The 54,846-nt window shown below is 70.3% G+C and carries 55 protein-coding genes and 1 riboswitch (1 of these 56 only partly in view); of the genes, 25 read left to right on the top strand and 30 right to left on the bottom strand.

The features are described from left to right. The 5 genes in view from G8A07_RS04955 to G8A07_RS04935 are tightly spaced (at most 24 nt apart) and all read right to left on the bottom strand, a layout consistent with a single transcriptional unit that may run on beyond the window. Positions 1-450, bottom strand: the 5' portion of a protein-coding gene (locus G8A07_RS04955; RefSeq protein WP_195795986.1) for a tyrosine recombinase XerC. 477 nt of this gene lie to the left of the window's left edge; the window shows 450 of its 927 coding nt (coding positions 1-450); it begins with the start codon at positions 448-450; its stop codon lies off the left edge, out of view. Continuing rightward, positions 431-1,138: a DUF484 family protein gene (locus tag G8A07_RS04950; RefSeq protein WP_195795985.1), complete on the bottom strand. Its 708-nt coding sequence runs from the start codon at positions 1,136-1,138 to the stop codon at positions 431-433. Before G8A07_RS04950 ends, G8A07_RS04955 begins: the two co-directional genes overlap by 20 nt. Further along, positions 1,135-1,992 carry a diaminopimelate epimerase gene (gene dapF / locus G8A07_RS04945; RefSeq protein WP_195795984.1) on the bottom strand — a complete coding sequence of 286 codons (858 nt, stop codon included), beginning with the start codon at positions 1,990-1,992 and terminating at the stop codon, positions 1,135-1,137. The genes G8A07_RS04950 and dapF overlap by 4 nt, the downstream gene beginning before the upstream one ends. A gap of 24 nt (positions 1,993-2,016) precedes the next feature. Further along, the gene (locus G8A07_RS04940) at positions 2,017-2,892 is read right to left on the bottom strand and encodes a lipid A biosynthesis acyltransferase (RefSeq protein WP_195795983.1); all 876 of its coding nucleotides are present in this window, start codon (positions 2,890-2,892) and stop codon (positions 2,017-2,019) included. Then, entirely contained in the window at positions 2,892-3,755 is an 864-nt protein-coding gene (locus tag G8A07_RS04935; protein ID WP_195795982.1) for a lysophospholipid acyltransferase family protein, read from the bottom strand. Before G8A07_RS04935 ends, G8A07_RS04940 begins: the two co-directional genes overlap by 1 nt. 177 nt (positions 3,756-3,932) lie before the next feature. Between G8A07_RS04935 and metK the strand changes: the two genes are divergently transcribed. The 5 genes from metK to G8A07_RS04910 all read left to right on the top strand — a co-directional run bounded on the left by metK (position 3,933) and on the right by G8A07_RS04910 (position 10,404). Then, positions 3,933-5,114, top strand: a complete 1,182-nt coding sequence (gene metK / locus G8A07_RS04930; protein WP_249937223.1) for a methionine adenosyltransferase — start codon at positions 3,933-3,935, stop codon at positions 5,112-5,114. Positions 5,115-5,338: 224 nt separating this feature from the next. Continuing rightward, on the top strand, positions 5,339-7,030 hold the full coding sequence (locus G8A07_RS04925; RefSeq protein WP_195795980.1) for a hypothetical protein: 1,692 nt from the start codon (positions 5,339-5,341) through the stop codon (positions 7,028-7,030). Between the two features lie 92 nt (positions 7,031-7,122). Next, a complete protein-coding gene (locus tag G8A07_RS04920) occupies positions 7,123-8,139 on the top strand; it encodes a diguanylate cyclase domain-containing protein (protein ID WP_195795979.1) in 1,017 nt (338 codons plus the stop codon). Positions 8,140-8,193: 54 nt separating this feature from the next. Beyond that, positions 8,194-9,225 (top strand): diguanylate cyclase domain-containing protein, encoded by a 1,032-nt coding sequence (locus G8A07_RS04915; RefSeq protein ID WP_195795978.1) that lies wholly within the window; start codon positions 8,194-8,196, stop codon positions 9,223-9,225. Between the two features lie 63 nt (positions 9,226-9,288). Beyond that, the gene (locus G8A07_RS04910; protein WP_195795977.1) at positions 9,289-10,404 is read left to right on the top strand and encodes a DNA glycosylase AlkZ-like family protein; all 1,116 of its coding nucleotides are present in this window, start codon (positions 9,289-9,291) and stop codon (positions 10,402-10,404) included. A 27-nt stretch (positions 10,405-10,431) separates the two neighbouring features. On the opposite strand, the gene G8A07_RS04905 is transcribed toward G8A07_RS04910, so the two are convergent. Then, the gene (locus tag G8A07_RS04905) at positions 10,432-11,445 is read right to left on the bottom strand and encodes an aldo/keto reductase (RefSeq protein ID WP_213086238.1); all 1,014 of its coding nucleotides are present in this window, start codon (positions 11,443-11,445) and stop codon (positions 10,432-10,434) included. Positions 11,446-11,618: 173 nt separating this feature from the next. Here G8A07_RS04905 and G8A07_RS04900 point away from each other — a divergent pair, with 173 nt between their 5' ends. Next, positions 11,619-12,575 (top strand): AraC family transcriptional regulator, encoded by a 957-nt coding sequence (locus G8A07_RS04900; RefSeq protein WP_195795976.1) that lies wholly within the window; start codon positions 11,619-11,621, stop codon positions 12,573-12,575. A 9-nt stretch (positions 12,576-12,584) separates the two neighbouring features. On the opposite strand, the gene G8A07_RS04895 is transcribed toward G8A07_RS04900, so the two are convergent. From G8A07_RS04895 to G8A07_RS04870, 6 genes are all read right to left on the bottom strand, one after another. Further along, positions 12,585-13,133, bottom strand: a complete 549-nt coding sequence (locus G8A07_RS04895; protein WP_195795975.1) for an acyloxyacyl hydrolase — start codon at positions 13,131-13,133, stop codon at positions 12,585-12,587. A gap of 112 nt (positions 13,134-13,245) precedes the next feature. Beyond that, a complete protein-coding gene (locus tag G8A07_RS04890) occupies positions 13,246-13,866 on the bottom strand; it encodes an acyloxyacyl hydrolase (RefSeq protein WP_195795974.1) in 621 nt (206 codons plus the stop codon). A gap of 144 nt (positions 13,867-14,010) precedes the next feature. Next, complete coding sequence (locus G8A07_RS04885; protein WP_195795973.1) at positions 14,011-14,610, bottom strand: DUF3455 domain-containing protein; 600 nt, start codon at positions 14,608-14,610, stop codon at positions 14,011-14,013. 269 nt (positions 14,611-14,879) lie between these two features. After that, positions 14,880-16,184, bottom strand: a complete 1,305-nt coding sequence (locus tag G8A07_RS04880; RefSeq protein WP_195795972.1) for an ATP-binding protein — start codon at positions 16,182-16,184, stop codon at positions 14,880-14,882. 5 nt (positions 16,185-16,189) lie between these two features. Next, entirely contained in the window at positions 16,190-16,897 is a 708-nt protein-coding gene (locus G8A07_RS04875; protein WP_195795971.1) for a response regulator, read from the bottom strand. After that, entirely contained in the window at positions 16,897-17,691 is a 795-nt protein-coding gene (locus G8A07_RS04870) for an HAD-IIB family hydrolase (RefSeq protein ID WP_195795970.1), read from the bottom strand. Before G8A07_RS04870 ends, G8A07_RS04875 begins: the two co-directional genes overlap by 1 nt. A gap of 81 nt (positions 17,692-17,772) precedes the next feature. After that, positions 17,773-17,869, top strand: a riboswitch (S-adenosyl-L-homocysteine riboswitch). Positions 17,870-17,944: 75 nt separating this feature from the next. Here G8A07_RS04870 and ahcY point away from each other — a divergent pair. The 4 genes from ahcY (at position 17,945) to G8A07_RS04850 (ending at position 21,994) form a co-directional block, all read left to right on the top strand. Beyond that, on the top strand, positions 17,945-19,384 hold the full coding sequence (gene ahcY, locus G8A07_RS04865; RefSeq protein ID WP_195795969.1) for an adenosylhomocysteinase: 1,440 nt from the start codon (positions 17,945-17,947) through the stop codon (positions 19,382-19,384). A gap of 136 nt (positions 19,385-19,520) precedes the next feature. Beyond that, the gene (locus G8A07_RS04860) at positions 19,521-20,243 is read left to right on the top strand and encodes a TlyA family RNA methyltransferase (RefSeq protein ID WP_195795968.1); all 723 of its coding nucleotides are present in this window, start codon (positions 19,521-19,523) and stop codon (positions 20,241-20,243) included. Next, positions 20,240-21,073 carry a methylenetetrahydrofolate reductase [NAD(P)H] gene (gene metF / locus G8A07_RS04855; protein ID WP_195795967.1) on the top strand — a complete coding sequence of 278 codons (834 nt, stop codon included), beginning with the start codon at positions 20,240-20,242 and terminating at the stop codon, positions 21,071-21,073. The genes G8A07_RS04860 and metF overlap by 4 nt, the downstream gene beginning before the upstream one ends. Before the next feature lie 270 nt (positions 21,074-21,343). Then, entirely contained in the window at positions 21,344-21,994 is a 651-nt protein-coding gene (locus G8A07_RS04850; RefSeq protein WP_195795966.1) for an OmpW family protein, read from the top strand. A gap of 154 nt (positions 21,995-22,148) precedes the next feature. Here G8A07_RS04850 and pepQ read toward each other — a convergent pair whose 3' ends face one another. After that, positions 22,149-23,495 (bottom strand): Xaa-Pro dipeptidase, encoded by a 1,347-nt coding sequence (gene pepQ, locus G8A07_RS04845; RefSeq protein ID WP_195795965.1) that lies wholly within the window; start codon positions 23,493-23,495, stop codon positions 22,149-22,151. Positions 23,496-23,705: 210 nt separating this feature from the next. On the opposite strand from pepQ, the gene G8A07_RS04840 reads away from it, so the two are divergent. From G8A07_RS04840 to G8A07_RS28245, 4 genes are read left to right on the top strand one after another with little or no spacing between them, the layout of a single operon-like run. Further along, a complete protein-coding gene (locus tag G8A07_RS04840) occupies positions 23,706-24,518 on the top strand; it encodes a hypothetical protein (protein WP_195795964.1) in 813 nt (270 codons plus the stop codon). Positions 24,519-24,561: 43 nt separating this feature from the next. Beyond that, on the top strand, positions 24,562-24,870 hold the full coding sequence (locus G8A07_RS04835) for a HEPN domain-containing protein (RefSeq protein ID WP_195795963.1): 309 nt from the start codon (positions 24,562-24,564) through the stop codon (positions 24,868-24,870). Between the two features lie 20 nt (positions 24,871-24,890). Further along, positions 24,891-26,144: an IS256 family transposase gene (locus G8A07_RS04830; RefSeq protein WP_195792716.1), complete on the top strand. Its 1,254-nt coding sequence runs from the start codon at positions 24,891-24,893 to the stop codon at positions 26,142-26,144. Positions 26,145-26,178: 34 nt separating this feature from the next. Further along, positions 26,179-26,499, top strand: coding sequence for a HEPN domain-containing protein (locus G8A07_RS28245; protein ID WP_195797592.1), 321 nt, complete (start codon positions 26,179-26,181; stop codon positions 26,497-26,499). 106 nt (positions 26,500-26,605) lie between these two features. On the opposite strand, the gene G8A07_RS04820 is transcribed toward G8A07_RS28245, so the two are convergent. Continuing rightward, complete coding sequence (locus G8A07_RS04820) at positions 26,606-27,175, bottom strand: 5-formyltetrahydrofolate cyclo-ligase (protein WP_249937222.1); 570 nt, start codon at positions 27,173-27,175, stop codon at positions 26,606-26,608. A gap of 73 nt (positions 27,176-27,248) precedes the next feature. Here G8A07_RS04820 and G8A07_RS04815 point away from each other — a divergent pair, with 73 nt between their 5' ends. Beyond that, the gene (locus G8A07_RS04815) at positions 27,249-27,656 is read left to right on the top strand and encodes a TfoX/Sxy family protein (RefSeq protein WP_195795962.1); all 408 of its coding nucleotides are present in this window, start codon (positions 27,249-27,251) and stop codon (positions 27,654-27,656) included. On the opposite strand, the gene G8A07_RS04810 is transcribed toward G8A07_RS04815, so the two are convergent. Further along, complete coding sequence (locus G8A07_RS04810) at positions 27,583-27,951, bottom strand: DUF2917 domain-containing protein (protein ID WP_195795961.1); 369 nt, start codon at positions 27,949-27,951, stop codon at positions 27,583-27,585. The two genes, G8A07_RS04815 and G8A07_RS04810, sit on opposite strands and share 74 nt — an antisense overlap. A gap of 114 nt (positions 27,952-28,065) precedes the next feature. On the opposite strand from G8A07_RS04810, the gene G8A07_RS04805 reads away from it, so the two are divergent. Next, positions 28,066-29,031 carry a LysR substrate-binding domain-containing protein gene (locus G8A07_RS04805; RefSeq protein ID WP_195795960.1) on the top strand — a complete coding sequence of 322 codons (966 nt, stop codon included), beginning with the start codon at positions 28,066-28,068 and terminating at the stop codon, positions 29,029-29,031. Positions 29,032-29,040: 9 nt separating this feature from the next. Here G8A07_RS04805 and G8A07_RS04800 read toward each other — a convergent pair whose 3' ends face one another. After that, on the bottom strand, positions 29,041-29,673 hold the full coding sequence (locus tag G8A07_RS04800) for a 5-formyltetrahydrofolate cyclo-ligase (RefSeq protein ID WP_195795959.1): 633 nt from the start codon (positions 29,671-29,673) through the stop codon (positions 29,041-29,043). A gap of 33 nt (positions 29,674-29,706) precedes the next feature. Here G8A07_RS04800 and G8A07_RS04795 point away from each other — a divergent pair, with 33 nt between their 5' ends. The 3 genes from G8A07_RS04795 to G8A07_RS04785 all read left to right on the top strand — a co-directional run bounded on the left by G8A07_RS04795 (position 29,707) and on the right by G8A07_RS04785 (position 33,449). Further along, the gene (locus G8A07_RS04795) at positions 29,707-31,719 is read left to right on the top strand and encodes a transglycosylase SLT domain-containing protein (protein WP_371816429.1); all 2,013 of its coding nucleotides are present in this window, start codon (positions 29,707-29,709) and stop codon (positions 31,717-31,719) included. After that, the gene (locus tag G8A07_RS04790; protein ID WP_195795958.1) at positions 31,716-32,669 is read left to right on the top strand and encodes a complex I NDUFA9 subunit family protein; all 954 of its coding nucleotides are present in this window, start codon (positions 31,716-31,718) and stop codon (positions 32,667-32,669) included. Before G8A07_RS04795 ends, G8A07_RS04790 begins: the two co-directional genes overlap by 4 nt. 96 nt (positions 32,670-32,765) lie before the next feature. Continuing rightward, positions 32,766-33,449: a glutathione S-transferase family protein gene (locus G8A07_RS04785; protein WP_195795957.1), complete on the top strand. Its 684-nt coding sequence runs from the start codon at positions 32,766-32,768 to the stop codon at positions 33,447-33,449. 82 nt (positions 33,450-33,531) lie between these two features. Here the strand turns inward: G8A07_RS04785 and G8A07_RS04780 are convergent, their stop codons facing one another. Continuing rightward, positions 33,532-34,026, bottom strand: coding sequence for an FxDxF family PEP-CTERM protein (locus G8A07_RS04780; RefSeq protein WP_195795956.1), 495 nt, complete (start codon positions 34,024-34,026; stop codon positions 33,532-33,534). A gap of 163 nt (positions 34,027-34,189) precedes the next feature. Between G8A07_RS04780 and G8A07_RS04775 the strand changes: the two genes are divergently transcribed. Beyond that, the gene (locus tag G8A07_RS04775; protein WP_195795955.1) at positions 34,190-35,431 is read left to right on the top strand and encodes a multifunctional CCA addition/repair protein; all 1,242 of its coding nucleotides are present in this window, start codon (positions 34,190-34,192) and stop codon (positions 35,429-35,431) included. Positions 35,432-35,496: 65 nt separating this feature from the next. Next, positions 35,497-35,913, top strand: coding sequence for a GNAT family N-acetyltransferase (locus G8A07_RS04770; RefSeq protein ID WP_195795954.1), 417 nt, complete (start codon positions 35,497-35,499; stop codon positions 35,911-35,913). 12 nt (positions 35,914-35,925) lie between these two features. On the opposite strand, the gene G8A07_RS04765 is transcribed toward G8A07_RS04770, so the two are convergent. Genes G8A07_RS04765 through tsaB form a run of 5 tightly spaced genes read right to left on the bottom strand, consistent with a single transcriptional unit; the run spans position 35,926 to position 41,456 of the window. Further along, positions 35,926-37,020, bottom strand: coding sequence for a class I SAM-dependent methyltransferase (locus G8A07_RS04765; protein ID WP_195795953.1), 1,095 nt, complete (start codon positions 37,018-37,020; stop codon positions 35,926-35,928). Positions 37,021-37,044: 24 nt separating this feature from the next. Further along, positions 37,045-39,423, bottom strand: coding sequence for a bifunctional diguanylate cyclase/phosphodiesterase (locus G8A07_RS04760; RefSeq protein ID WP_195795952.1), 2,379 nt, complete (start codon positions 39,421-39,423; stop codon positions 37,045-37,047). 13 nt (positions 39,424-39,436) lie between these two features. Then, the gene (locus tag G8A07_RS04755) at positions 39,437-40,258 is read right to left on the bottom strand and encodes a uracil-DNA glycosylase family protein (protein ID WP_195795951.1); all 822 of its coding nucleotides are present in this window, start codon (positions 40,256-40,258) and stop codon (positions 39,437-39,439) included. After that, positions 40,255-40,746 carry a ribosomal protein S18-alanine N-acetyltransferase gene (gene rimI, locus G8A07_RS04750; RefSeq protein ID WP_195795950.1) on the bottom strand — a complete coding sequence of 164 codons (492 nt, stop codon included), beginning with the start codon at positions 40,744-40,746 and terminating at the stop codon, positions 40,255-40,257. The genes G8A07_RS04755 and rimI overlap by 4 nt, the downstream gene beginning before the upstream one ends. Next, positions 40,743-41,456 (bottom strand): tRNA (adenosine(37)-N6)-threonylcarbamoyltransferase complex dimerization subunit type 1 TsaB, encoded by a 714-nt coding sequence (gene tsaB, locus G8A07_RS04745; RefSeq protein WP_195795949.1) that lies wholly within the window; start codon positions 41,454-41,456, stop codon positions 40,743-40,745. Before tsaB ends, rimI begins: the two co-directional genes overlap by 4 nt. A 33-nt stretch (positions 41,457-41,489) precedes the next feature. Between tsaB and dacB the strand changes: the two genes are divergently transcribed. Continuing rightward, positions 41,490-42,920 carry a D-alanyl-D-alanine carboxypeptidase/D-alanyl-D-alanine-endopeptidase gene (dacB, locus tag G8A07_RS04740; protein WP_195795948.1) on the top strand — a complete coding sequence of 477 codons (1,431 nt, stop codon included), beginning with the start codon at positions 41,490-41,492 and terminating at the stop codon, positions 42,918-42,920. On the opposite strand, the gene G8A07_RS04735 is transcribed toward dacB, so the two are convergent. From G8A07_RS04735 to purE, 4 genes are read right to left on the bottom strand one after another with little or no spacing between them, the layout of a single operon-like run. Beyond that, positions 42,917-43,858 (bottom strand): SGNH/GDSL hydrolase family protein, encoded by a 942-nt coding sequence (locus tag G8A07_RS04735; protein WP_195795947.1) that lies wholly within the window; start codon positions 43,856-43,858, stop codon positions 42,917-42,919. The genes dacB and G8A07_RS04735 overlap by 4 nt on opposite strands. A gap of 29 nt (positions 43,859-43,887) precedes the next feature. Further along, positions 43,888-44,898, bottom strand: coding sequence for an L-threonylcarbamoyladenylate synthase (locus G8A07_RS04730; RefSeq protein ID WP_195795946.1), 1,011 nt, complete (start codon positions 44,896-44,898; stop codon positions 43,888-43,890). Between the two features lie 10 nt (positions 44,899-44,908). Then, the gene (locus G8A07_RS04725; RefSeq protein ID WP_195795945.1) at positions 44,909-46,075 is read right to left on the bottom strand and encodes a 5-(carboxyamino)imidazole ribonucleotide synthase; all 1,167 of its coding nucleotides are present in this window, start codon (positions 46,073-46,075) and stop codon (positions 44,909-44,911) included. Continuing rightward, entirely contained in the window at positions 46,075-46,539 is a 465-nt protein-coding gene (gene purE / locus G8A07_RS04720; protein WP_195797589.1) for a 5-(carboxyamino)imidazole ribonucleotide mutase, read from the bottom strand. The genes G8A07_RS04725 and purE overlap by 1 nt, the downstream gene beginning before the upstream one ends. A gap of 124 nt (positions 46,540-46,663) precedes the next feature. Between purE and G8A07_RS04715 the strand changes: the two genes are divergently transcribed. Beyond that, complete coding sequence (locus tag G8A07_RS04715; RefSeq protein ID WP_195795944.1) at positions 46,664-47,617, top strand: tetratricopeptide repeat protein; 954 nt, start codon at positions 46,664-46,666, stop codon at positions 47,615-47,617. Here G8A07_RS04715 and G8A07_RS04710 read toward each other — a convergent pair. The 4 genes from G8A07_RS04710 to fba all read right to left on the bottom strand — a co-directional run bounded on the left by G8A07_RS04710 (position 47,614) and on the right by fba (position 53,080). Then, entirely contained in the window at positions 47,614-48,714 is a 1,101-nt protein-coding gene (locus G8A07_RS04710; RefSeq protein ID WP_195795943.1) for a hypothetical protein, read from the bottom strand. The two genes, G8A07_RS04715 and G8A07_RS04710, sit on opposite strands and share 4 nt — an antisense overlap. A gap of 9 nt (positions 48,715-48,723) precedes the next feature. After that, on the bottom strand, positions 48,724-49,620 hold the full coding sequence (locus G8A07_RS04705; protein ID WP_195795942.1) for a phosphoribosylaminoimidazolesuccinocarboxamide synthase: 897 nt from the start codon (positions 49,618-49,620) through the stop codon (positions 48,724-48,726). Between the two features lie 260 nt (positions 49,621-49,880). Continuing rightward, positions 49,881-51,923 (bottom strand): Wzz/FepE/Etk N-terminal domain-containing protein, encoded by a 2,043-nt coding sequence (locus G8A07_RS04700; RefSeq protein ID WP_195795941.1) that lies wholly within the window; start codon positions 51,921-51,923, stop codon positions 49,881-49,883. A 92-nt stretch (positions 51,924-52,015) separates the two neighbouring features. Further along, positions 52,016-53,080: a class II fructose-bisphosphate aldolase gene (fba, locus tag G8A07_RS04695; protein ID WP_195795940.1), complete on the bottom strand. Its 1,065-nt coding sequence runs from the start codon at positions 53,078-53,080 to the stop codon at positions 52,016-52,018. Between the two features lie 179 nt (positions 53,081-53,259). Here fba and G8A07_RS04690 point away from each other — a divergent pair, with 179 nt between their 5' ends. Continuing rightward, a complete protein-coding gene (locus tag G8A07_RS04690) occupies positions 53,260-54,285 on the top strand; it encodes an STAS-like domain-containing protein (RefSeq protein WP_195795939.1) in 1,026 nt (341 codons plus the stop codon). Positions 54,286-54,479: 194 nt separating this feature from the next. After that, entirely contained in the window at positions 54,480-54,755 is a 276-nt protein-coding gene (locus G8A07_RS04685) for a hypothetical protein (RefSeq protein ID WP_195797997.1), read from the top strand. Positions 54,756-54,846 lie beyond the last annotated feature (91 nt).

Here is a 54,846-nt window from a genome sequence, read left to right as displayed (position 1 = left end):
CAGGCCGCAGCCGTACAGCAGCTCGACGATGCAGGCGTCGCGCGCCTCCAGGCCCGGATCGCGCTCGGGCTCCGCATGCTCGGCCAGCTGCACCGCCGCGTCGACGTCCAGCGCCTTCGGCAGCGGCTTGGCCGCCTTGGGCGCGCGCAGGCCGTCGATCGGGTTGTGGCCGACCAGGCGTTCACCGCCCAGCCAGCGGTACAGGCCGCGCCAGGCCGACAGCTGCAGCGCCAGGCTGCGCGGCGACAGGCCCTCGGCATGCAGGCGCGCGACCCAGCGCCGCGCCTGCGCCTGCTGCAGGCGCAGCAGGTCGACGCCATCGGCCTCGGCCAGGCCCTGCAGGCGCGTCAGCGCGTCCCGATAGATGCTCAGCGTGCGGCCGGCCAGGCGGCGCTGCACATGGGCATGCTCCAGATAACGCTGCAGCGGCTCAATCAGCGCGGCCGCCATCGCGGGTCGCGGCCGGCAGCAGGCGCACCAGGCCGGCGCTGGCCAGCTCGCCGATGCGGGCCAGGAATTCGGTGCCCATCTCGGCCGTGTAGCGGGTCGGGTCGGGCGAGCCCAGCACCAAGAGGCCGAAGGCCTGGGCCGGGTTGCCATGGCTCAGCGGGATCAGGGCCAGCGAGGTCACGCCATGGCCCTGCTCGTCGGCCAGCCAGCGCGCGGCCTCGAAGCCCGAGTTGACGCCGCAATAGGGCTGGTTCAGGCTGGTCGCGAAGCTGCGCACATCCTGGCTGACCGGCTGCGCGAACTCGGCGCCGGCATGGGCCTCGTCGATGCCCCACAGGCGCAGGCCGGCATGCGGGATCATGAACTCGTGGCGCAGCTGCTGCAGCAGCACGGCCGGCACCTGGGCCGGCTCCTGGGTGCGCATCAGCGCCAGGGTCCAGCGGTGCAGGCGGTCGGCGATCGAGACGTTCTCCTGGCCGTTGCGGATCATCTCGATGATCTTGTGCTCCAGGCCCTTGATCTTGTCGCGCAGCATCTCGGCCTGGCGCTCCTGCAGCGACACCGCGCGCTGGCCATGCGGATGGCTCAGTTGCACGCTGGCGAGCAGCTCGGCATGGCGCTCGAAGAAGCCCGGCGTGTTGCCCAGGAAGTCCGCGATGTCCTGCTCGGTAATGCCTTCAATGCTCACAGCTCGATCTCTCCGTCAAAAACCATCTGGGCCGGGCCGGTCATCAGCACCGGCGCGGCCGGGCCCTGGCTCGGGCCCGCCCATTCGATCGTCAGCAGGCCGCCGCGCGCCTGCACGTCCACCTTCTCGTCCAGCCAGCCGAGCCGGATGCCGGCCACCACGGCCGCGCAGGCCCCGGTGCCGCAGGCCAGGGTCTCGCCGGCGCCGCGCTCGAACACACGCAGCTTGACATGGCCGCGGTCGATCACCTGCAGGAAACCGGCATTGACCTTGCGCGGGAAGCGCGCATGCGCTTCGACCTTCGGCCCCAGGCTCAGCACCGGCGCCGTCTCGACATCGGCCACGCGCTGCACCGCATGCGGGTTGCCCATCGACAGCACCGCCACCTCGGCGTCCAGCCCGTCCAGCGGCCACAGCTCGAAATCGCCCTCGCGCCGCGGGGTCAGGCCTTGCGCCTCGAAGGGCACGCGCGCCGGCTCGAAGATCGGCGCACCCATGTCCACCGTGACGCGGCCGTCCTCGCGCAGATTCAACTCGAGCAGCGCATTGACCGTCTCGACCCTGATGCGGCGCTTTTCCGACAGGCCCTTGTCCACCACATAGCGCACGAAGCAGCGCGCGCCGTTGCCGCAATGCTCGACCTCGTCGCCGTCGTTGTTGAAGATGCGGTAGCGGAAGTCCACGCCCGGGGTGGCGCTCTTCTCGATCACCAGGATCTGGTCGCAGCCGACGCCGAAGCGGCGGTCGCCCAGCCGACGCAGCTGGCTCTCGTCCAGGGCCAGCGGGACCTCGGTCGCGTCGATCACGACGAAGTCGTTGCCGGCGCCCTGCATCTTGGTGAAGCGCAATTTCATGGGCGGATTATCGCGTGCGTCCATTCAGTACAGCGAGGGCTCGCCGGGCGGCCGGGTCTTGAAGCGCTTGTGCACCCACAGGTACTGCGCCGGCCGCTCGCGGATGCGCGCCTCCAGCCAGCGGTTCAGGCGCAGCGCATCGGCCTCGGCATCGGCGCTGGGGTAGTCGGCCCAGGGCTCCTCCAGCTCGACCTCGTAGCCCCGACCGCCGGGCAACATCGTGATCACGACCGGCTGCACCTTCATCTTCAGGCTGTAGGCCATGCGCCCCGGCGCCAGCAGGGTGCAGGCCGGCACGCCGAAGAAGGGCACGAAGGCGGAGTCCTTGTCGCCGAAGTCCATGTCCGGCAGGTTGACGAAGGCGTAGCCCTGGCGGATCAGCCGGATCACCGGGCGAATGCCCTCCTGGCGGTCGAACAGCGCGTTCTGGCCGAAGCGCGAGCGGCCGGCCAGGATCTGCGCGTCGAACACCGCATTGCTCTGGGTCTGGTAGACGCTGACGCCGGGATTGCTCTGGTTCAGCATCAGCGCCGGGCTGGACCATTCCAGGCCGACGAAATGCGGCGTCAGCCACATCACCGAGGCATCGCTCTGCTCGGCGAAATGCACATTGCCCTTCACATGGACCAGGCGCTGCAGCCGCTCGGGCGAGGCGAACCACAGCAGGCCGCGCTCCAGGAAGCTGCGCCCCAGCCAGCCGAAATGCTCGCGCGCCAGCGCCTCACGCTCGGTCACGCTCTTCTCGGGAAAGCACAGCTCCAGATTGCGCAGCGCGACCTTGCGGCGCGAGCCGGCCAGCCGCCACAGCAGCGCGCCCAGGCCGCGACCCAGCGCCGCCAGCCAGGCCAGCGGCAGGAAATGCAGCAGCCAGATCAGGCCGATCGCCAGGCGTGCCCCCATCAGCGCGCCTCCTGCGGCGCGGAGGCCGGCAGCTGGCGCGGCTGCTTGTAGCGGTGGTAGCCCCAGAGGTACTGCTGCGGGGCGAGGCGGATCAGGTCTTCCATGGCCTTGTTGATGATGGCGGCCGCGGATTCTGGCGTGGAATCGGCCGGCAGGCTTGGACCTGCGGCAATCCGCACCACATAGCCGCGGCCCCAGGACAGGCGCTCACCCCAGATCAGGAGCAGCGGCGCCCCGCTCTGCATCGACAGCTTGGCCGCCAGGGTCATGGTGTAGGCAGGCCGGCCGAAGAACGGCGCCCAGGCGCCCAGGCCGTCCGGCGGCACCTGGTCCGGCAGCAGGCCCACGGTCTGGCCCTGGCGCAGCGCGCGCAGCATCTGGCGCACACCGGCCAGGCTGGCCGGCGCGGCGGCCAGGTCCTTGCGCTCGCGCGCGCCGTCCATCAGCTCGCGCATCCAGGCCTTGCGCGCCGGGCGGAACAGCACCGTGATCGGCGCCCGCGCGCCGAAGGCCTCGGCATAGGCCTGGGCCGTCACCTCGAAGCAGCCCAGGTGCGGGGTCAGCAGCACCAGGCCGCGTTGCTGCGCCAGCGCCGTCTCGACCAGCTCACCGCCCTCCCAGCGCACCACCGGGCCCAGCGGCACGCGGCGCAGCCACAGCCAGGGCAGCTCGGCGATCATGCGTCCGGCATGGGCGATCGCGGGCCGGGCCTGGGCGGCCGTCAGTCCGGCGCCGCGCACATTGGCCTGGAAGCGCCGGCGGTAGCTGGGCGACAGCAGATAGCTCAACCAGCCGGCCATGGCGCCGAAACCATGCAAAAGCCACAGGGGACAACGAGACAAGGCGCGGAAGAGCTGCAACATCTTTCTATAATCGGGCCATCGCCGAGTTAATTTGGACAACTTGCGGGGCGATGCGGGTGCTTATCGAGACATCGAAAGCCCGCCGGGCTGTCAAGCTCTACAAATGCCGCTAAAGCGTTCGCCGCGTCTCCTGACCAGCACGGCAACGCCGATGGACTGATGACTAGGAGTGTAAAAGTGGCGAGCAGCGATTTTCTCTTTACTTCGGAATCCGTCTCCGAGGGTCACCCCGACAAGGTGTCGGACCAGATCTCGGACGCGATTCTCGATGCAATCTTCACCCAGGACCCGCTTTCCCGCGTGGCCGCCGAGACCCTGTGCAACACGGGCCTCGTCGTGCTGGCCGGCGAGATCACGACCAACGCCCATGTGGACTACATCCAGGTGGCGCGCGACACGATCAAGCGCATCGGCTACGACAACACCGAGTACGGCATCGACTACAAGGGCTGTGCGGTGCTGGTCGCCTATGACAAGCAAAGCAACGACATCGCCCAGGGCGTCGACCGCGCCAGCGACGACTACCTGAACATCGGCGCCGGCGACCAGGGCCTGATGTTCGGCTACGCCTGCGACGAGACGCCCGAGCTGATGCCCGCGCCGATCTATTACGCGCACCGCCTGGTCGAGCGCCAGGCCCAGCTGCGCAAGGACGGCCGCCTGCCCTTCCTGCGTCCCGACGCGAAGAGCCAGGTGACGATGCGCTATGTGGACGGCAAGCCGCACAGCATCGACACCGTCGTGCTGTCCAGCCAGCACAGCCCGGAGATGAGCGACGGCGCCAAGATGAAGCCCGAGTTCATCGAGGCGGTGATCGAGGAGATCATCAAGCCCGTGCTGCCCAAGGAATGGCTGCAGGAGACCAAGTACCTGATCAACCCGACCGGCCGCTTCGTCATCGGCGGCCCGCAGGGCGACTGCGGTCTGACCGGCCGCAAGATCATCGTCGACACCTACGGCGGCGCCTGCCCGCATGGCGGCGGCGCCTTCTCGGGCAAGGATCCGACGAAGGTGGACCGCTCGGCCGCCTATGCCGCGCGCTATGTGGCCAAGAACATCGTCGCCGCCGGCCTGGCCAAGCAATGCCAGATCCAGGTCGCCTACGCGATCGGTGTCGCGCGCCCGATGAACGTGACCGTCTACACCGAAGGCACCGGCGTGATCAGCGACGACAAGATCGCCGCCCTGGTCAACGAGCATTTCGACCTGCGCCCCAAGGGCATCATCCAGATGCTGGACCTGCTGCGCCCGATCTACGCCAAGACCGCCGCCTACGGCCACTTCGGCCGCGAGGAGCCGGAGTTTTCGTGGGAACGTACAGACAAGGCTGCCGCGCTGCGTGCAGCGGCCGGGCTGTAAGCCCGGCATCCGCGCAGCGGATCGGCAGCCTTGGGGCGAAGTTCATATCGCGCAGCGATGTGAACGAAGACCACAAGGCAGCATCCTCCGCCTGCAAGGCCGCCCTCTGGCGGCCTTTTTCATGCCCGGCCGAAACACATGCCCGCCGCGCCGCAACAAATGCGTACAAGCACCCGCGCGCCGCTGGCTAAGCTGCAGTCGACCCGACTCGCCCCAGGCCGCGCATGCCCCCGTCCACCGCCCAGCCCGCCACACCCGATCCCGCTCTGCAGGTGCTGCCCGACGGGCACCGGCTCGACGGCTACCAGCTGCATGGCCTGCTGGCCACCAGCGGCTCCTCGCTGAGCTATCTGGCCACCGATCTGGAACTGGGCCTGGCGGTCACCGTGATGGAGTATTTCCCCGCGGCGCTGGCGCGGCGCGGCACCGCCGGCCAGGTCGGCGCGGCCGAGCCCGCGCAGGCCGAGGCCTATGCGCAGGGCCTGCAGGCCTTCGCCGAGGAGGCGCGCGCGCTGGCGCGCTGCCAGCATCCCTCGCTGCTGCCGGTGCAGCGGCTCTGGCATGCGCAGGGCACGGCCTATCGCATCAGCCCCTATCTCGACGATGCCCAGCCGCTGCTGGCGCTGCGCCGCGAGATGCCCGGCCCGCCCGACGAGGTGGCGCTGCTGGCCCTGCTGGACGGGCTGCTCGGCGCGCTGGCCGCCTTCCATCGCGGCGGCCATCTGCATGGCGGCGTGCAGCCGGCCAACATCCTGCTGCTGGCCGACGACCGTCCGCTGCTGCTCGGCCCCGACTGGGCCGCCGCGGCGCTGGCCCGCGCCGCCACGGGCAGCGCGCTGACCGAGGCGCAGGCCGCGTTCGCGCCGCGTGAGCAGGCCGCGCTGCCGCCCGGATCGGCCCCGGGCGCCGCGCTGGACCTGTATGCGCTGAGCGAAGTTGTGAAATTTTGCATCGGCGGGGAATTGCCCGCGCCGGCCGCGACGCGCCGCCTCGGCGCCCAGGGCGAATCGGCACAGGCGCTGGTGCGGCGCCGCTTCGGCCAGGATCCGCGGGTGCGCTTCGCCGCCCCGCTGCTGCGCACGCTGGACGCCGCCAGCTCGGCCCGGCCGCAGGACCGGCCGGCCGACATCGCCCAGTTCCGCGCCTGGCTGGGCAGCGGCCCGCCGGCGGACGGTCATGAGGCCGCAGCACCACCGGCGCCGGCCATCCTGTCCGAGGCCGATGTCAACGCCTTCCTGACGCCCGAGTTCCTGGCCAAGCTGGCGCAGGCCAATACCGAAGAGGACGAGAAGACAGCCCCACCGCCCGAGCCGCCGCCGATCGACCGCCTGCTGGCGGCCCAGCCGGCCCAGACGGACGAGGACCGGCCGCAGCGCCCGCGGCCGCTGCCGGCCCGGCCGCCGCGCCGCCCGGTGCGCCTGGGCGCGCTGGCCGGCGTGCTGGGCCTGTTCGCGGTCGCCGGCCTCGGCGCCTGGCAGTCCGGCCTGATCGACTGGCCGCCGCGGCCTGCCCCGCAGCAGGCCGCCGCGCCCGTGGCCCCCGACGCGACGCGCCAGGCGCGCCACGAGGCGGATCTGGCGCGTGCCGAAGAGGCCCTGGCCCGTTCGGCCCAGCCTGCCCCGCCGGCCTCGGCCGCCAGCGCCGCCGAGCCCCTGGAGCTGCCCGGCGAGCCGACCGCCGCCGGCCGGCCGGCGGAGGCCCTGGCGCCGGACGAGGAGATGCTGCCGCGGCGCGAGGCGGCGGCAGCGCCGGCGCGTCCGACCCGGACGGCGGCCGGCCCCGAGACGCCGCGCGCCCAATGCGGGCAGCGCACCGAGTTCGCGCTGTACCGCTGCATGCAGAAGCAATGTGCCCAGCCGCGCTGGCGCCAGCATGCGCAATGCGAGGCGCTGCAGCAGGCCGATCGCCCCCATTGAGACGCGGGGGGCGGCACCCCGCACAAACCCTGTGCCCAGCTTCGGGCCGGTCCGGATAATCGTTACACCCTCTTACGCCGGGCCTTCCCGCGATGCTGCCCTCCTCGCTGCCGCCGCTGCAGATCCTGGTCGTCGACGACCAGACCAGCACCCGCAAGGTCCTGGCGGCGCAGCTGCTGGCGGCCGGCCACCAGGTGCTGGAGGCGGATTCGGGCGATGCGGCGCTGGCCCGGTTCCGCGCCGCCAAGCCCGATCTGGTGCTGCTGGACGTCGAGATGCCCGGCCATGACGGCTACTGGGTGGCCAGCCAGCTGCGCGCGGCCGAGGCCGGCGGCTGGACGCCGATCATCTTCCTGTCCAGCCGCGACCAGGACCAGGACCTCTGGCAGGGCATCGAGTCCGGCGGCGACGACTACCTGGTCAAGCCGGTCTCGACCACGGTGCTGCAGGCCAAGCTGCGCGCGATGCAGCGCCTGCGCCGCATGCAGACCCGGCTGATCGAGCTCTCCGACGAGCTGCGCGCCAGCAACGAGCAGCTGACCCGCATCAGCCATGAGGACGCGCTGACCCGGCTGCTGAACCGCCGCGCCTTCGACCTGCGCCTGCAGCAGGAGATCGCCAGCGCGCGCCGCGAGCAACAGCCGCTGACCCTGGTGCTGTGCGACATCGATCATTTCAAGGGCTACAACGACAGCCTGGGCCATGTCGAGGGCGATCTCTGCCTGCAGCGCATGGCGCGCCTGCTGAGCGAGACCTGCCGGCGCCCGCGCGACTGCGCGGCGCGCTACGGCGGCGAGGAGTTCGCGCTGATCCTGCCCGGCACGCCGCGCTCCGGCGCGATGACCTTCGCGCGCGCGGTGCTGCGCACCCTGGAGCGCTGCGGCCTGCCGCACCCCTGCTCGGCGGTCGCGCCCCATGTCACCCTGTCCGGCGGCATCACCACCTGCACGCCCGACGAGGACACCACGGTCGAGGGCCTGCTGCGCCGCGCCGACGACGCGCTGTACGCCGCCAAGTCGCGCGGCCGCAACCGCTTCTTCAGCTTCGAGATGCAGATGGACACCTTGGAGCAGCGCGCCAGCACCTGGGGCGGGCTGGGCGCATCGTGACCTGTACCTCGGCCTAGGGACTCAAGAAGCCTGCGCCGCGGCCGATCTCAAGGGATGTCCGCCACCATTCCCCTGCCGCTGCCCAGCTCCCCGTCACCGCTGACCATCCTGGTCGTCGACGACCAGAGCGCCACCCGGGTGGCGCTGGCGGCCGAGCTGGACCTGGCCGGCCACCGGGTGCTGGAGGCCGACGGCGCGGACTGGGCGCTGGAGCTGTTCCGGCGCCATCGCCCCGATCTGGTGCTGCTGGACGTCGAGATGCCGGTCAACGACGGCTACTGGGCGGCCCGCGCGATGCGCGCGGCCGAGCCGGGCGGCTGGACGCCGATCATCTTCCTGTCCCAGCATGACCAGGAGCGCAATGTCTGGCTGGGCATCGAGTCGGGCGGCGACGACTACCTGGTCAAGCCGGTCTCGCCGATGGTGCTGCATGCCAAGCTGCGCGCGATGCAGCGCCTGGCCCAGATGCGCCAGCGCCTGGTGACCCTGTCCGAGGAGCTGCGCCAGGCCAACACCCAGCTGCAGGAGCTGTCCAGCATCGACGCGCTGACCGGGCTGATGAACCGGCGCGCCTTCGACGAGCGCCTGCACAAGGAGCTGGAGCTGGCGCGCCGCGAGCAGCAGCCGCTGACCCTGATGCTGTGCGATGTCGACCACTTCAAGCGCTACAACGACGGCCGCGGCCATGTCGAGGGCGATGCCTGCCTGCGCCAGGTGGCCCAGCTGCTGCGCGACACCTGCCGCCGCCCGGCCGACTGCGCCGCGCGCTATGGCGGCGAGGAGTTCGCGCTGCTGCTGCCGCGCACGCCGCGCTCCGGCGCGATGACCTACGCGCGCGCGCTGATGCGTCTGGTCGGCATGCGCGCGATCGCGCATCCGGACTCGCCGGTGGCGCCGCACATCACCCTGTCCGGCGGCATCACCACCTGCGTGCCCGACGCCAGCACCACCGCCGAGGGCCTGCTGCTGCGCGCCGACGATGCGCTCTACACCGCCAAGGCGCAGGGCCGCAACCGCTTCTTCAGCTACGAGATGCAGATGGACACCGACGAGCAACGCCAGCTCGGCACGCCGCGCAGCAACTGACAGCCGGCGTCAGCAGGGGCTGCGTATGCTGCGGCTCCCAGGATCCGCCAGCCGAGCCCGACCTTGAGCCTCAAACCCGTCAGCGCCCCGACCCTCGACGAGCTGCGCCGCTACGCGATCACGCGCAGCCTGTTCCGCCCGACCAGCCTGGGCGCCGCGATCAACCGCCTGGGCTTTGTGCAGGCCGATCCGATGCGCGCGCCGGCGCGGGCCCAGGACCTGATCCTGCGCCACCGCGTCAAGGACTACCACGCCGGACTGCTGGAGCAGCGCTACGCCCGGCTGAAGATCGAGGAGGACTGCTTCGTCAACTACGGCTTCGTCGAGCGCTCGACCCTGGCCCTGCTGCATCCGCGCGTGGCGCGCCGCGCCTGGGATGCCCCGACCCTGGCCAAGGCCGAGCAGCTGTTGGCCGTGGTGCGCGAGCGCGGCCCGACGCATCCGAAGCAACTGCTGGAGGAGTTCGCCCACCATGGCCGCATGCCCGGCTACTGGGGCGGCGAGCTGAACATCTCGACCCAGCTGCTGGACGGCCTGCATTACCGCGGCCTGCTGCGCGTCAAGCGCCGCGACAGCGGCACCCGCGTCTACGAGGCGATCGAGCATCCGCCGGCCGACGACAGCCCCGCCGCGCGGCGCGCCCGCGCCGAGACCCTGCTGGACATGGTGCTGGCGCTGTACGCGCCGCTGCCGGCCGCCAGCTTCGGCTACCTGGCCACCTTGCTCGGCTATGGCGCGCCGCATCTGCGCGCCGAGGTGCGCGCGGCCTTCAAGGAAGCGAAGCAGCGCCATGCCAGCGCCACGGTCGAGGGCCAGACCTGGTTCTGGCCGGCCGACGAGAACCCGCGCAGCCGCCGCCATGCGCCGGACGAGCAGCTGCGCCTGCTGGCCCCCTTCGACCCGGTGGTCTGGGACCGGCGCCGCTTCGAACGCCTCTGGGGCTGGACCTACAAGTTCGAGGCCTACACGCCGGCCGCCCGGCGCACGATGGGCCATTACGCGCTGCCGCTGCTGTGGGGCGAGCAGATGCTGGGCTGGGCCAACCTCAGCGTCGACAAGGCGGGCCGGCTCAAGCACGAACTGGGCTTTGCCGGCCCGCGGCCCAAGGGGGCGCTGTTCCGCGCCGCGCTGGACGACGAGCTGCAGCGCATGCTCGAGTTCCTCGGCCTCGCGGCCTGAGCGGAAGCCCGCCCAGGCCTTCTTCATTCAGGCGTTCAGCGCCGCCATCTGCGCCGCCGGGTAGCGCGTGCCGGCCACCGGATGGGCCGCCAGCAGCGCGGCGATGGCGGCGCGCAGCTCGGCATCCAGCCCGATACGCGCGGCCGCGGCGTTTTCCTCCAGGCGCGCGCGGCTGCGGGTGCCGGGGATGGGCACGATATCCGGCCCCTGGTCCAGCAGCCAGGCCAGCGCCAGCTGGGCCGGCGTGTGGCCGCGCTCGCGCGCCAGCGCCGCCAGCGCATCGGCCAAGGCCAGGTTGTGGTCCAGATTGCCGCCCTCGAAGCGCGGATGGATGCGGCGCCGGTCGTCCGGCGCCAGCTGCTCGGCGCTGCGGATCGCGCCGGTCAGAAAGCCGCGGCCCAGCGGGCTGTAGGGCACCAGCGCGATGCCCAGCTCGCGGCAGGCCGGCAGCACCTCGTCCTCCACATCGCGGCTCCACAGCGAATACTCGGTCTGCACCGCGGCGATCGGGTGCACCGCGGCGGCGCGCCGTATCGTCGCGGCCGAGGCCTCCGACAGCCCGATATGCCGCACCTTGCCGGCCCGGACCAGCTCGGCCAGCGCGCCGACGGTCTCCTCGATCGGCACATTGGGATCGACCCGATGCTGGTAGTAGAGGTCGATCTGTTCGACGCCCAGGCGCTCCAGGCTGGCATCGCAGGCGCGCCGCAGATAGGCCGGGCTGCCGTCGATGCGCAGCACCGTGCCGTCCGGCGCGCGCACATGGCCGAACTTGGTCGCCAGCACCACCTCGTCGCGGCGCGTCGCCAGCAGCCGGCCCAGCAGGCGCTCGTTGGCGCCGACGCCATACATATCGGCCGTGTCCAGGAAGTTCAGGCCCAGGTCCAGCGCATGGTGCAGCACCTCCAGCGAGCGCGCGTCCTCGCTCGGCCCGTAGAAGTCCGACATGCCCATGCAGCCCAGGCCCAGGGCCGAGACCTCGGGCCCGTTGCGGCCCAGGCGGCGGCGCGGCAGCACCTGGGATGAATTTTCGTTTGCCATCGAACGGCTCCTTCAGCACTTGGGGCGCCGCGGCCCCTTGCCGCAGCGATGGCTCGCAGCTTAGGAAGCCGCCGCCAGCAGGCCCAGCACAAAACTCGCGCATCCTTGCCCAATCCTGCGCGGCTGGTGCCGGCACCCTCGCCGCGGCGGCCCGCCACTTGCACAATGGCCGCATGGCCAAGGACGACCCGCTGCAAGCACCACGTGATCCGATCATCGAAACCGAACCGATGCCGCTGCGCCAGCGCGCGATCGAGGCGGCGCTGCGCCATGCGCCGGGCGACGGCCTGCATCCGACCGCCCTGCCCTGGCTGCGCCTGATCCGCGCCAGCGCCCCGGCCCAGCCGCTGCCGGCGGTCTACGAGCCCGGCGTGGTGCTGGTGCTGCAGGGCCGCAAGGAGGCGCAGGTCGGCGAGGCGCTGATCCGCTACGACCCGCTGCATTGCCTGCTGGTGTCGGTGACGATGCTGCCGCGCGGGCGCATCGTCGAGGCCAGCCCGGAGCGGCCCTATCTGTGCCTGCGCCTGTCCTGCGCGACCCAGACCCTGAGCGACCTGCTGCTGGAGCTGGACGCCGACCCGGCGCCGGCCAATACAGCCGCGCCCGCCGGCGGCCTGGAGGTGGCGCCGGTGACCGCACCGCTGCTGGATGCGGCACTGCGCCTGCTGCAGTTGCTGGACCAGCCGCAGGACCTGCGCCTGCTGGCGCCGCTGCTGCAGCGCGAGATCCTGTACCGCATGCTGACCGGCCCGCTGGGGCCGCGCCTGCGCGCACTGGCCCAGGGCGATGGTGCGATGCGCCGCCTGGCGCGCGTGATCGACCAGCTGACCCAGAACTTCGCCGAGCCGCTGCGCATCGAGGCGCTAGCCCGCCAGGCCCATATGAGCCCCTCGACCCTGCACCAGCGCTTCAAGCAGCTGACCGCGCTGTCGCCGCTGCAGTACCAGAAGCAGCTGCGCCTGCAGCAGGCGCGCCGGCTGATGCTGGGCGACGGGCTCGACGCCACCAGCGCCGCGCACCGCGTCGGCTACGAAAGCCCCTCGCAGTTCAGCCGCGAATACCGGCGCCTGTTCGGCCTGGCGCCGCGCGAGGACATGCTGGCGCTGCGCCGCCGCGCCACCGCCGCCTGAGCCCGCGCCTCAGAAGCTGCGCGACAGCGTCAGCTGGATGATGTCCAGGCCCGGATTGGGCCGCTTGATGCTGGCATTGGAGAAATGCGAGTAGCGCAGGCCCAGGCGCGTGTGATCGTCGATCGCATAGCCCAGGCCGACATGGTCGGCGAACTGGAAGTTGGTGCTCAGATTGCGGCCGGCGAACTCCTTGCGGCTCAGCAGGCTGGGGCCGATGCCCAGCTCGAAGAACAGGCGCGACTCCGGGCTCAGCCAGAAGCGCCACATCGGCACCGCGCTGAGCTGGCTCATATTGCCGGGCTTCGCGCCGGCCCTGGGCCGCCAATAGGACAGGCCCAGCTCCAGGTTCAGCTCCACCCGCGCCTGCTCGCCGAGCCGGCGCGTCCACAGCACCGGCCCCTCCCAGTTCAGGGTCGCACGCTGGTAGGTCTTGCCCTGGGCCAGGTGCAGGCTCATCGCGCCCTCGCTCGCGGTCTGCGCGACGGCGCTGCCGCAGCTCAGGCCCAACAACGCGACATGGAAAAAGAAACGGGAGAACGAGGGGAACTGCAAGGTCATCGGGGGAAGTGAGAGGAAGATGAAAAAAAGCGCGCAGGAGCCGGCCGCGGCAGCGAGGTGCCGCGGCGCCATGGCGCGAAGGGATGGGGGTGGTGAGACGGCGGCTGAGCGCCTAGGACTGGGCCGCCTTCATGCGGCGCCACAGCAGCAGCTGCAAGACATCGAGGCCGGGATTCGGTCGCTTGATGCTCGCGTTGGAGAAATGCGAGATGCGCATGCCGAGCCGGTTCTGCTCGCCGATGCGGCGGCCCAGGCCGATGTGGTCGGCGAACTGGAAATGGGTGCTCAGTTGGCGGCCGGCAAAGCGCTTGCGGCTCAGCAGGCTGGGGCCGACGCCCAGCTCGATGAAATGGGTGGATTCATCCGAGGCCCAGAAGCGCCACACCGGCACCGCGCTGAGCTGCCACATGCCGCCGCTCTCGCGGTCCTTGTGCGGCATCCAGGCCGAGACGCCCAACTCCATCGACAGCTCGACCCGCGCCCGGCTGGCGCCGAGCCGGCGCGTCCACAGCACGCGGCTCTCGCGGTTCGCGGTCAGGCGGTGGCAATAGGGCCCGGTGGCCAGATGCAGGCTGGCGGCCGGAGGCGCGAGCTGCTGCTGCGACGCCCCGGACCGACCAAGGATTGAGCCCAGCCAGCGCCGGCGGGCCGCATCGGTGGGCAGCAGGGCCGGCGCGCGATCGGGGCGGGCGCGCAGGCGCTCCAGCAGGGACGAGAGGTAGGCGAACAGCATGAGGAGGAACAACAGCGGCTAAGGCCTTTGCTTCTGACCCGCTCATGCTAGGAATCGCCCCTCCGGCAGTCCGGCAGGACTTGTCGGGAATCTGTAGAAAACTGTAGCGAGACGGCGCGCGCGAACGCCGTATCGCGGCCCGCCTCAGCGCATCGCGACGGGCGTCCAGAAGATGTAGTCCGCCTGATAGCTCACCCATTGCTTCTGGCCGGCCGTCGTCGCATCGCAGGCCGCCTGCGGCGCGACGCCGCCCTGGGTCGCAACGCGCTGGATATGGCTGACGCCCTGCATCGCGCCGGCGCCCATGGCCGGGTTGGCCTTCACCAGCTGCAGGGGGATGCTGCCGGCCATGGCCGGCGCCACCGCGACCTGGGTCCCGGTGAGCTTGGAGCCGTCGCTCGACTCCCAGGTCGCTGGCGGGCCGTAGTACTTGCCGACCGTCTGGCGCCGGCGGTCCGTCAGGGTCGCCTCCGGTCCGACAAAGGCCCATTCGAACTGGCCGGCCATGTCCTTCCTGGCCCGGCATTCGTAGGCGATCCTGCCGACCCCGACCGTCTCCATCGACACCCGATGCCCCTCGGGCACCTGCACGGCGGTGGGCAGGCCCGCCTGGGAGAAGCCGGGCATCGCCCCGCCGCTCATCGACGCCCCGGACATCGCACAGGCGCCCAGCAGGGCCACGGGTGCCAGGGCCGCCAGCAGCATCGGCACGGACTTCGCGCGGGACTTGATGGGGTGGTTCATTGCAGCTCCTCGTCGGTGGTGGGCGGGCAGGACCGGCCGGTCCTGCCTCGGAACGCTGTACGCAGAGCGGCGTGGTTTGGATGCAGGCCCTGTCCGCGACGTGGGATTGCGCCACAACAGGCTGTTGAAAACCGTCGCGAGGACGGCCAACTGCTAGGAGGCGCCCCGAGCGCAGGAACCGGAACGTACTGGGGGCACGCGAGGATTCCGAGCACCGCGCAACGACGCAGATGGCCGCCGCAGTCGGTTTTCAACAGCCTGCCAGCTCGTCACGCCGGCCGCGGCCATTGCAGACGCAGCGCGGCCCCGCCCAGCGCGGCCTCGTCCACCCACAGCCGCCCGTCGTGCCACTGCGCCACCCGCAGCGCGATCGACAGGCCCAGGCCGACGCCGCCGCTGGCGCGGTCGCGCGCCTCGTCCAGGCGCACAAAGGGCTGCAGCACGCGCTCGCGCGCCTGCGGCGGGATGCCGGGCCCGTCGTCCTCCACGCTCAGGCGCCAGCCCTCGGCCAGGACCTCCAGGCGCAGGCAGATGCGCGCGCGCGCATGGCGGGCGGCATTGCGCAGCAGGTTCAGCAGCGCCTGTTTCAGCAGGCGCTCGTGCAGCACCAGCTCCAGGCCCGGCTCCGGCGGCAGCACCAGCTCCAGGCTCAGCTCGGGCCGCCCGGCCTCGCGCGCGGTCTGCGCCAGCAGGCCCTGCAGCCAGGGGCCGGCCAGCAGCCGGCCCGGCGCGGGGCGCTGCTGACGCTGCTCCAGCTGGGCCAGGTTCAGCAGCTCGGTGATCAGGCGGTCCAGCTCGCCGACATCGTCGTGCAGCGCGTCGATCAGGGCCTCGCGCTGCGCCGCGTCGGCGGCCTGGCGCAGCAGCTGCAGCTCGAACAGCAGCCGCGCCACCGGGGTGCGCAGCTCATGCGAGACCGCCCGCGTCAGCGCGCGCTGCTGCTCCACCATCGCGGCCGTCTCGCGGCTCATCGTGTTGAACTGCTCGCCCAGGCCGCGCAGCTCGGAGTAGCGTGACAGGGTCACCTGGCTGCCCAGCTCGCCGGCGGCCAGGCGCTGCGACTGCCGGCGCAGGCGGCGCAGGTCGCGCCACAACAGGCCCGACCAGAGCAGCAGGGCCAGCGCCATCGCGGCCACGACGGGCACGATGATCAGCAGCAACCAGTTGCCACTGCCCGGTCCCTTCTCGGTCGGCCAGCGCACCTCCAACCAGTCGCCGCCGCGATGGTCGGCATCCAGCGGCACCAGCAGCAGCTCATGTTCCTGGCGCTGCACGAAACCATGAGCCGCCAGCTGTGCCAGCTCGGCCGCCTGCAAGCCTTCCGGCGCCCCGCGACGCAGGCTCAGGTGCCAGCCATGATGCGGCTGCAGCGCGGCCAGCGCCGCAGGCCGCTGCGCCCGCGGCAGCGGTGCCAGGCGCTCGCGCAGCTCGAACACCATGCCGCGCGTCAGCTCATGGAAATAGGCCTGGGTACTTGGGCCGAAATGGCGCTCCGACCAGATGCCGACACCCCAGACCGCCAGCAGCCCGACCAGCAGCAACAGCAGCAGCAGACGCAGATAAAAGCGCAGCATCGTCGTCAGGGCACCAGCAGATAGCCGCGACCCCAGACGGTCTTGATCAGCGCCGGGGTGCGGGCGGTGTCGCCCAGCTTGCGGCGCAGCCGGCTGATGCAAAGGTCGACGCTGCGGTCCAGGCCGTCGAACTCCAGGCCGCGCAGCGCCTGCAGCAGCTCGTCGCGCGAGAGCACCTGGCCAGCGCGCTGGCCCAGCGCCCACAGCATCTCGAACTCCTGGGTGCTGAGTAGCAGCGGCTGCTCGGCCAGATGGGCCTCGCGCCTTGCCGCGCACAAGCGCAGCGCCCCGCCCAGCAGGCGCAGCGGCGCCGGCGCCGGGGGGGCCGCCACCGCGCCGCGGCGCAGCAGCGCGCGCAGCCGCGCCAGCAGCAGCATCGGCTCGACCGGCTTGATCACATAGTCGTCGGCGCCGGACTCCAGACCCAGCACCTGGTCCGCCAGCGCATCGCGCGCGGTCAGCATCAGCAGCGGCACCTCGGGATGCAGGCGGCGCAGCTCGCGGCAGACCGCCAGGCCGTCCAGGCCCGGCAGCATCAGGTCCAGCAGCACCAGGTCCGGCCGCTCACGTTCGAAGCGGGCCAGCGCGCGGTCGCCGCGCTCCTCCAGCAGCACCTCGAAGCCATGCTGACCGAGGAAGTTGGCGATCAGGCCGGCCAGCTTGACGTCGTCCTCGACCAGCAGCAGGCGCTGCACGCCGCCCTTGTTGCTCATCACCCGGCGCGCCGCGCCGCCAGCAGCGCCGCGGCCAGCTCGGCGAAGCCGAGACCGCGCTCGCCGGCGGTGACATAGGCGGGCCGGTGCCGCAGCTGCGGCAGGAAGCGCGCGATATTGGCCACGCCGACCGACAGCGGCACGCGCTCGAACATCAGCTGGTCGTTGGTCGAGTCGCCGACATAGGCCCAGTCCCGCGGCGCGAAGGGGCGCTGCAGCAGCATGGGCACCGCCCATTCGGCGGCGCTCCATTTGCTGTGCTCGCCGATCCAGCCGTTGATGTGGATCGAGCTGACCGTGGCGGTCAGGCCATGCTCGCGCATCACCGCGCAGACCGCCTCGATCTGCGCCGCGTCCAGATGCGCGAACTCGCTGTGGTCGACGGCGATGTCGGTCAGGCGGCCGGGGCTGTCGGTCGCCAGGGTCGCGCCGGGCACGCGCTTTAGCACATCGGCCGCGCAGGCCTGCAGGCGCGCGAAGTTGGCCGCGCGGGTGGCCTCGTCCTGGCTGAAGTCGCGCAGCAGGCCGCCGTCGGCGGCGCTGCGACGCAGCATCACCGAGCCGTTCTCGGCCACGATGGCCGCCACCGGCCAGGCAAGCGCAAAGGGCTCGCTCCAGCCGGCCGGGCGGCCGGTGATGGCGATCACCGGCACCCCGGCCGCCTGCAGCTCGTGCAGGGCCGCCAGGGCTTCGGGGGCGATGCCGCCGTCGGCGGTCAGGGTGTCGTCGATATCGGTCAGGATGCCGCTCAGGGCGCGCAGCGCCGCCGGCGGGCAGGAGGCAAAGGGCAACATGGGGGCGGATTGTCCCAGTGAAAGCCGGGATTGCGGACTTGTTCCGCGCATCGGCGGGGCGGCGTGCGGCTAGAATGCAAGCCTTCCGAGGAGCGTTGCAACCTCTCGCACCCTTCAGAGGCCAGGCTCGGATCGTCCCAGGACTTGTCCCGGGCCACTGCAACCGCGCTCACCCGCAATGTCCGACGTGGGTGATCGACCGTCTAACGCCCCGCGTTCGCATATTGCGGCTTCATACCGAAGGAGCTTTGCAATGAATGCTGCTGTGCTGAAGAAGACCCTGGCCGCCGACCAGTTCAAGATCGCCGACATCTCCCTGGCCGCCTGGGGCCGCAAGGAACTGAAGATCGCCGAGAGCGAGATGCCCGCGCTGATGGCGATCCGCAAGGAATACGCCGCCACCCAGCCGCTCAAGGGCGCGCGCATCACCGGCTCGCTGCACATGACGATCCAGACCGGCGTGCTGGTCGAAACCCTGCAGGCGCTGGGCGCCGAGGTGCGCTGGGCCTCCTGCAACATCTTCTCGACCCAGGACCATGCCGCCGCCGCGCTGGTGGCCGAGGGCACGCCGGTGTTCGCCTACAAGGGCGAGACCCTGGAGGACTACTGGGACTACACGCACCGCATCTTCGAGTTCGGCCCCAAGGGCTCGGCCGGCGAAGGCCCGAACATGATCCTGGATGACGGCGGCGACGCGACCCTGCTGATGCATCTGGGCCAGAAAGCCGAGAAGGACCTGTCGGTGCTGGCCAATCCGGGCAGCGAGGAGGAGCGCATCCTGTTCGCCGCGATCAAGGCCAAGATCGCCGCCGACAGCACTTGGTACACCCGCAAGAGCGCCGAGATCATCGGCGTGACCGAGGAGACCACCACCGGCGTGCATCGCCTGAAGGAGATGTCGGACAAGGGCACCCTGCTGTTCCGCGCGATCAACGTCAACGACTCGGTCACCAAGAGCAAGTTCGACAACCTCTACGGCTGCCGCGAGTCGCTGGTGGATGGCATCAAGCGCGCCACCGACGTGATGGTGGCCGGCAAGATCGCCGTGATCGCCGGCTATGGCGACGTGGGCAAGGGCTCGGCCCAGGCCATGCGGGCGCTGTCAGCCCAGGTCTGGGTCACCGAGATCGACCCGATCTGCGCGCTGCAGGCCGCGATGGAAGGCTACCGCGTCGTGACGATGGAGTACGCCGCCGACAAGGCCGACATCTTCGTGACCACCACCGGCAACAAGGGCGTGATCCGCCATGAGCACATGGCCGCGATGAAGCACAACGCCATCGTCTGCAACATCGGCCACTTCGACAACGAGATCGACATCGCCTCGATCGAGAAGTACGAGTGGGAAGAGATCAAGCCCCAGGTCGACCATGTGATCTTCCCGGATGGCAAGCGCATCATCCTGCTGGCCAAGGGCCGCCTGGTGAACCTGGGCTGCGGCACCGGACACCCGAGCTATGTGATGAGCAGCTCGTTCGCGAACCAGACCATCGCCCAGATCGAGCTGTTCGCGCACAAGGAAAAGTACCAGGTCGGCCAGGTCTATGTGCTGCCCAAGCATCTGGACGAAAAGGTGGCGCGCCTGCAGCTGGTGACCTTGAATGCGCAGCTGAGCGAGCTGACGGACGAGCAGGCGGCCTATATCGGTGTCTCCAAGTCGGGCCCCTACAAGCCCGACACCTACCGCTACTGATCGGACGGCTACTGCGCGAAGCTCAGGCGTCGTTGGGCGGTGCTCGGAATCCTCACGTACCTCCAGTACGTTGCGGTTCCTGCGCGCCGTCCGCCTAGCCTGAGCCTCGCTCGCGACGCCGCAAACAAGCTACCCCATGCGTGCTGACCAACTCCTCGTCGCTCAAGGCCTGGCGCCCACGCGCTCGGCCGCGCAGCGGCTGATCGACAGCGGCGCCGTGCAATGCGCCGGCCGTGTGCTCAAGAAGGCCGGCGAGGACCTGTTGCCGGATACGCAGCTCGTCGTCACCGACGATGCCGAGCTGCGCTATGTCTCGCGCGGCGGTCTCAAGCTCGAAGGCGCCCTGAAGACCAGCGGGCTCGACGTGGCGGGCCTGCACGCGCTGGACATCGGCCAGAGCACCGGCGGCTTCACCGATGTGCTGCTCAAGGCCGGCGCCGCGCATGTCACCGGCATCGATGTGGGGCACAGCCAGCTGCATGCGAGCCTGCGCGAGGACGCACGCGTCACGGCGCTGGAGAACACGCATGTGCGCGAGTACGTCCCCGGTCAGACCTTCGCGCTGATCGTCGGCGACCTGAGCTTCATCTCCATGCTCGGCGAGCTGGCGCGCATCGCCCCCTGGCTGGCGCCCGCCGGCCATCTGCTGTTGCTGATCAAGCCGCAGTTCGAGCTGGGCAAGAAGGCCCTGAACAAGGGCGGGCTGATCAAGGACCGCAAGCAGTACGCCGAACTCGAACAACGCGCGAAGGCGGCGGTCGATGCGATCGGCTCCCTTCAGCAGCGCGGCTGGTTCGAAAGCCCCGTCACCGGCGGTGACGGCAACACCGAATTCTTTCTCTGGGTTCAAGCCACATGAGCACCCCCCCCGTCAGCTTCGAATTCTTCCCTCCCAATACGCCGGTCGGCACCGAGAAGCTCAAGACCGTGGTGCAGGAGCTGGGCACCCTCAAGCCCCAGTACTTCAGCGTCACCTACGGCGCCGGCGGCGCCACCCGCGACAAGACCCTGGCCACGGTGATGGGCATCGCCGCGACCGGCTTCGAGGCCGCGCCGCATCTGTCCTGCGTCGGCTCGACACGCGAGAGCATCGCCGAGATCCTGGCCACCTACCGCGCGCAAAACATCCGCCGCATCGTCGCGCTGCGCGGCGACCTGCCCAGCGGCACCGCCACCGCCGGCGAGTTCCGCTATGCGGCCGAGCTGGTGCGCTTCATCCGCGAGACCCAGGGCCCGGACTGGAAGATCGAGGTGGCGGCCTATCCCGAATACCACCCGCAGCAGCGCTACGCGGCCAAGGACCTGCAGCATTTCGCCGACAAGATGCGCGCCGGCGCCACCGCGGCGATCACGCAGTTCTTCTTCAATCCGGACGCTTACTTCCACTTCGTCGACGCCGCGCGCAAGCTGGGCGTCGAGGCGCCGATCATCCCGGGCATCATGCCCTTCCACAACTACGGCCGCATCGCCCAGTTCGCGGCGCGCGACGGCATCGAGATCCCGCGCTGGGTCGCGCTGAAGATGGAAGGCTATATGGACGACAGCGCCTCGATCCGCGCCTTCGGCCTGGACGTGATCACCCAGCTCTGCGAACGCCTGATCGCCGGCGGCGTGCCCGCGATCCACTTCTATACGCTGAACCAGTCCGCGCTGACCCTGGAACTGTGCAAACGCCTCAAGCTCGGCTGAGAGGCCAGGGGACTTTCTGCTGCGCCGCCACCATGCGTCGTTGGTCGGACGCTCGGGGTCCTCACGTACAGGAAGTACGTTCCGGTCCCTGCGCTCCGTCCGCCTAGCCTGTCGCCGGCTCGCGACGAAAGCCCCCTAGCCTCTGCGCCTTTATTGACCCATCTCAAGTCGGCCGGCCCCTCCCCGCGAGGGGCCGGCCGCTTTTGCGTCAGCGCAAGGCTGTGGCGCGGGGCGGCTTTTCCAATGGCTTCATCCACTAGGAGCCATTGAATGACAAAGTCTCATCAACAACACAAGATCCTCGCCCTCGCTGCCGCCGCCTTCGGCCTGCTGGGTGCCGCCAGCGCCGTCCAGGCCCAGCAGCAACAAACCGCCACGGCCGAAGGCCCCTGGCTGGTGCGCGCCCGCGTGGTGCACCTCGACTCGGCCAACAAGGACTCGACCGGCCTGAACCTGGCGATCAACAACAAGGCCATCCCCGAGGTCGACATCAGCTACTTCTTCACGCCCAACTGGGCGGCCGAGCTGATCCTGACCTATCCGCAAAAGCATGACCTGAAGGCCGGCGGCAACAAGATCGGCAGCCTCAAGCACCTGCCCCCGACCTTGAGCCTGCAGTACCACTTCGCCCCCAGCGCGACCTTCCGTCCCTATGTGGGCGCCGGCATCAACTACACGCGCTTCTCCAGCGTCAACTTCGATCCCGCCGTGCAGGCCGCGCTGGCGCCCAGCATCAAGAAGAACAGCTACGGCCTCTCGCTGCAGGCCGGCGCCGACATCGAGATCGCGAAGAACCTGTACCTGAACGTCGACATCAAGAAGGTCAAGATCGACACCGACGTGTCCTCCAAGGGAAGCAAGGTCGGCAGCTTCAAGGTCGACCCGGTGCTGTTCGGCATCGGGCTGGGCATGCGCTTCTGACGGATGCCGCCCAACGCGGCGGCATTTCAGCAAGCCTCGCCGCCCGATGGCGCGAGCGCGCAGCCTAGCCAAGCGGCACCCGAGGATCCGGCTCCGCCGGTCCTGCGGGTGCGCCCCCTGGAGGGGGCCGGCGAAGCCGGTAGGGGGTGGTCCGTCAAGCCGCCGCGAACGCGTCCCGGGTCAGGTTCTCCGGCGCCTGATCCGCCTCGCGGCAGGCCACATCGTCCTCGATGCGCACGCCGCCGAAGCGGGCCAGGTGCTCGACCAGGCCCCAGTCGATCGCGGCGCCGGCCGGCGTGGCGGCCAGCTTCTTCAGCAGGGTCGGGATGAAATACAGACCCGGCTCGATGGTCACCACCATGCCGGGCTGCAGCACGCGGGTCAGGCGCAGATAGGGATGGCCCTCGGGCTTGGCCGCCGGCGCGCCGGTCTCGTCGGCCATGAAGCCGCCGATGTCGTGCACCTGCAGGCCCAGCAGATGGCCGATGCCATGCGGGAAGAAGGTGCTGGTGACGCGCTGCTCGACCAGCGCCTCGGGGCTGCTCAGCCCCTTTTTCACGATGCCCTGCTCCACCAGGATGCGCGCGATATGGCGATGCGTGCTCAGGTGGATGTCGCGGTAGTCGACGCCGGCACGCACCTCGTCCACCAGCGCCAGCTGCGCCCGCTCCATCGCGGCCAGCAGCGCGTCGAAGCGCTCGTCGCGCCCCAGGCTCCAGGTGCGCGTGATGTCCGAGGCATAGCCGTTCACCTGCGCGCCCGCATCGATCAGCAGCGCGCGCGATTCGGCCGGCGGGCGGCTGTCCTGGTACTGGTAATGCAGCACCGCGCCATGCTCGTTGAGCGCGACGATGTTGGAGTACGGCAGGTCGCGGTCGGTATGGCCGCTGGCCGCCAGGTAGGCGCGATGGATGTCCAGCTCGGACGCGCCGGCCTCGAAGGCCGCCTTGGCCGCCAGATGCGCCGGCACCGCGCGGCGCTGCGCGGCACGCATCTGTTCCAGCTCGTAGGCGCTCTTCACCGCGCGCCGGTAATGCAGCAGGTGCAGCAGGTCCTGCGGGTTGTTGGGCACCACGCCGGCGATCGCCGCGTCGGCCTCGCCGATGATGGCGGCACGCCCCCCTGCCGCCACCTGCAGATGACGCGCCGCATCCTCCGGCTGGCTGATCACGATCAGCTCGAAATGCTCGACCCAGAAGCCGCTCGGGTCGCTGGGCGGCACATGCCAGTAATCGTCCGGCTGGTAATAGACCAGGCGCGGCTTGTGGCCCGGCCGGATCAGCAGCCAGCTGTACGGGTTGGCCGTCAGCGGCAGCCAATGCTTGAAATGCGGATTGGGCTGGAACAGATAGGGCCGGTCATCGAGGAAGGCGTACTTCTCGATGCCGGAAGCAATCAACAGCGCGTCATAGCCGCAACGCGCCAGGGCCGACTCGGCCTGGATCTGCAGGGCGGCGAGGTGGGCGGCGTAGAGATGGGAGGCAGAGTTGGTGTGGTCCATGGAGGGCATTCTCGCTCGCGCGGAGAAATGTCAGGCCAGAACGATCTTGCTTAGAGCAAAGAGCAATCGTGGCGTCGGTATCAGATGCCAGAGCTGCCACGTTCACAGGTATTTTGTTGGCATAGTTCCATCGCACTAGGGACTTGTGGCTGCCACCGCAGTTTTTAATGGCGGACCTGTGACCAGGGAACCGAACTAGGGCTCTAGACCGTGATCGAAACTATCCTGACGATTGACCCAAAGCTTGCGGCAGCCGGTGGCGCTGTCGGATCAGCTCTGCTTGCTGCCTGTGGCTATATCGCCAAGATTCGATACGAGCGAAAGAGGACACTCCGCTCAACCCTGTTTTACCTACTTCAGCTCCGCCACAGCGCGGTCACAGATGAGCTGCTTACGACCCAACTACCGGATTGGATCCTTTCGGCATTCAAGTCTGCGTTAGCTGAACGCAGCTGGCAACTCAGTGACGAAGAAACTCAATCCATGCTGCAGCAGGCTCGCCCAATTCTGGTGGCGGTCGCAGAGCGTCAATCTGGGGCCGAGCAGCAGGAAATTCGGGGCCACCTGCTCAAGTCCCTCTCAGACCTTGCAAAGGATCAACCAGTTCTTGCGTATCGACTTTCGGCGGCCCTGCCAGAACTCAAGCTGCCAGACAATGCATCAGAAGCTCGCGCATCCGACTTTCCCGCCGAGGCAGCGGACGTTGCTCGGATGATCTCCGGATCGATTCGAGTCGGATTCCACGCAGAAGGTGCGCGCCAATCGAAGCACAAGCTGTCTGGGTTGATCTATATGGCTTCGTTCGAGATTGGGGTTCTGGCCTTTTTGCAAACCTACCTGATTCTTCGGCGACAGAATCATGTCAAGGTGCCAAATGCATTCCTTGATGCGATTGCCAAGTCAGCTGCGACTTCTGTACAAGAACTCGTTGACGCCCTTGCTTCCGTCGCGACATCAGACAGTGCGAGCCTGGCTCCCAAGGAAAGTCGTGGCCCTTTCGCTAGCGCCGACTCACATCGATAAACAGCCACTCTCAGGGCACATTCAGCACTAGGGCATGCCACTCATGTCAAAAGCTCTCGCATCCTTCGAAAGTTCCATTAAAGACGCGGAGGATCTGCTTGCGCACTTTGATGCCATGCCCAAGCCGCCTCCTGCAAATGCGGAAGTGTTGAAGCGGGCCGGCTTGGTCATGGCACTGACCGCGTGGGAGACGTACGTTGAGGATCGCGTTCGTGAAGAGGTGGCGCTACGCCTTCGAGTGGTGACCGGAAGCTATGTAGGAAAGTTTGTTTTGACACGCCTGGAGGAAGAGCTGAAACGCTTCCACAACCCGACCTCCGAGCCTGTCAGGATTTTTGTGTGCGAGGCATAGCATGACGACCAGGAGCATCTATGCCAACCAAGAAGAAGCCGGCGGGAGCCGGCATGACGGCGCTGCCGTCGATCCCCAAGGAACTCATTGAGCAGCTGACCGGCGGCTCGACGCCGATGACGGCCGAGCAGATCAACGCCACGACCATGGCGCTGAAGAAGGCGCTGATCGAGCGCGCGTTGGGCGCGGAGCTGTCGCACCACTTGGGCTATCCGCCCGGCACGGCCAAGCCGGAGGAGGCCGGCAACCAGCGCAACGGCAAGTCCGCCAAGACGGTCTTGACCGAGGACGGTCCGTTGCGCATCGAGGTGCCGCGCGACCGCGCCGGCTCGTTCGAACCCATCCTTATCCCCAAGCACGAGCGGCGCTTCACCGGCTTCGACGACAAGATCGTGGCCATGTACGCGCGTGGCATGACGGTGCGCGAGATTCAGGGCTTCCTGGCCGAGCAGTACGGCACCGAGGTCAGCCCCGAGTTCATCAGCTCCGTGACGGATGCCGTGATGACCGAGGTCTCGGCCTGGCAGAGCCGGCCGCTGGAGCCGATGTATCCGGTGGTGTTCTTCGACGCTCTGCGCGTGAAGATTCGCGAGGATGCGGTGGTGCGCAACAAGGCTATCTACCTGGCCCTGGGCGTGCTGCCCGATGGCACGCGCGACATCCTGGGCCTGTGGATCGAGAACACCGAGGGCGCGAAGTTCTGGATGAAGGTCTTCAACGATCTGAAGACCCGAGGAGTCGCCGACATCCTGATTGCCGTCACCGATGGGCTCAAGGGCATCCCCGAGGCGCTCGCTGCCGTGTTCCCAGCCACGACGCTGCAGACCTGCATCGTGCACCTGATCCGCAACAGCCTGGACTTCGCGAGCTGGAAGGACCGCAAGGCCCTGGCGGCGGCCTTGAAGCCAATCTACACGGCGTCCAGTGCTGACGCGGCCCAGGCCGAACTCGATGCCTTCGAGGCGAGCGCCTGGGGCCAGAAGTTCCCGACCGTGACGGCCACCTGGCGCCGGGCCTGGGATCGGGTCATCCCGTTCTTCGCCTTCAGCCCAGCCGTGCGGCGCGTGATCTACACGACCAACGCCATCGAGAGCATCCACAGTCGGCTGCGCAAGATCATCAAGACGCGCGGCCACTTCCCCAGTGACGATGCCGCTACCAAGCTCCTGTGGCTGGCGCTGCGCAATATCACGGCCGACTGGGGCCGCGCGGCCAAGGAATGGAAGGAGGCCATGAACCAATTCGCCATCGCCTACGGCGAGCGATTTACCTGACCTGCCGCGTAATATGCGGCGCGGGCTCGTCTGAATCGGCGAGCCCTACACCGAGCCTCGAACACAGAAATTCAGACAGCCCCCGACCTCCGACAAGACCAAGAAGCTGTTTCAGGACTTCCTCGAAGTTGATGTGGCGGCCTGCTGGGAATGGGCCAACTACGACTGCGTGAAGGCCAGGAAAACACTTGATGAGCTCATTTCAAAGCGAGGTGATGCAGTCCATCGCTCAAAGCCAGTTGCAAACGGTGCACCGCCCGCCCCACACCTAGTGAAGCGAGAGGAGCTCGACAAAGCTATTCGTTTCCTCAGGTGCCTCGTTGAGGCTACCGACAAGGCGCTGGCTGGCAAGTAAGCCCAGCTGCATTTCTCATCAAGACCTGACCCTTGAGATGCCTTCGTACGGACCACGAGCCTGCGATCAGCACGCCAGCTAAACACTCACATTTAGCCTGTCACCCTCACCCATTCACATCCCACACCACCCCCTCCTCCGTCAGCATCGCATCCACCGGCACATCGGTCGGCTCGGCCTTCAAGAGGGGCAAGAAACCATGGGCGTAACCCACGCCTGCAGTAATGGGGCGCGGCGTCAGCTCGGCCAGGGTGCGGTCCATGAAACCGCCGCCATAGCCCAGGCGCAGGCCGCAGGGGCCATAGCCCAGGCAGGGCAGGATCATCAGCTGGGGCTGGAACTGCTCGGTGTCCTTGGGCTTGGGGATGCCGTAGGCGTCCTCCTCCATCGGGCAGCCCGGATACCAGACGTGAAAGCGCAGGGTGCCATGGTCCTTGTCGACCACCGGCAGGCCGATACGGCGGTCCGGGTGCGCCTCGCTCCAGCGGTACAGCGCCGGCAGCGGATCGAACTCACCCTTGATCGGCCAGTAGGCGCCGATGGTCTTTTCCTGGCGGCGCAGCAGCCAGATGCGCAGCACGCTCTGCAACTGCTCGGCCAGGTCCAGGCGGTGGGGCAGGTCCAGGCGCTCCTGGATCAGCTTCTGGCGCAGCGCGGCGCGGTCGGGCATCAGCATGTTGTCCACTCGGGGCTCCGGCGGGGGCGACGACGAGGCCGGATTGTGGCCGGATTCGGTAGAGTCCGGCCACATGCATGACGATGAATTCACCGCCCATTGCACCGAGCTGCTGAGCCCGCTAGGGGCCGTGCGGACGCGCCGCATGTTCGGCGGCAGGGGCCTCTACCTGGACGAGCTGTTCGTCGCGCTGATCGCCGACGAGCAGCTGTACCTGAAGACCGATGTGGAAAGCCGGCCCCGCTTCGAGGCCGCCGGCTGCGAGCCCTTCCGCTACCTGAAGCAGGGCGAATGGACGACCCTGGGCTACTACCGGCCGCCCGAGGAGGCGATGGAATCACCGGCGCTGATGCGCCCCTGGGCGCGGCTGGCCCTGGAGGCCGCGCTGCGCGCCCAGGCCTTGAAACTCAAGCCGCGGCCAGCCCGGAAGGAGAAGGCGAGGACGAATGCGACGGCGCGGAGCGGAAGCCCGCGGCGCTAGCGGCGGCGGCACGCAGGCGCGTTGCCATCTGCGGGCAGGCGGCCGGCGGCACCAGCAGCTGGAAGCTCGCCTGGGGCCAGCCCTCGACGACGACGCGGCTGCCGGAGCGCAGCTGCACGCTCTGGCCCGGCTCCAGCCAGATATCCTCGGCGGCCTGGCTGGCGCTGCCCTGGCGGGTCAGCCAGAGCCGGCCCTCGGTGACACTCAGCTCGCGCGGCCCGGGGCCGATGTCCAGGCTCAGGGCCTCGCCGCGGGCCAGACTCCACAGCGCTTGTGCGAATTGCGTTTGACTCATGACTGCGACTCCCGACTGGGGCACCGGGACATCCGGTGCGACATGGGTGAATCCTAGGGACTACCCGGAGTCCGGTCCAATGAGATGCACGCGCGGGATTGATACCATTTGCTCATGAATCCGCAAGCCCGGCACCGTCCGCTTCCGATCGGCCCGCTGCGCGCCTTCGAGGCCGTGGCCCGGCTGTTGAGCTTCCGCGCCGCGGCCGAGGAGCTGCACCTGACCCAGTCCGCGATCAGCCGCCAGATCCGCACGCTGGAGGAGGAGATCGGCTGCACCCTGTTCCTGCGCGGCACCCGCCATGTGGAGCTGACGGCCGACGGCCTGCAGCTGCAGGGCACGGTGGTGGCGGTGCTGGAGCGGCTGGACGGCACGGTGCGGCAGATCCGCCAGAGCAAGGGCCGGCGCGTCGTCAATGTCACAACCTTCGCCTCCTTCGCCTCGCTGTGGCTGATCCCGCGCCTGGAGGCCTTCCAGCGCGAGCATCCGGACATCGACATCCGCGTCTCGGCCCATGACGTGGTGGTCGAGCTGGAGGACAGCGAGATCGACCTGGCGCTGCGCTATGCGACGCCGGAGCAGCTGGGCCGGCGCCAGGATGCGCAGCGCCTGTTCGGCGAGACCCTGACCCCGGTGATCAGCCCCTGGCTGGCGGGCCGGGCCGCCGCCGGCGAGGCGCCGCCGCTGGCGCAGCCGGCCGACCTGGCCGGCCACACCCTGGCCGAGGAGGACGACCAGCGCCCCAGCGCCGACTACCTGAGCTGGCGCCGCTGGCTGCGCGAGCATGGCGCGCCGGGCCTGCAGCCGCGCCGCTGGATGTACCTGAACTTCACCTACCAGCAGGTGCAGGCCGCGCTGGCCGGCCAGGCGGTGGCGCTGGCGCGGCTGGCCCTGGTCAGCGAGCAGCTGCAGCGCGGCGACCTGATCGAGCCCTTCGGCCCGGAAAGCCGCATGAGCAGCCCGTACGTCTACTGGCTGCTGCTGTCCGAGCAGGGCCGGCTGCGGCCCGAGGTGCAGCAGTTCAGCGCCTGGGTGCTCGAGCAGGCGGCGCAATCGCGCCGCGACATTGGAGAGGAATAAGGAGGCGCCTCAGGGTGCGATCAGCTCCAACTCGGTCGCGATCACCATCAACGCCTGGTCATGCGGCTCGACGGCAAAGGCCGCCTCGCCGCAGCTCCAGGCGACGCCCACCGCGGTCACGCCCGGGTGTGCCGCCAGCCAGCGGTCGAAGTAGCCGCCGCCATAGCCGAGCCGGAAGCCCTGGCGGGTGAAGCCGACGCAGGGCACCAGCACCACGTCCGGCTGCAGCACCGCGCCGGCGCCGCTGGGGATGCCGCATTCGTCCCGCAGCGCCGGCGTGCCGGCGGCGCCGTCCCAGCGCCGGTAGTCCATGCGGCCCTGGCCCTTGTAGGCATAAGGCAGAGCCAGCAGCGGCGGCTCGGGCAGCCAATCGGGCGACAGCAGGTCCCGCACTGCGTTAAATTCACCCTCCAGGGGCCAGTAAAGCCCCAGCACCTGCGGCTCCAGCTGGACCAGCAGCTCGCGCAGCCGGCCGGCCAAGGCCGGCGCGGCCGCCTGGCCCGGCGCGCTCTGCAGCCATTGCTGGCGCTGCTGGCGCAGCGCGGCGCGCAGCGCGGCGCGCAGCGCGCTGCGTTCCGGCGCCGCCGCGGGTGATGAAGAAGAGGACGAAGATGAAGACTGCTGCGGCAACGTGGCACCCACCGGCGAAGGCCTTGTCAGAAAAGAATGAGGAAGATGTTGTTGTCGGCAGTATATGAAGGCGCCCGGCGCCGCAGTCTGGGCCTGATGCTGGGCCTGGCGGCCGCGCTCGGCGGTGCCGCGGGGCCGGGTCTTGCCCAGACCGGCGCCGGCTCGCCGGAGCTGATCCTGCAGGCCCGGGAGGCGCTGCGCGCCCGCGATGCCCAGCGCCTGGCCGAGCTGGCCGGCATGACCCAGGCCCAGCAGCATGCGTTGGCGCCCTGGGTGGACTACTGGCAGTTGGGCCTGCGCCTGACCCAGGCCACCCAGGCGGACCTGGAGGCCTTCTACGCCCGCTGGCCCGGCAGCTATGTCGAGGACCGCATGCGCAACGACTGGCTGCTGGAGCTGGGCCGGCGGCGCGACTGGAAGAACTTCGCGCTGGACTACCCGCGCTTTCGCATGAACGACGACCGCGAGGTCACTTGCTACGCGCTGCTGACCGAGCACCTGGCCGGCCGCGATGTGCGCAAGGAGGCCAAGGCCGCCTGGCTGGCGCAGCGCGACGGCGACGACGGCTGCCAGCTGCTGGCCTCCACCCTGCTGGAGGCCAAGCGCCTGGACGAGGACGATGTCTGGCTGAAGCTGCGCCTGGCCACCGAGGCCGGCCGGCCGCGCGCGATGCAGGGCGCGGCGCGGCTGCTGGGCAAGCCGGTCGAGGCCGGCGTCAAGGACATCATCGACAACGCCGGCCGCTACCTGACCCGCAAGGCCGCGGCCAGCAACCGCCAGCAGGACGAGCTGACCACCGTCGCGCTGGTGCGCAGCGCCAGCAACGATGTCGACGCCACCACCGAATTCATGCGCAAGCGCTGGGAGCGCCAGCTGCCGCGCGACAACGCGGCCTGGGTCTGGGCCCAGATCGGCCGCGCCGCGGCCTTCCGCCTGCAGCCCGAGGCGCCCGACTACTACGACAAGGCGCTGAAGCTGCAGCCCGCCAAGCAGCGCATCGAATGGAGCGACGAGACCCTGGCCTGGGCCGCGCGCGCCGCGCTGCGCGCCGAGGACGGCCAGGGTCGGACGGCCCTGCTGCTGCGCGCGATCGAGCTGCTGGAGAAGGAAGGCAACGGCGCGCTCGATCCGGCCTGGACCTACTGGAAGGCGCGCAGCCTGAAGGCCAACCCCCAGACCGCCGCCGAAGCGCGCGGCCTGCTGCAGGGCCTGGCCTCGCCGCTGAGCTTCTACGGCAAGCTCGCCGCCGAGGAGCTGGGCCAGCGAGCGGCACTGCCGGCCACGCCGCTGCCGCTGACGCCGGCCGAGCGCGGCCAGGCGCAGAGCCATGCGGGCCTGACGCGCGCGCTGATGCTGGTGCAGCTGGGCCTGCGCGGCGAGGGCGTGCGCGAATGGAACTTCAGCCTGCGCGGCATGGGCGACCGCGAGCTGCTGGCCGCCGCGCAGCTGGCCTGCGAGCGCGAGATCTGGGACCGCTGCATCAACACCAGCGAGCGCACCCGCGGCGAGGTCGACCTGGCCCAGCGCTACCCGATGCCCTACCGCGCCGAGCTGCTGGCGCAGGCGCGCGAGGCCGGGCTGGATCCGGCCTATGTCTACGGCCTGATCCGCCAGGAATCGCGCTTCGTGATGGACGCGCGCTCCCATGTCGGCGCCTCCGGCCTGATGCAGGTGATGCCCAGCACCGCGAAGTGGACCGCGAAGAAGGTGGGCATGGCCTACAAGCCCGAGTTCCTGACCGACCGCGACTTCAATCTGCGCATCGGCACCACCTATCTGAAGCTGGTGCTGGACGCCTTCGACGGTTCGCAGGCGCTGGCCGCCGCGGCCTACAACGCCGGCCCCGGCCGGCCGCGCCGCTGGCGCGACGGTCCGCCCCTGGACGCCGCGATCTGGGCCGAGAGCATCCCCTTCACCGAGACGCGTGACTACGTCAAGCGCGTGCTCTCCAACGCCACCATCTACGCCCAGCTGATGGGCAACGAGCGGGCCGAGCTGCGCGCGCGGCTGGGGCGCTCGATCGGACCGGCCAGCGCGCCGGCGACGGACCTGCCATGAACGGCGGCGGTGCGCCGGCCATCCTGGTGCTGGGCGGCAGCGGCTTTGTCGGCCGCGCCCTGTGCGAGCGGCTGGTGCGCCAGTACCGGGGCGGCGCGCGCCTGACGGTGGCGACGCGCCGCATCGGCCATGCGCAGGCCCTGCAGCCGCTGCCGGGCCTGACCCTGCGGCAGGCCGATGTGCATGAGGACGCACAGCTGGCCGCGCTGCTGAACGGCCAGGACATCGTCGTCAACCTGATCGCGATCCTGCAGGGCGACGAGGCCGCCTTCGAACGCGTCCATGTGGCGCTGCCGCGCCGGTTGGCCGGGCTCTGCGAGGGCCAGACGCGGCTGATCCATGTCAGCGCGCTGGGCGTCGCGGCCGATGCGCCCTCGCGCTATCTGCGCTCCAAGGCGCGCGGCGAGGCGGCGCTGCGCGAGGCCCGCCCCGCCACCAGCACGCTGCTGCGGCCCTCGGTGATCTTCGGGCGCGACGACCGCTTCCTGAACCTGTTCGCCGCGCTGCAGCGCGGGCTGCCCCTACTGCCGCTGGCCGGCGCCGACGCGCGCTTCCAGCCGGTCTGGGTCGAGGATGTGGCCGAGGCCCTAGCGCGCTGCTGCGCCGATGCCTCGCGCTGCGCCGGGCAGACCTTCGAGCTGGCCGGCCCGCGCGAATGGAGCCTGGCCGAGCTGGTGCGCCTGGCCGGGCGCGCCAGCGGCCATCCGCGCCCCATCCTGCCGCTGCCCGCCGCGCTCGGCTGGCTGCAGGCGCTGGCGCTGGAATGCCTGCCGGGCGAGCCGCTGATGTCGCGCGACAACCTGGCCTCGATGCGCGTGCCCAATGTCGCCACCGGCGCCCTGCCCGGCCTGGCCGCGCTGGGCATCACCGCGCAGGATGTCGAGGCCATCGCGCCGGGCTATCTGCGTGGCGGTGCGACGCGGCTGGACCGCTGGCGCGCGCGCCACTGAGGCGGACCGCGCGGCGCTCATCAATCCCTTGCGCAATCGGCAACCATCGCGGCGCCGCTACCGCGTAGCATCGGAGCCCTACCCCACGGAGCCCCCATGCAACTGATCATCGGCAACAAGAACTACTCCTCCTGGTCCATGCGCCCCTGGGTGCTGCTGAAGGCCTTCGGCATCCCCTTCGAGGAGCGCAAGCTGCGCTTCGACTTCACGCCGGGCTCGGCCTTCTACCAGGCGCTGGCCGCCTACACGCCGACCTCCAAGGTGCCGGTGCTGGTGGAGGACGACGGCTTCGCGGTCTGGGACACGCTGGCGATCGCCGAACACATCGCCGAGCGCCACCCCGAACTGCCGATCTGGCCGCGCGACGCGCGCCAGCGCAGCCGCGCGCGCAGCCTCTGCGCCGAGATGCATGCCGGCTTCTCGACCCTGCGCAATCTCTGCACGATGAACATCGAGGCCGCGCTGCCGGAGGTCGGCGCCAAGCATCTGGCCGAGAACGCCCAGCTGCGCACCGAGGTGGCCCGCATCGACGCGATCTGGAGCCAGCAGCTGGCGGCCAGCGGCGGCCCCTTCCTGTTTGGCGAGTTCGGCGCGGTCGACGCCTATTTCGCGCCGGTCGCGATGCGCTTCAAGACCTATGGCCTGCCGCTGTCGGAGGCCAGCGCCGCCTATGCCCAGCGCCTGGCCGCCGCCCCCGGCGTGCGCGAATGGATCGCCGACTCGCTGGCCGAGCAGGATTTCCTGGACTTCGAGGAGCCGTATCGCAGCGGGCGGGATTGATCACCGCCGCCGCGCGGCCATGAAAAAAGGGCGCCGATGGCGCCCTTTCTATCTTGAGGTCGATGATCCGGTAGAGGATCGATCAGGCCTGCTGCTTGCGACGACGCGCGACGAAGGCCACGGCACCCAGGCCGGCCAGCATCAGGGCGTAGGTCTCGGGTTCCGGCACCGGAGCCAGTTGCGAGTTCAGCTGGTAGGTGGCGGCGAAAGCGTCGGACGCGACCTTGCCGGTCACGGCGTAGAAGTAGTTGCCAGCCAGTAGCGTGCCAAACGAGAAGGTAGAGACCGAATCGTCGAAGCTGAAGCTGCCGATGGCCGTGGTGCTGCCTTCCTTGAACAGCTCGATCTTGCCGCCAGTCAGGTTGAAATAACCGAAGTCGTTGGAGACCGCAACCGCCAGGACGCCGGTCTGGCTGCTCAGGCTGAACTTGTAGGTGTCGCTCAGCGAGGCGCCGGCACCGCTGGCGAAGCCGCCGCCGGCCTCGACGATGGCGTGGGTGCCCCAGTCGTGCGTCGCCGCTTGGGCAAAACCAGCCATGGCGGCCAATGCAGCGGCCGCAACAATCTTGAATTTCATGCTTTGAACTTCCCTCGTGTGTGGAGCCGGTTGGACCGGCCGACCCGGCTTGTGCTCGGGTTTGCCCGTACTGTAGTGGGGTAAGCATCTGTTTCACCCCCCTGCTTCGCGGGGGTGCTGCGCCGCAACAACCGCAGAGCGAACAGCCTCCTACACTGCGCGCATGAAGATTTTTTGTGTTGGCGGCAGCGTGCGCGACGCCCTGCTCGGCCGCCCCTCGTCGGATCGCGACTGGGTCATCGTCGGCGCCAGCCCCGCCGAGCTGCTGGCTCAGGGCTACCAGCCGGTGGGCCGCGACTTCCCGGTGTTCCTGCATCCGCAGACCCATGAGGAATACGCGCTGGCGCGCACCGAGCGCAAGACCGCGCCCGGCTATCACGGCTTCGCCTTCCATGCGGCGCCGGACGTGACCTTGGAGCAAGACCTGGCACGGCGCGACCTGACGATCAATGCGATGGCCCGCGACGAGGCCAGCGGCGAGTTGGTCGATCCCTATGGCGGCCAGCGCGACCTGCGCGACCGGGTGCTGCGCCATGTCTCGCCGGCCTTTGCCGAGGACCCGGTGCGCATCCTGCGGCTGGCGCGTTTCGCGGCGCGCTTCACCGATTTCACGGTGGCGCCCGAGACGCTGACGCTGATGCGGCAGATGGTTGAAGCCGGCGAGGTCGACGCGCTGGTGGCCGAGCGCGTCTGGCAGGAGCTGAGCCGCGGGCTGATGGAGGAGAGGCCCTCGCGCATGTTCGAGGTGCTGCGCGAGGCCGGCGCGCTGGCGCGCCTGGCGCCGGAGATCGAGCGCCTGTTCGGCGTGCCCCAGCCCGAGGCCCATCACCCGGAGATCGACACCGGCGTGCACCTGCTGATGGTGCTGGACCAATGCGCGCACCTGGGCGCGCCGCTGCCGGTGCGCTATGCCAGCCTGTGCCACGACCTCGGCAAGGGCCTGACGCCCCCCGAGGCCCTGCCCCGCCATATCGGTCATGAGGGCCGCGGCGTACCGCTGGCGCGCGCGATCAGCGAGCGCTGGCGCGTGCCGGCGGACTGCCGCGAGCTGGCCGAGCTGATGGCGCGCGAGCATACCCATGTGCACCAGAGCGGGGCTTTTAGCGCCGAGGCGCGGCTGCGCCTGCTGGAGCGTTGCGATGCGCTGCGCCGGCCCGAGCGCTTCGAGCTGCTGCTGCTGGCCTGCGAATGCGATGCGCGCGGTCGGCTGGGCCTGGAGGAGCGCCCCTATCCGCAGCGCGAGCGACTGGCGCGGGACCTGCGCCGGCTGCTGGCGCTGGACCTGGGCGCGGTCAGCGCCGCCGCCATCGCCGCGGGCAAGACCGGCCCGGCGATCGGCCGCGCGGTGCAGCAGGCGCGGCTGGCGGCCCTGCTGGCCGGCGAGCAGGAAGAAGGCGCCCACTGACAAGACCTGGCACCGGTGGCGACCATACTGCGGCCTTCATCTTCTTGCCCCATCCATCGACCGCCATGACCGAGCCGAGTGACTACACCGTCCTGCACGCGATCCCCGCCGCCGAGACCTATTGCGCGCTGCGCAGCGCCGCCGGCCTGAGCCCGAAGACCACCGAGGCCGCCGCGCGCGGCCTGCCGGCCTCGCTGTTCGCGGTGCAGATCCTGGCCGAGGGCCGCACGGTCGGCATGGGCCGGGTGATCGGCGACGGCGGCACCGCCTACCAGGTGGTGGACATCGCGGTGCGGCCGGAGCACCAGGGCCGCGGCCTGGGCAAGCTGATCATGCGCGAGATCAGCGCCTATCTGGACCGCGAGCTGGCGCCCAGCGCCTATGTCAGCCTGATCGCCGACGACCTGGCGCGCGACCTTTATGCGCAGTTCGGCTTCGAGCCGACCGCGCCGGCCTCGATCGGGATGGCGCGCAAGGTCTGACCCCGCATCAGATCAAAGCATGTGCGAGCGGTCGCCGGCGGCAAAACCGATCGCGTCGAAGCCCTCGCCGGCGGCAAAACCGATCACCTTGAACAGCTCGCCCATCTCATGCTCGGCGATCAGCCGGTGCGCCATCGCGCGGCCGGCCAGGTCGGATTCGCACAGCAGATCGATCAGGCCGCAGTTCAGCAGGAAGTTGGCCTGGCTGGTGTAGCCCAGCACCGTCAGGCCGGCGTCCTGGCCGGTCAGCGCGACACCGGTGAAGTTGACATGGGCGGTGATGTCCTTCTCGCCGACCAAGACCAGCGGATCGGGATCGGCGCGATGCTCGTGGTGGCACATCAGGGTGCCACCGATGCGCTGCGGGTGGTAGTACTCGGCGGCCGGGAAGCCATAGTCGATCAGGAAGGCCGCGCCGCGCGCCAGACCGGCGGCCAGGGTGCGCACGAAGGCCTCGCCCTGCGCATGCAACTCGGTCACGGTGTCGGGCACGAAGGGAATCGGTGCCACGCCCTGCGCCTCCAGCGGCGGGGCCAGCTCGCTCGTTCGGTCCGCCCAGACGAAGCCCGCGCCGTCCCAGGCCACGCCGCGCTCCCACCAGCGCTGGCCGTCGAAGCGGACCAGCTGCACCGGCATCGCGTCCAGCACCTCGTTGCCGACCACCACCGCCTCGAAGCGCTCCGGCAGCGCGTCCAGCCATTGCACCTGGTCGCCCCAGCGGGCCAGGCGCTCGGCCTGGCGCGCGCGCAGGGTGCCGGAGAGGTCGACGATCTGGTAGCGCCGCACCCGCTCGCCCAGCGCCTCCAGCAGCTGGGCCGCCAGCGCGCCGCTACCGGCGCCGAACTCGATCACCGTGTCGGTGCCGGTGGCCTGCAGCGCCTGGCCGACCTGCACGGCCAGCGCGCGGCCGAACAGGGGCGACATCTCGGGTGCGGTGACGAAGTCCGAACCGCCGTCGGCGCCGCCGGGCATCAGGCCGAACTTGCGGCGCGGGCCGCTGTAATAGCCCAGGCCGGGCGCGTAGAGCGCCAGTTCCATGAAGCGGTCGAAGCCAAGCCAGCCGCCGGCCGCGGCGATCTCCTGGCGAATCAGGGTCAACAAATCCATCGCGCCGATTGTAGGAACAGGGGATCAGGCGCCGCCGCTGCGCTTGCGCACCCAGGCCTCGAACTGGCGCGCCGGCATCGAATCGCCGACCAACTCGCCCTGCAGCTCGTCGCAGCCCCATTCGGCCAGCAGCGCGCGCTGCACCTCGTTGCGCACGCCCTCGGCGCCGACGCGCAGGCCCAGGTCCTTGGCCATGCGCACGATGGCGCGCGTGATCGCCAGCGAGCCGGCATCGCCGGGCAGCTTGGCGACGAAGCTCTGGTCGACCTTCAGCTTGTCCAACGGCAGCTGGGTCAGATGCGCCAGCGCGGTATAGCCGGTGCCGAAATCGTCCACCGAGATCGCCAGCCCCAGCGCGCGCAACGCCGCCAGTGTGGCCGGCGCCGTGCCCAGGTCGTCGACCAGCATGCGCTCGGTCAGCTCCAGCTCCAGCCATTCGCCCGGCGCGCCGGCCTCGGCCAGCACCTCGCGCACCGTGTCGGCAAAGCGGTCCAGGCGGAACTGCATGCTGGACAGATTGACCGCGATCGGCACCGGCGCGATGCCGCTGTCGTGCCAGGCCTTGCTCTGGCGCAGCGCCTCGCGCATCACCCATTCGCCCAGCGGCACCATCAGGCGGTGCCGCTCGGCCACCGCGATGAAGGCATCCGGGCTCAGGAGGCCGCGCTCCGGGTGCTGCCAGCGCAGCAGCGCCTCGGCGCCGACCAGGCGGCCGTCCTGCGCATCGATCTGCGGCTGGTAATGCAGGCGGAACTGGTCGCGCGTCAGCGCCTCGGCCAGCTCGGCCTCCAGCACCAAGTCGGCATAGGCCTGGCGCGCCATCTCGGGCTCGAAGAACTGATAGCTGGCGCGGCCGCGCGCCTTGGCCAGGTACATCGCGGTGTCGGCATGCTGGATCAGCTCCTCGGCGCGCTCGCCGTCGCGCGGGTAGAGCGCGACGCCGATCGAGGGCGTCACCGACAGGTCGCGCCCGTCGGCGCGCACCGGCACCTCGACCACCGACAGCAGCGCCATCAGCACCACCATCACGTCTTCCTGCTGATGCACATCGTTGAGCAGAACGACGAACTCGTCGCCGCCGAAGCGCCCGACCAGGTCGGAGGTGCGCAGGCAGTTGCGGATGCGCTCGGCGACGGTGGACAGCACCTTGTCGCCCTCCAGATGGCCCAGCGAATCGTTGACGCGCTTGAAGTTGTCCAGGTCGATGAACAGCAGCGCCAGCTGGTGGCCGCGCTGCTGGGCGCGCGCCAGCGCGGGGCCGAGCCGCTCCATGAAGGCGGCGCGGTTCAGCAGCTGGGTCAGCGAATCATGCTGCGCCAGATGACGGATGCGCGCCTGCGCGGCGACGCGGTCGCGGATGTCGCGCACGATCGCCATGCGCTGGTTCTCGCCGCCGCGCGCCATCGCGCGCACGATCAGCTCGACCGGGATGCGCGTGCCGTCGCGGTGCAGCACCGCCGATTCGTAATGCACCTCGGCGCCGGCCTGCATCATCTGCCGCACCTTGCCGATCTCCTCGACCGGCAGGAAGTCGAAGGCCGAGCGCTCGCGCAGCTCCTCCAGCGGATAGCCGATCAGCGTGCACAGCGCCGGGTTGGCGTCGACGATGCGCCCGTCGACATGGAACAGGATGCCCTCGGCCGAGGCCTGCATGAACTTCTCGAGCCGAGCCTCGGACTCGCGCATCGCCGCCTCGGCCAGGCGGTGCCGCGTGATGTCGACGATCTGCACGAAGGCGGCCTGCACCTGGCCGGCCGCATCCAGGTGCGGGATCACATGGGCCTCGATCCAGCGCGGCTGGCCGTCCGGCCCGCGCAGCTGGCGCTCGTAGAAGCCGGGCCGGCCGCTGCGCTCGACCTCGTAGACGATCGGGCCGACCAGATCGGCCGCCGCGTCGCCGATGATCTCGGTGAAGGTCCGGCCCAGGATGCTCTGCTCGGTCAGGCCGAAGGTGGCGGCATAGCCGCGGTTGGCGAACAGGCAGCGGTAGCTGCGCGCCTCGTAGAGCGCGATCAGGGTCGGCACATGGTCGGCCAGCAGCCGGAACTGCGAGACCTGCTCGGCCGCCCGCAGCGCCGCCTGCTTGGCCGCGCCGATGTCCAGCCACAGGCAGACATGGGCACCCAGGCCCTCGTCCCAGCGCGCCTCGCACAGCCGCCAGCCCGCCGCGCCGGCCAGCGCCAGCTCGAGCGCGAAATCGGCGCGCCGGGCCCAGGCCTCGCGCAACGCCGCCCCGGCCTCGGGCGCCAGCCAGGCCCAATCCGGCGCGGCGGCCAGCGCCGTGAAGGTCTCGTTGGCCTGCAGCACCCGGCCCTGCGCATCGACCAGGGCCAGCGCGCAGGGCAGGCGCGCCCAGCCCGGCCAGAGCAGTTCGAGATCGGGAATCGCTTGGGGCGGCATCATGGCGGGGCCGGGCTCAGCCGCGGCGCTCCAGGGTGTCGAGCGCCAGGCACAGGTCTTCCCAGGCGCGCGCCTTGTCGGCCAGGTTGCGCAGCAGGTAGGCCGGGTGGTAGGTCACGATCAGCGGCACGCCCTGGTACTCATGCACCCGGCCGCGCAGGCGGCCGATCGGCTCGCTGCTGCGCAGCAGCGACTGCACCGCGAAGCGCCCCATCGCCAGGATGATGCGCGGCTGCACCAGCGCGATCTGGCGGTTCAGGAAGGGCTCGCATTGCGCCAGCTCGTCGGGCTCCGGATTGCGGTTGCCCGGCGGGCGACATTTCAGCGTGTTGGCGATGAAGACCTGCTGCTCCGGCGGGCCGTCGCCGCGCGACAGGCCGATCGCGCGCAGCATGCTGTCCAGCAGCTTGCCGGCCTGGCCGACGAAGGGCTCGCCCTGCAGGTCCTCCTGCTGGCCCGGTGCCTCGCCGACCACCATCCAATGCGCGCGCTCGTTGCCGACGCCAAACACGGTGTTCTTGCGGCTCTCGCAGAGCTTGCAGGCGCGGCAGTCCGCCACCGCCTCGCGCAGCTCCGGCCAGCCCATCGCCGCGATGCGCTCCAACCCGGCGCGCGGCGCGCGCTGCGGCAGCGCCGCCGGCGCCACCAGCACCTCGGCCATAGAACGCGGTGCCGGCGCGGGCGCAGGCGCCGGCCGCGGCGCCACCGGTGCGGGTGCAGCTTCGGCCACCGCAACCTCGGCCGGCGCCTCGACGGGTACGGGCGCGGCCGGCGGTGCGGTCCAGACCTTCAGGCCCATCGCCTCCAGCATCGCCTGCTGGCGTTCGCTCCAGCTCATGCCAACACCTCCTGCGCCGGCAGCAGGCGCAGGCTCATCAGCACCGCATCCTCGCGCCGGCCCTGGGCGGCCGGGTAATAGGCGCGCCGCTGGCCAACCTCGGCAAAGCCGTAGCGCTGGTAGACGGCACGCGCGCGCTCGTTGCTCTGGCGCACCTCCAGCCAGATCTGCTCGCAGCCCTGCGCGCGCGCCAGCGCCTGCAGCGCATCCAGCATGCCGCGCGCATGGCCGCGGCCCTGCAAGGCCGGCGCCACCGTGATGTTCAGCAGATGCAGCTCGCCGACGCCCGGCATCGCCAGGCAATAGCCGAGCAGCGCATCGGCCTCGTCGCGCAGCACGAAGGCCTCGTAGCCGGCCGCCAGCGAATCGATGAAATTGCCGCGCGTCCAGGGGAACTCGTAGGCGCGCTGCTCGATCGCCAGCACCGCCTCGACATCGCCCACCCGCATGGCCTCCAGCCGGGTGCCGGACCGCAATTCGGCGCTCATGGCGTGGCGCGCGCCGCCTGGCGCTCCTCGGTGGTCAGCGCGACCTTGTCGCGCACATACAGCGGCATCGCCTGCGCCGCGTCCAGGCGCTCGCCGGCGGCCCAGGCGGCCTCGGCCAGCACGGCCAGGGCCTCGGCGCGCGAACGCGTCGCCGGCCAGGCCGATCGCGCGCGCGCGGCCGCTTCGGCCAACTCGGGGAAGACCGCCAGCGCGCTGCCGCACAGGGCCACGGGCGGCTCGGCGGCCCAGCGCGCCAGCAGCGCCGCCGGCGCATACAGCGCGGGTTCTCGGCGCGTCTGCCAGCATCGGCCGTCATGGTGGTAGGCCGCCGCATAGATCTCGCCCATGCGCGCGTCCATCGCCACCCAGCAATCGTCCAGGGAGGTCTCGGCCTGCTGGCGCGCGTCCTCGGCCACCAGCATCAGGCTGTCCAGCGCCAGCACCGGCTTGTCCGCGCCGAAGGCCAGGCCCTGGGCCACCGCGCAGGCGGTGCGCAGGCCGGTGAAGGCACCCGGGCCGCGGCCAAAGCCGATCGCGTCGACATCGGCCAGCGCCAGCCCGGCACGCGCCAGCAGCGCCATCAGCTCGGGCAGCAGGCGCTCAGACGCCTTGGCCCCGCCCTCGTCCTCGAAAAACCAGCGCCCTTGCGGGCCGGTCAGCGCCAGCGCCATGCTTTCGGTCGAACTATCCAGGGCCAGCAACACAGTCATGCCCGGAAGTGTAGCCGTGCGATCATCGCCGCCATGCGTGCCCTGATCGCGGCCGGCGCCCTGTTCTGGGCCCAGGCCGGCCTCGCCCAGACGACGACTCCCCCGCCCGCCGCGCCGCTGCCACTCGCAGTGCTGCAGGCGCTGCGCCAGGCCCAGCTGCCGGAGCAGGCCCTGGGCGTCTGGCTGCAGCCGGTCGATGGCGGTCCGCCGCGCCTGGCCTGGCAGGCCGAGAAGCCCTTCAATCCGGCCTCGCTGATGAAGCTGGTGACCGGCCTGGCCGCGCTGGAACAGCTGGGCCCGGCCTGGACCTGGCAGACCCCGGTCTGGCTGACCGGCCGGCTGCAACCGGACAGCGGCCGGCTGACGGGCGATCTGGTGATCAAGGGCGTCGGCGACCCCAAGCTGGTGCGCGAGCGGCTGTGGCTGCTGATGCAGCGCCTGCGCCAGCTGGGTCTGCGCGAGATCGAAGGCGATATCGTGTTCGACGGCAGCGCCTTCGCGCCCTGGCCCGCCGCGCCGGCCGATTTCGACGGCGAACCCTGGCGCCCCGGCAATGCCGCGCCCGAGGCCCTGCTGCTGAACCACAAGGCCCAGGTCTACCGCTTCAGGCCGGATCCGGTGCGTGGCCAGGCCTGGATCGTCGGCGACCTGCCGCTGCCGCCGCTGCAGTCCAGTGTGCCGCTGGCCAACGGGCCCTGCGGCGACTGGCGCGGCGCGCTAAGGCTGCAATGGCAGGAGGGCCTGCCGCTGCGCTTCGCTGGCGCTTACCCGGCCGCCTGCGGCGAGCTGTCCTGGCCGCTGGCCGACCCGGAGCCGGCCAGCTACAACGCGCGCCTGCTGAAGGCCTTATGGCAGGAGGCCGGCGGGAGCCTGAAGGGCCAGGTGCGGCCGGGCCTGGCGCCGGCCGAGCCGGCTAGCCTCTGGTTTGCCTCGCCGCCGCTGGCCGAGGTGCTGCGCGACATCAACAAGAACAGCGCCAATGTCGCGGCCGAGATGCTGCTGCTGAGCCTGGCGACGGACCGCCCGGCGACCCAGGAGGCCGCGCGCGAACAGCTGCGCCGCTGGCTGGCGGGCAAGCTGGGCGAAGAGGATTTCCTGCTGGAGAACGGCTCGGGCCTGTCGCGCCAGAGCCGACTGAAGCCGCAGCAACTGGGCCGCCTGCTGCGCGAGGCCTGGGCCAGCCCGCTGATGCCGGAGTTCGTCGCCTCGCTGCCGCTGGCCGGGCTGGACGGCACCCTGGCGCGCGGCGGCGCGGCGCGCTTCGGCGCGGCCTACGGGCGCGCCCATCTGAAGACCGGCTCGCTGCGCGATGTCAGCGCGCTGGCCGGCTATGTGCATGCCGATTCGGGCCGGCGCTATGTGCTGGTGGCTTTGCTGCAGCATCCGCGCGCCGGCGCGGGGCGCGCGGCGCTGGACGCCTTGCTGCAATGGGCGGTGCAGGACGGCACCGCCCCGACCCCTTAGAAGGGGTTGTTGGACGCGCGGGTCACCGCCATATTGCCCAGGCGGTTGTGACCGACCGGCCCCATCAGCGTCGGCGAGGCCCACAGCCAGGTCGTGGCCTTGCCGTTGGTCACCAGGGTCTTGGCCGTGCATTGCAGCGGCAGGCTGCTATCCAGGCAGGCCACATCGGTGTAGTTCTCGATGCCCACCGCGGCGGCATAGCCGGAGATGCGGCCGATACGCTCGCTTTCCTCGTTCATCAGCACCAGTGCGATGCGCCGGCCGTCGTTGACCACATTGGTGCGCAGCTCGAGGTTGAACTCGGACGTCAGGGCCGAGAGCAGCGCGGCGCGGTCGGTGTCCGGCTTGTTCGCACGCTCCTTCAGCGCGAAGGGGGTCAGGCCCAGATCGGGCAGCAGTGCGACCAGCACGCGGCCGTCGGCATTGGCGATGCGATTGACCTGGTCGGCCAGATCGCGGCCGCGCTGGCGGGCCTGGCCCTTCAGCGCATCGACGCCCTGCTGCGGGTACTGGCCATACAGCTCCAACAGATCATTGGTACCGGCCATTACCGTGTTCAGGACCTTGCTGTTGAAGCCGCCGGCGTTGAAGGCGCCATCGACCTGGATCTTGACATCGGCCACCTTGGCGGCCGGCTTGGCGTAGATCTTGCCGGTCGTGGTGACACCGCCCTTCGGGTTGCATTCGGGAAACACCAGACCGAAGGCCCCGGCCAGGGATTGCACCCAGATCGGGTTGCTCGCGCAGTCCAGCACACCCTTGTCATCCAGCGCATTGACCGAGTACTTGCGGCCTTCCGCGGTGATCACGCTGGACTCGTCGCCGAAGACCAGGATGCTCTTCGGGCTGAAGGGCTCGATCTGGCCGCCACCGCCACCACAGCCGGCCAACACCGCGGCCGCCGCCAGCGCCAGCGCGCCTTGCTTCAGAAACTTCATCAACTCTCCAGACATAGACTTTCCATCGATCACTGTGGCTCGCCGTCCGCGGGGCCGGCAAAGGCCGCCGCCGCGCGCGACAGGCGATCGCGCACGCCGTCCCAGGCGCTGTCGTCGCCCGGGGGGGTTTCGATCCAGATTTCGCAGGCGCCGGCCGCATCCAGCTCGCGCAGCACGGCAAACAGCTCGAAGGCCGCCGCCGCAGCATCCTGCGGCATGGTCCGCCAGATCGTCGGCCCCGCCATGACCGGCAGCGACCGCGAATATACCGCCAGGGCCGGCGGCCATTGTTGCTGCCGGTTCAGCGCCGCCTGAAGCGCCGCGCGGTCCAGCAGGCGCACCACCGCACTGGGCGCGTAATGCGCGGCCAGGGTGCCGGAGGCGCGCGGCGCGGCCGCGTCCTTCTCGCGCAGCGGCTCGCCGGCCGCCGCCTCGATCTGCGCCGGCGTCAGGATGCCGGGGCGCAGCAGCACCGGATGCTCGCGGCTGCAGTCGACGATGCTCGATTCGATGCCGACATCGCAGGCGCCGCCGTCCAGCACCAGCAGTTCATCGCCGAATTCCGATTGCACATGCTCGGCCCGGGTCGGGCTGACCTTGCCGAAGCGATTCGCGCTGGGCGCCGCGACGCCGCGCACGCCCAACTCATGGGCGCGGGCCAGCAGCGCGCGCGCCACCGGATGCGCCGGGCAGCGCAGGCCCACGCTGGCCTGAGCGCCGGCCGCGGCCGCGGCCATGCCGGGCGCGCGCGGCACGATCACCGTCAGCGGCCCCGGCCAGAAGGCCTCCATCAGGCGCCGCGCCACCGGCGGCAGCGCGCTGGTGAAGGCCTCGGCGTCGGCGATGTCCAGCACATGCACGATCAGCGGATGATCGGTCGGCCGGCCCTTGGCCGCGAAGATCTTGGCCACCGCGGCGTCCCGGTCGGCGCGCGCGCCGAGGCCGTAGACGGTCTCGGTCGGCAGCGCGACCAGCTCGCCATCGGCCAGCGCCCGGGCGGCCCGGTCGATGGCGCTGGGGTCGGAGCCGTTCAGCAGCATCGGCGGGCCCTCACCAGGCGGTCGGCAGGCCGAGGATCGCAGCCGCCCGGGCCGCGGTCGCGCGCGCGGCCTCGGGCGTGGCGGCGGTGATGTTCAGATGGCCCATCTTGCGGCCGGGCCGCGCGCTGGCCTTGCCGTACAGATGCAGATGCGTGCCCGGCAGGGCCAGCACCGCGGCCCAGTCGGGGCTGCGCTCGGCGCCCGACTCAGCATCGAACCAGAGGTCGCCCAGCAGGTTCAGCATCACGGTGGGCGAATGCAGGCGCGGCGTGTTCAGCGGCAGGCCGGCCAGCGCGCGCACCTGCGCCTCGAACTGCGAGACATCGCAGGCGTTCATCGTGTAATGGCCCGAGTTGTGGGGGCGTGGCGCCATCTCGTTGACGACCAGCGAGCCGTCCTGCAGCAGGAAGAACTCGATGCACAGCACGCCGACATAGCCCATCTCGGCGGCGATGCGCGTCGCGGCCGCGCCGGCGCGCTGCTGCAGCGCCGTATCGACCGCCGGGGCCGGCACCTCGGTGACGGCCAGGATGCCGTCGCGGTGCAGGTTCTGCTGCACCGGAAACAGCACGCAGCCGCCATCGCGGCCGCGCGCGACCAGCACCGACAGCTCGCGCTGCAGCGGCAGCATCTGCTCCAGCACGCAGGGCACACGCTTGAGCTCGTCCCAGGCTGCGGCCAGCTCGGCGCGGGTCCGGATGCGGACCTGGCCCTTGCCGTCATAGCCCATGCGCGCGGTCTTCAGGATGCCGGGCAGCAGCGCATCAGGCACCGTGCCCAGATCAGCCTCGCCGCGGATCACCGCATAGGGCGCGCAGTCGACGCCGGCGGCGCGGAAATGCGCCTTCTCGTCGGCGCGGTCCTGGCAGATCGCGACGCAGGCCGCGGCCGGCGCCACCGGGCGCTGCGCGGCCAGCAGTTCCAGCGCGCGCGCCGGCACGTTCTCGAATTCGGTCGTGATCGCGTCGCAGGCCTGGGCCAGGCGCGCCAGCGCGGTCTCGTCCAGGTAGTCGGCGCGGATATGTTCATGCGCAACCGCGCCGGCCGGGCTGTCGGCGTCCGGATCCAGCACCACGGTGCGGTAGCCCAGGCTCTGCGCGGCATGCACGAACATGCGGCCCAGCTGGCCGCCACCCAGGACACCGAGGGTCGCGCCCGGCAGCAGAACTTCGCTCATCAGACCAGATCCTTGCTCATCGCACGCGCCTTCTCGGTCTGCGCGACGCGGAAGGCCGCCAGCTTGGCGCGCAGCGCGGCATCGCCGCTGGCCAGCATCGCCACCGCGAACAGCGCCGCATTGCCGGCACCGGCGGTGCCGATCGCGAAGGTCGCGACCGGGATGCCCTTGGGCATCTGCACGATCGAATGCAGCGAGTCGACGCCCTGCAGATGGCGGCTCGCCACCGGCACGCCCAGCACCGGCACGGGGGTCTTGGCCGCCAGCATGCCGGGCAGATGCGCCGCGCCGCCGGCACCGGCGATGATCGCGCGCAGGCCACGGCCCTCGGCGGCCTCGGCATAGGCGAACATCTCGTCGGGCATGCGATGCGCCGAGACGACCTGCGCCTCGAAAGGGATACCGAACTCGGAGAGAATGTCGGTGGCGTGCTTCATGGTCTCCCAGTCGCTGCTGGAACCCATCACCACGCCGACCAGGGGAGAGGCGCTGCTCACGGCTCGCTCCAATCGCTGAATGAATAAGGCGGAAAGAAACCTTGAATTGTAGGCGGGTGCCGCCAAGTCCCCGGATCAGTCCCGACACACCATGATCGACATCACCATTCAGAACTTCGAAACCGAGCTGCTGCAGGCCTCGATGCAGCAGCCCGTGCTGCTGGACATCTGGGCGCCCTGGTGCGGCCCCTGCAAGAGCCTGGGCCCGGTGCTGGAGAAGCTGGAGACGGCCTACGCCGGCCGCTTCCTGCTGGCCAAGCTCAACAGCGACGAGCAGCCCGAGATCGCCACCCAGCTGAGCCAGGCCTTCGGCGTGCGCTCGATCCCCTTCTGCGTGATGTTCGTCGGCGGCCAGCCGGTGGACGGCTTCGTCGGCGCGATCCCCGAGGCCCAGATCCGCGAGTTCCTGGACAAGCATGTGCCCAGCGGCGAGATGCTGGAGGCCGAGGAAGACCTGGCCGCCGCCGAAGAGCTGCTGGCCGAGGGCGACCTGGAATCGGCCCTGACCAAGCTGGCCCAGGCGGTCGAGACCGATCCCGCCAACGAGGTGGCCCGCTTCGACTATGTGAAGGCCCTGCTGGAGCTGGGCCTGCTGCAGGATGCCAAGGCGGCCTTCGCGCCGGTGGCGGCCAAGGCGGCCGACACCATCACCCCGCATGCGCGCTTCGCGGCGCTGGGCCTGTGGATCGCCGCGGTCGAGGCCGCCGCCCGGGCCGAGCCGGCCACGCTGCAGGCCGCGATCGCCGCCAACAAGCGCGATTTCGAGGCTCGCTACGCGCTGGCCCAGACCCAACTGGCCGCGCAACGCTTCCCCGAGGCGATGGACGAGCTGCTGGAGATCATCATGCGCGACAAGGCCTGGAACGGCGAAGCCGCGCGCAAGCTCTATGTCGCGATCCTGGAGCTGCTCAGCAAGCCCGCGCCCAAGGCGCCGGCCGGCACCGAGGCCAAGAGCACCCTGGAGATCGCCGGCAAGGCGGTGGTGCCGGCCAGCGATCCACTGATCGATCAGTACCGGCGCAAGCTCAGCATGGCCTTGTTCTAAGGCCGGGCCAGGCCGGCCGCTTGCAGCGACTCAACCCAGTGTCGCTGCTGGCGCTCCAGCTCGGCCCATTCGGCCGCCGCGCTCGCCGCATGGCGGGCCGCGGCCTCGGCATCGCCGAGTTCCTGGTAGACCTGGGCCAGACGGCTATGGGTGGCGGCGCGGTCATCCACATCGCAGGCCGGGTCCAGCTCCAGCTCCGACTCGCGCGCCTGCTGCAGCGCCAGCTCGCGCTGCCCCATCTGCACGCGGCACCAGGCCAGATCGGCCAGCATGCTGCTGCCCAGGCGCGCCAGGCCGCAGGAGATGGCCTGCGGCAGGTGGCGCTCATAGAGCTCGCAGGCGGCCGCATAGTCGCCGCGCACCGTCTGGATCTGCGCACGCAGGATCGGCGTCAGCTCGCTCATCGCCGAGCCCCCGACCGCCTCGTCATAGCGCTCGATCGAGTCGGCGCTGAGCAGCAGCTCGGGCACCGGCTTGGTCGGATGGCTCAGCGCGTCGCGTCGCACATGGGCGGTGCGCATCTCCGCCATGTTGTACATCAGGGCCGATTGGGTGGCGTCGTCGCCCTCGGCCAGCGCATGCTGGCGGGCCTTGGCGTACCAGGGCTGGGTCAGGTCGACGCGGCCGGCGAAATGGTGCGCCAAGCCGAGCGCAATCGCCAGGCGGCTTTGGGCCGCATGCTGATCCGCGCCGGCCAGCGCCCGACAGGCCTGGGCATGGGCCACCAGCCCGTCGATGTCGTGCCGCACATAGGCCAGATGCGCCAGCCAGGCCGTGGCCAGCGCCTCGACCTCGGCCAGCCCGGCCAGCTGGGCGATGGCACGGGCGCGCATGAGCTTCTCGTAAGCCCCACCGCTGAAATCGGTGAAATAGCTCATCAGGCCCTCGGCCAGATGCAGCCAGGCACCCAGGTGCGGATGCGGATGCTGGAAGGCCAGCTGGTGCAGCGCGGTCAGCTCATGGCGCGCCGCCTTCAGCTGGCCATGGCGCGCCTGCAGCACCGCGCGCTGCGCCCGCAGGCCGGCCGACTGCAGTTGGTCCGGCGCGGCCGCGATGGCCTTGTCCAGGCGCTGGTGCAGGCGCGATTTCTGAGCCATGGGGTCGGCTCAGCGGGTCAGGCGGTCCAGGGCCTCGCGGTACTTGGCCGCGGTCTTCTCCACCACCTCGGCCGGCAGCGCTGGCGCCGGCGCGACCTTGCCCCAGGGCTGGCCGTCGACCTGGGCCTGCTCCAGCCAGTCGCGCAGGAACTGCTTGTCGTAGCTGGGCGGGTTGCTGCCCACCGCATAGCTCTCGGCCGGCCAGTAGCGCGAGGAGTCGGGCGTCAGCACCTCGTCCATCAGGGTCAGCGTGCCGTCTGCATCCAGGCCGAACTCGAATTTCGTGTCGGCGATGATGATGCCCTTGGTGAGCGCGTAGTCGGCGGCGCGCTGGTAGAGCGCGATCGAGATGTCGCGCACCCGCTCGGCCAGCTCGCGGCCGATGATCGCGACGCAGCGCTCGAAATCGATGTTCTCGTCGTGATCGCCCATCTCGGCCTTGGTAGCCGGGGTGAAGATCGGCTCGGGCAGCTTGGAGGCGTTGTCCAGGCCGGCGGGCAATTGCACGCCGCAGACCTGGCCATTGGTCTTGTATTCGGCCCAGCCACTGCCGGCCAGATAGCCGCGCACCACCGCCTCGATCGGCAGCGGCTTCAGTCGCTTGACCAGCATCGAGCGGCCCTGCACCTGGGCCCGGTCGGCCTCGCCGACGACCGACAGCGGATCCTCGCCGGTCAGGTGATTCGGCACGATGCCATCCAGCTTCTCGAACCAGAACAGCGCCATCCGGGTCAGCAGCGCGCCCTTGCCGGGGATCGGTTCGCCCATGATGACGTCGAAGGCCGAGATGCGGTCCGAGGCCACCATCAGGATGCGGTCCGCGCCCACCGCGTAGTTCTCGCGCACCTTGCCGCGTGCGATCAGGGGAAGAGAGGTCAGCGAGGAGGTATGCAGGGCAGCGGTCATGGAAGGACTTCCGTCTAAGGTGCGCGGGATTTTAGGCCCAGCCCCGCCGCCCTTCCCGCGCGGCCCAGGGCCTGTTCACGCTAGGGCAGCAAGTCGCGTTGTGACCAGAAAGGCTGCAGGCAAGGCGCAAACCGCAGCCGGGTTGGACACCCGGCGAGGATTTGCAACGCCGCATGCGGTCTTTCTGGTCACAACCCTGCGGGAAGGTTCGCCCCCGAGGGGCGGGCCTTCGCGGCTGACTGCCATAGCATGAACAGGCCCTAGCTCAGGCTCGCGCGTCGCAGCGCCGGCATCAGCGGCTCGACCTGGTCGCGCGACAGGCGCGGCCCGCCGGGCGCCAGCGCCGCCAGCTGCGACAGGGTTTCCGGCGGCAGGCGCCCGACCAGCGGCGCCAGCTCGCCGAAACGCAGGCCCTGGCGCAGCAGGAAGGCGATGTGGCTATGGCGCAGCGACTCGGCGCTGACCGTCTGCGGCTGATCCAGCTCGGCATCCAGCGCGCTCGAGGTGACCGCGGCGCGCACGTCCTGGGCGTCGATCGGCGTCTGGCCGCCGGGCCGCACGAACAGCGGCGCCTCGGGATGCTGGGTCTGCTCGCCGCGGCGCGCCGCCCAGCCGCGCAGCAGCGGCGGCAGCACCAGCTCGCGCGGCGAATCGCCGCGCAGCCGCAGCTGGCCGGCCTGGGCGTCGACCGCGCCGAGCGGCAGCGCCACCACCTCGTCGACGCTGAGCCCGCACAGCAGGCAGGCCAGCATCGCGCGCGGCTCGGGCGCGGCATGCGCCAGCAGTCGCGCCACCTCCTCCTGCTCCAGTTCGCGCAGCGGCTCCAGCGCCTGACCCAGCCGCGGCAGGTCGAAGCCATGCGGCAGGGCCGGCGCCATGGCCCCAGCCAGTTGTGGCGAGTTCGCCGCCGGCATGCCCCCCCAGGACGGCGCGATCACGACCGTGGGCCCCTGGCGCGGATCGCGACGGTCGAAGAACTCGATGAACCAGACCGCCAGCAGGCCCAGCAGCAGGGCCATCACCAGGCCGAAGCCGGCATCGCGCCAGTAGGACGGGCGCCAGGGCTCCTGCGGCACCACCGCATGCTCCAGCACCTCGACGCGCGGCCGCCGCGTGCGCTCGCCGGCCTCCAGCGCCAGCAGCTTCTGCTTGGCCGCCTGCTGCAGCTTCTCCAGCCCGGCCAGCTCTTCCTGCAGGCCCTGATGTTCGGCAAAGCGGCGCCCGAAGGCCTGCACGCCCTGCCGATCCTCGACCAGCTGCTGCTGCAGGCGCTGGCCGGTGACCTGGGCCATGCGCAGCTCCTCGCGCGCATCGGCCAGCGCGGTCTGCTGGCTGGCGCGGCGCTCGGTCTCGAGCTGCTGCTCCAGGTTGGCGATGCGGCTCTTCAGCGAACGCGCCGCCGGGTCCAGCTCCAGGTACTGCGGCGTGTACTGGCGCTCCAGCGAGCGCCATTCCTCGCGGTTCTGCGACAGCCGGTTCTCGATACCGGCAATGGTCGGGTTGTCGCGCGCCTGCGGCGTGCGCTTGCCCTCGGCGATCGCCTGCTCGATCGCATGCACCTTGCCGGCCGCGGCGGCCTCGCGCTCGTTGACGGTATTCAGCGAGGCGCCGATGCCCTTCAGGCGCGACAGGGTCTGGTTCTCGTCGCGCTCCGCCGAGACGATGTTGGCGCGCTGCCGGAAGCTGTCCAGCGCGCGGCGCTGCTGCTGCACCCGCGCCTCGATCACACGCAGCTCCTCGCGCGCATCGTCGAGCTGGGTCAGCTGGCTTGCGTCGCCGGCCTCGAGCTGGCGCTCGCGGTAGACCTCGATCAGGGTGTTCAGGAGCGCCGCGGTCAGCGCCGGCTGCGGCCCTTCGGCCTGCAACTCGACCACCTGGGTGCCGGGCACCGGCAGCAGGGTCAGCATGCGCTGCAGCTGCGCCACCGAATCGCCACCCGTCTCGCGCAGATGGCCGGCGGCCTGCAGGCGCGGCAGCACCGCCTCCAGCAGCGGCCGGCTGCTCAGCAGCTGCACCTCCAGGCCGAAGCCCTGCGGGCCGCCCTCGGCACCGGCCGGCGAACTGGCGGCGGCGCGGGCGGCCGGCGTGATCTGGATGCGGGCATCGGCCTTGTAGATCGGGCTGCGGCCAAAGTCATAGACCAGGGTCGCCAGCAGGCCGAGCAGGAAGGTCGCGACAAAAACCTTCAGGCGCCGCCGCATCGCCGCATTGCGCGGCGGCGGGCCATAGGATTCGCCCGGCAAGCCATTCAGGCCGGGCGGCGACAGGCGCGGCGGGGATTCGGCGGCATCGTGATGAAACACGGCAGGGCGGGCTCGGCGGCAATGCCGCGACTATAAGCACGCCCCTCCCCCGGCGCCATCAGAGGCGCTAGGGATGTCCGCGAAACAAAAGGTTACTGGACGATCTGGTTCAGCTCGCCGCGCGCATAGGCGGCGGCGGTGTCGACCAGCGTGCGCGGCTTGATCTTGCCGGCCTGACCCTCGCAGCCGAACTCGAGGTAGCGCTGCTTGCAGATCAGCTTGGCGGCCTCACGGGCCGGCTTCAGCCATTCGCGCGCATCGAACTTGTCCGGGTTCTCGGCCAGGAACTTGCGCACCGCGCCGGTCATCGCCAAGCGGATGTCGGTATCGATATTGATCTTGCGCACGCCATGCTTGATGGCTTCCTGGATCTCCTCGACCGGCACACCGAAGGTCTCCTTCATCTTGCCGCCGTACTGGTTGATGATGGCCAACAGCTCCTGCGGCACGCTCGACGAGCCGTGCATCACCAGATGGGTGTTCGGGATGCGCTTGTGGATTTCCTTGACGCGGCTGATCGCCAGGATGTCGCCGGTGGGCTTGCGCGAGAACTTGTAGGCGCCATGGCTGGTGCCGATGGCGATCGCCAGCGCGTCCAGCTGGGTGGCCTTGACGAAGGTGGCCGCCTCTTCCGGGTCGGTCAGCATCTGGCTGTGGTCCAGCTTGCCGACGGCGCCGATGCCGTCTTCCTCGCCGGCGTCGCCGGTCTCCAGATTGCCCAGGCAACCCAGCTCGCCCTCGACGGTGACGCCGACCTTGTGGGCCATCTCGACGACCTTGCGGGTCACGTCCACGTTGTAGTCGAAGCTGGACGGGGTCTTGCCGTCATCCATCAACGAGCCGTCCATCATCACCGAGCCGAAGCCCAGGTTGATCGCGCCCTCGCAGACCTTGGGGCTGGTGCCATGGTCCTGGTGCATCACCAGCGGGATATGCGGATAGGCCTCGACCGCGGCCAGGATCAGGTGTTTGATGAAGGGCTCGCCGGCGTACTTGCGGGCACCGGCGCTGGCCTGCAGGATCACCGGCGCGCCGACCTCGTCGGCCGCGGCCATCACGGCCTGCACCTGCTCGAGGTTGTTGACGTTGAAGGCCGGAATGCCATAGCCCTGTTCGGCGGCATGGTCCAGCAGCTGGCGCATTGAAACGAGAGGCATGGGAAGCCCTCCTGGGAGTTGCAGATTCTGGCGGGCGCGGCCTTGGTAACCGCGCCGTAACTGCAGCTGATTCTAGCGGTGTGGCATGGCCGGACCGTAACAAGCGGCTGGCACGCCGACCCCTCATCCTGGGGCAAGCGCGCTTGCGCGGGGGCCGCGGCGCCGCTAGCCTCGCCGGCGTGACCGTCCGCCTCGCCCTCGACCACCTGACCCTGTGGATGACCGCCGCCGCGCGCGAGCATTCGCTGGATCTGATCGACCATGTGATGGAGCGCACCGGCGCCAGCCGGCGCGCCACCCAGGCAGCGCTGCGCCGCCTGGTCGAGTCGCAATGGCTGACGCGCGAGGGCAGCGCGCGCCGCCCGGTCTACGGCCCGGGCCTGTTGCGCCAGGTGGCACGCAGCTACACCCTGCACGGCCTGCAGGAGGACCTGCCCTGGCAGCGCGACTTCGCGCCTCATTTCGCGCTGCCGCCCCATGTGGCGCGCATGATCCAGCATGGCTTCACCGAGCTGGTCAACAACGCGGTGGACCACAGCGGCGGCACCAGCGTCACCGTCTCGCTGCGCCAGACCGCGAGCCATGCCCAGCTGCTGGTCTCCGACGACGGCTGCGGCGTGTTCGAGCAGATCTGCAGCCGCTTCGCGATCGCCGACGCCCAGCATGCGATGCTGGAGCTCAGCAAGGGCCGGCTGACCAGCCAGCCGGCGGCGCATACCGGCCGCGGCCTGTTCTTCAGCTCGCAGCTGGCCGATGTGTTCGACATCCATGCCAACAAGCATGCCTTCCAGCGCCGCGCCTGGGACCCGGCCGGCTGGCAGCCGGGCCGGCCGCTGCCGCGCGAGGGCAGTTCGATCTATATGGCGATCGCGCTGGACACCACGCGCACCCTGGACCAGGTGCTGGGCGCCTGGAGCCTGGACGGCAGCGGCATCGAGTTCGACCGCACCACGGTCAGCCTGCGCCTGCTGGCCGGCCCGGGCCAGGTGCTGGACTCGCGCGCCCAGGCGCGCCGGGTGGTCGCGCGGCTGCCGATGTTCCGACAGGCCGAGATCAGCTTCGACGGCATCGAGGAGATCGGCCATGGCTTCGCCGACGAGCTGTTCCGCGTCTTCGGCCGCGCCCATCCCGAGGTGCTGCTGGTGCCCACCGGCATGACGCCGCGCATTGCGGCCCTGGTGCAGAGCGCGCTGAACAGCGCCTGACAGGCTGTTGTAAAACTACTGCGGCGGCCAACCAGGTCCAGACCGACCTGCTGGGTCTCGAACAGCCGGCGCTCGCGCGCCTGGTCGAAGACGGTGCCGTCGCTGATGCCGCGGGTCAGGCACAGGGTGCGGCCGCGCAGGCTGTCCAGCCCGCCGAATTCCGGGCTCTCGCCGGCGCGCACCACCATCCAGACATGGTTGGTGAACACCGGCTCGCTGAACAGGTACTGCTGCTCGCGCTGCGGATTGCGCGACAGGCCGAAGGCCAGCATCTCGCCGCGCGCCGACAGCGCCAAGAGGCGCGCCCAGGGCAGCAGATGCAGCACCCATTCGAAGCCGCCGCCCTCGGCGATCGGGCGCAGCAGCGGCAGCACGAAGGCGCGCGGGCTGCTTTCGCTGATCGCCAGCTTCAGCACCGGCCGTGCGGTCGGCGCGGCGCCCACCCGATGGGCGGTGGCCGCAGCCCATAACAGACCGGCGCCGCGCAGCAGCCAATGCCGGCGCGCCCGGTCCCGCTCCCGCCCGTTTGAATTTGCGTCCTGCCGCGCTGCGCATCCGGTT

It is taken from the genome of Roseateles sp. DAIF2 (assembly GCF_015624425.1).
Classification (GTDB): Bacteria; Pseudomonadota; Gammaproteobacteria; order Burkholderiales; family Burkholderiaceae_C; genus Kinneretia.
This window is presented reverse-complemented; position numbering and strand designations above follow the sequence as displayed.

Coding starts and splice junctions, on each gene's coding strand:
- dapF (WP_195795984.1), bottom strand. CDS start 1,992: ATGAAATTGCGCTTCACCAAGATGCAGGGCGCCGGCAACGACTTCGTC.
- G8A07_RS04940 (WP_195795983.1), bottom strand. CDS start 2,892: ATGGGGGCACGCCTGGCGATCGGCCTGATCTGGCTGCTGCATTTCCTG.
- G8A07_RS04935 (WP_195795982.1), bottom strand. CDS start 3,755: ATGTTGCAGCTCTTCCGCGCCTTGTCTCGTTGTCCCCTGTGGCTTTTG.
- G8A07_RS04925 (WP_195795980.1), top strand. CDS start 5,339: ATGCCCCCGTCCACCGCCCAGCCCGCCACACCCGATCCCGCTCTGCAG.
- G8A07_RS04920 (WP_195795979.1), top strand. CDS start 7,123: ATGCTGCCCTCCTCGCTGCCGCCGCTGCAGATCCTGGTCGTCGACGAC.
- G8A07_RS04915 (WP_195795978.1), top strand. CDS start 8,194: ATGTCCGCCACCATTCCCCTGCCGCTGCCCAGCTCCCCGTCACCGCTG.
- G8A07_RS04905 (WP_213086238.1), bottom strand. CDS start 11,445: ATGGCAAACGAAAATTCATCCCAGGTGCTGCCGCGCCGCCGCCTGGGC.
- G8A07_RS04900 (WP_195795976.1), top strand. CDS start 11,619: ATGGCCAAGGACGACCCGCTGCAAGCACCACGTGATCCGATCATCGAA.
- G8A07_RS04895 (WP_195795975.1), bottom strand. CDS start 13,133: ATGACCTTGCAGTTCCCCTCGTTCTCCCGTTTCTTTTTCCATGTCGCG.
- G8A07_RS04890 (WP_195795974.1), bottom strand. CDS start 13,866: ATGCTGTTCGCCTACCTCTCGTCCCTGCTGGAGCGCCTGCGCGCCCGC.
- G8A07_RS04885 (WP_195795973.1), bottom strand. CDS start 14,610: ATGAACCACCCCATCAAGTCCCGCGCGAAGTCCGTGCCGATGCTGCTG.
- G8A07_RS04880 (WP_195795972.1), bottom strand. CDS start 16,184: ATGCTGCGCTTTTATCTGCGTCTGCTGCTGCTGTTGCTGCTGGTCGGG.
- G8A07_RS04875 (WP_195795971.1), bottom strand. CDS start 16,897: ATGAGCAACAAGGGCGGCGTGCAGCGCCTGCTGCTGGTCGAGGACGAC.
- G8A07_RS04870 (WP_195795970.1), bottom strand. CDS start 17,691: ATGTTGCCCTTTGCCTCCTGCCCGCCGGCGGCGCTGCGCGCCCTGAGC.
- ahcY (WP_195795969.1), top strand. CDS start 17,945: ATGAATGCTGCTGTGCTGAAGAAGACCCTGGCCGCCGACCAGTTCAAG.
- G8A07_RS04860 (WP_195795968.1), top strand. CDS start 19,521: ATGCGTGCTGACCAACTCCTCGTCGCTCAAGGCCTGGCGCCCACGCGC.
- metF (WP_195795967.1), top strand. CDS start 20,240: ATGAGCACCCCCCCCGTCAGCTTCGAATTCTTCCCTCCCAATACGCCG.
- G8A07_RS04850 (WP_195795966.1), top strand. CDS start 21,344: ATGACAAAGTCTCATCAACAACACAAGATCCTCGCCCTCGCTGCCGCC.
- pepQ (WP_195795965.1), bottom strand. CDS start 23,495: ATGGACCACACCAACTCTGCCTCCCATCTCTACGCCGCCCACCTCGCC.
- G8A07_RS04835 (WP_195795963.1), top strand. CDS start 24,562: ATGTCAAAAGCTCTCGCATCCTTCGAAAGTTCCATTAAAGACGCGGAG.
- G8A07_RS04830 (WP_195792716.1), top strand. CDS start 24,891: ATGCCAACCAAGAAGAAGCCGGCGGGAGCCGGCATGACGGCGCTGCCG.
- G8A07_RS04820 (WP_249937222.1), bottom strand. CDS start 27,175: ATGCTGATGCCCGACCGCGCCGCGCTGCGCCAGAAGCTGATCCAGGAG.
- G8A07_RS04815 (WP_195795962.1), top strand. CDS start 27,249: ATGCATGACGATGAATTCACCGCCCATTGCACCGAGCTGCTGAGCCCG.
- G8A07_RS04810 (WP_195795961.1), bottom strand. CDS start 27,951: ATGAGTCAAACGCAATTCGCACAAGCGCTGTGGAGTCTGGCCCGCGGC.
- G8A07_RS04805 (WP_195795960.1), top strand. CDS start 28,066: ATGAATCCGCAAGCCCGGCACCGTCCGCTTCCGATCGGCCCGCTGCGC.
- G8A07_RS04795 (WP_371816429.1), top strand. CDS start 29,707: ATGTTGTTGTCGGCAGTATATGAAGGCGCCCGGCGCCGCAGTCTGGGC.
- G8A07_RS04790 (WP_195795958.1), top strand. CDS start 31,716: ATGAACGGCGGCGGTGCGCCGGCCATCCTGGTGCTGGGCGGCAGCGGC.
- G8A07_RS04785 (WP_195795957.1), top strand. CDS start 32,766: ATGCAACTGATCATCGGCAACAAGAACTACTCCTCCTGGTCCATGCGC.
- G8A07_RS04780 (WP_195795956.1), bottom strand. CDS start 34,026: ATGAAATTCAAGATTGTTGCGGCCGCTGCATTGGCCGCCATGGCTGGT.
- G8A07_RS04775 (WP_195795955.1), top strand. CDS start 34,190: ATGAAGATTTTTTGTGTTGGCGGCAGCGTGCGCGACGCCCTGCTCGGC.
- G8A07_RS04770 (WP_195795954.1), top strand. CDS start 35,497: ATGACCGAGCCGAGTGACTACACCGTCCTGCACGCGATCCCCGCCGCC.
- G8A07_RS04765 (WP_195795953.1), bottom strand. CDS start 37,020: ATGGATTTGTTGACCCTGATTCGCCAGGAGATCGCCGCGGCCGGCGGC.
- G8A07_RS04760 (WP_195795952.1), bottom strand. CDS start 39,423: ATGATGCCGCCCCAAGCGATTCCCGATCTCGAACTGCTCTGGCCGGGC.
- G8A07_RS04755 (WP_195795951.1), bottom strand. CDS start 40,258: ATGAGCTGGAGCGAACGCCAGCAGGCGATGCTGGAGGCGATGGGCCTG.
- rimI (WP_195795950.1), bottom strand. CDS start 40,746: ATGAGCGCCGAATTGCGGTCCGGCACCCGGCTGGAGGCCATGCGGGTG.
- tsaB (WP_195795949.1), bottom strand. CDS start 41,456: ATGACTGTGTTGCTGGCCCTGGATAGTTCGACCGAAAGCATGGCGCTG.
- dacB (WP_195795948.1), top strand. CDS start 41,490: ATGCGTGCCCTGATCGCGGCCGGCGCCCTGTTCTGGGCCCAGGCCGGC.
- G8A07_RS04735 (WP_195795947.1), bottom strand. CDS start 43,858: ATGAAGTTTCTGAAGCAAGGCGCGCTGGCGCTGGCGGCGGCCGCGGTG.
- G8A07_RS04730 (WP_195795946.1), bottom strand. CDS start 44,898: ATGCTGCTGAACGGCTCCGACCCCAGCGCCATCGACCGGGCCGCCCGG.
- G8A07_RS04725 (WP_195795945.1), bottom strand. CDS start 46,075: ATGAGCGAAGTTCTGCTGCCGGGCGCGACCCTCGGTGTCCTGGGTGGC.
- purE (WP_195797589.1), bottom strand. CDS start 46,539: ATGGGTTCCAGCAGCGACTGGGAGACCATGAAGCACGCCACCGACATT.
- G8A07_RS04715 (WP_195795944.1), top strand. CDS start 46,664: ATGATCGACATCACCATTCAGAACTTCGAAACCGAGCTGCTGCAGGCC.
- G8A07_RS04710 (WP_195795943.1), bottom strand. CDS start 48,714: ATGGCTCAGAAATCGCGCCTGCACCAGCGCCTGGACAAGGCCATCGCG.
- G8A07_RS04705 (WP_195795942.1), bottom strand. CDS start 49,620: ATGACCGCTGCCCTGCATACCTCCTCGCTGACCTCTCTTCCCCTGATC.
- fba (WP_195795940.1), bottom strand. CDS start 53,080: ATGCCTCTCGTTTCAATGCGCCAGCTGCTGGACCATGCCGCCGAACAG.
- G8A07_RS04685 (WP_195797997.1), top strand. CDS start 54,480: ATGGTTGGTGAACACCGGCTCGCTGAACAGGTACTGCTGCTCGCGCTG.